Here is a 56,747-nt window from a genome sequence, read left to right as displayed (position 1 = left end):
CTTGATGGATTCCCAGGCATCGGCGATCATCGGCCGCTCGATGGTAGCAACATTATCTCATTATACCAGTTGCGCAAGCCCACCGGCCGAGTCCATGTGTTGCCGGCGGGCGGGCGGCCCGTCCCATTGCCCGAGGGTGCCCCGATGCTGGACGTTTTCGAGATCGTCGATCCCCGCTTCCGCGAACTCATCCTCCCCATCGCCTGGCTGGAGCGCCTGCATACGGGGATGCGCTGGTGCGAGGGGCCGGTCTATTTCGCCGATCAGCGCTGCGTGATCTGGAGCGACATTCCCAACAACCGGCTGATGCGCTGGTGCGAGGACACGCAGGCCGCCGGCATCTTCCGGGCGGATTCCAACTTCGCCAATGGCAACACCCGCGACCGGCAGGGGCGGCTTGTCACCTGCGAGCACCGCACGCGCCGTGTCACCCGCACCGAGCCGGATGGCTCGCTCACCATTCTGGCCGATCGCTACCGAGGGCGGCGACTCAATTCACCGAACGACGTGGTGGTGAAGTCGGACGGCACGATCTGGTTCACCGATCCTACCTATGGCATCGCATCCGACTATGAGGGCGGCGGGGCGGAGGCCGAGCAGGACGGACGCTATGTGTTCCGCCTCGACCCGCGCGACGGCGCACTGGCCGTGGTGGCCGACGATTTCGACCAGCCCAACGGCCTCGCCTTCTCGCCGGATGAAAGCGTGCTCTACATCGCCGATTCCGGCGGTATCGGGCGCGAGGCCGGCAATCGCCATATCCGCGCCTTCCCGGTCCGCGCCGACAACACGCTCGCCGAGGGAAGGCTCGTCACCGCAGTGACGCCCCATGCCCCCGACGGGTTTCGCGTCGACGAAGCCGGACGCCTCTGGTCGAGCGCCGGCGACGGGGTTCACTGCTACACGCCGCAGGGGGAACTCCTCGGCAAGATCCGCGTGCCCGAGCGCGTCGGCAACCTCGCCTTTGGCGGCGCGGCGGGCAACCGCCTGTTCATTTGCGGTCACACATCGCTCTACGCCATCTTCGTGAACACATGCGGCGCAAAGGCCGTAGCGGCCTGAGCCGCGACGCTGACCGGCGCCGCCCGTCCCCTCGGCCTTATGTCGGCTGGGATCGACAAAGGAGGATCGCGGCTCAGCGCGCGGGCGCCCCCGTCATGGCGATGCTGGAGAGATCCGCTTCGGCGGCGACGGCAGCCTTCTGCGCCGCCTCGCGGCGCTCGCTGTAGCGGCTGGTGAAATAGTCCCGGCGCTCGCGGGTCAGCAGGGTGAACTTCATCAGCTCCTCCATCACGTCGACCACGCGGTCATAATAGGGCGACGGCTTCATCCGCCCGGCCTCGTCGAATTCCTCGAACGCCTTGGCGACCGAGGACTGGTTGGGGATGGTGATCATCCGCATCCAGCGACCGAGCACGCGCAGCGTGTTCACCGCATTGAAGGATTGCGAGCCGCCGGAGACCTGCATCACCGCCAGCGTGCGCCCCTGGGTCGGGCGGATGCCGCGATATTCCAGCGGCAGCCAGTCGATCTGGCTCTTGAACACGCCTGTTATGGTGCCGTGCCGCTCCGGGCTGCACCAGACCTGCCCTTCCGACCATTCCGACAGGCTGCGCAATTCCTGCACCTTGGGATGGTCCGCCGGCACCGCGTCCGGCAGGGGCAGGTCGCGGGGATCGAAGATGCGGGTTTCCGCCCCCATGGCGGTGAGCAGGCGCGCGGCCTCCTCGACCAGCAGCCGGCTATAGGACCGCTCGCGCAGCGAGCCATAGAGCAGCAGGATGCGCGGGGGATGCGTCAGCGGGCTAGCGGGTGCCAGCTTGTCCACGTCCGGCCGGTCGAAATGGGCGAGATCGAGCGCCTCGGTGAAATCGTCTGTGGTCATCAAGAAACCTCGGAGGGTGCGCGGCGCGACAGGAAGGCGGCGAGCCAGAAACCGACGGCCACGATGACCGTCATGAGGATGATGCACAGCAGTACCGCATCATAGGAGCCCGAGGCTGACCAGAGCATGGCGCCGGCAAGCGGGGCCAGCGCGCGCGAGACGGTGCTCGGCGCCGACATCGCCCCGTTCACCGCCCCATAGGCTTCCCGCGTCAGCATTTCCGGCACGGAGAGGCCGCGCACGATGGTGGTGATGCCGTTCGCCGCGCCATAGAACAAAGCGACGAGCGCAACCAGCAGGAAGCTCGGCGGCAGGATATCGAGCGCGATCAGCGCCAGCGGAAACACGGCGACGGTGAGCGAGCCGATCACCCGCACCGGGGCGCGCGGCGCGAACACCCAGATGGCGATGCGCCCCGCCACCTGCGCCGGGCCGATCAGGGTCAGGGCTGCGACCACCGAGGACACCTCGAACCCCTTTTCCACCAGCAGCGGGTAGAGATGGAAGGTGAAGGCGGAGAAGGCAGCGGAATAGGCGGTGAAGGCCACCGCCAGCGCCCAGAACACCGGCTGGCGCGCGGCCCAGGCCACCGCCGCCCGTCCGCTCAGCGCCGGCCCGCCGCTGGCGGCGGGGCGCTCCGGCGCGTCGGCGGCGGGGTCGATCACCGACCAGTAGCAGAGGGCGCAGACCAGAATGTTGATCGCCGCCAGCACCAGGAGCGCCTCGCGCCAGCCGACCGTGTCGAGCAGAACCTGCACCAGCGGGATGAACACGGTGGAGGCGAAGCCGCCCCACAGGGTGAGCGCGGTGATCCCCGCCCGCGCATGCGAGGGGCCGGAACGCCGGGCGATGACGGCGAAGGCGGGATCGTACAGCGTCGCCGCCTGCAGCGCGCCGATGCCGGCCACCGCGACATAGAACAGAGCGAGGCTCTCGACCTGCGACCACAGCACCAGCAGCAGCCCGGCCAGCACCGAGCCAAGGGTCATGATCGCGCGGCCATGGCCACGGTCGATCGCCGCGCCGATGGGATAGGCCGCCAGCCCCGCGAGAGCGAGGCCGAGCGTCGCCGCGCCATAGAGCGCGCTTTTCGACCAGCCGAGTTCATGGCCCATCGCCTCGGCGATCAGCGGGAAGCTGTAATAGAGCGAGCCCCAGGAGCAGATCTGCCCGATGCCCAGCCCGGTGACGAACAGGCTGCGCGCACCGGGCGGACGGTGCGCCCCGGTGCCGGAGAGGAGAACGGTGTCGCTCATGACGCGCCGCCCAATCCGGCGGACACGCCGGCGCGGCAGCCTTCATCGGCGCAGCATTCGTCGGCGAGATAGCCGATCAGCGCGTCCATGGCGGGATAATGGGCGCGGCAGATCAGCGTCGTGGCGTGGCGCTCCTGCGTCACCAGCCCGGTGTCGACGAGGCGCTTGAGATGATGCGACAGGGTGGACGCGGCGATGCCGATCCGCTCCTGCAGCCCGCCGACCGGCAGGCCGGCATGGCCCGCCCGCACCAGCGTCCGGTAGATCTGCAATCGGGTCGGATTGCCCAGCGCTTCAAGCTGGCGGGAAGCTATTTCGAGATTCATGGAAATAAACTAGGCGGAACCCCGGACGTGGTCAATCGCTGTTTCGACATTTGTCGAAATAAACCCGGTCAGGCCCCGCCGCGCGGTGCCGTGGCCGGGAACCAGCGGCCGCCAAGCCGCAGTGCGACATGCACCAGCGCGATCAATACCGGCACCTCGACCAGCGGCCCGATGACAGCGGCGAAGGCGACCTTGGAGCCGAGACCGAAGGCGGCGATGGCCACTGCGATCGCGAGCTCGAAATTATTGCCGGCGGCGGTGAAGGCGATGGCCGTGGTGCGCGGGTAATCCGCCTCGATCAGCTTGCCCATGGCGAAGCTGATGAGGAACTGAACGACGAAATAGATGGTCAGCGGGATGGCGATGATCACAGCATCCATCGGCAGGCGCACGAGATCGCCGCCCTTGAGGCTGAACATGGCGACGATGGTGAAGAGCAGCGCGCCAAGGGTGATCGGGCTGATCTTCGGCAGGAACGCATTGGCGTACCAGTCCGGCCCCTTGCGGGCGATCAGCAGGCGGCGGGTGAGGAAGCCGGCGAGGAAAGGAATGCCGAGATAGATCAGCACCGCCTCGGTGATGGTCCAGAAGCTGACATCGACCACGCTGCCTTCCAGTCCGAACAAGGGCGGCAGCACGGTGAGGAACAGCCAGGCATAGGTAGAGAAGAACAGGATCTGGAAGATCGAATTGAACGCCACCAGCCCGGCGACATATTGATTGTCGCCGCAGGCAAGCTGGTTCCACACCAGCACCATGGCGATGCAGCGGGCAAGGCCGATCAGGATCAGCCCGGTCATGTATTCCGGGTAATCGCGCAGGAACACCACCGCCAGCGCGAACATGAGCGCGGGGCCGATCAGCCAGTTCTGCACCAGCGAGAGCGCCAGCACCCGCTTGTCGGCAAACACACGATGCAGTTCCTCATAGCGCACCTTGGCCAGCGGCGGGTACATCATCAGGATCAGCCCGATGGCGATAGGGATATTGGTCGAGCCGGCGGAGAGGCCGTTCAGCGCCTCCGGCAGGCCGGTGAACACCGTGCCGAGCGTGACGCCAAGCGCCATCGCCGCGAAAATCCACACGGTGAGGTAGCGGTCGAGGAAGGACAGCCGCGCGGCGGGGCGAGGCGTGAACGCGAGCGTCTGGGACATGGGGTTTCCGGTTCTCGTTCAGAGCGTTTTCGAGCGAAGTGGATACCGGTTCGCGTCAAGAAAACGCGTGAATTCAATAGCCTAGAGCACTTCCCCGATTCAAGGAATCGGGGAAGTGCTCTAGGCGGCGCGATGGCCGCTGGCGTCGATGACAAGCTCGCCGTCTTCCTTGCGGAATTCGCCGCGCTGCGGGGCGTCGATGAGGTCCAACACCGCCTCCGAGGGCCGGCACAGTTTCACGCCGCGCGCGGTGACGACGATCGGGCGGTTGATGAGGATCGGGTGCGCCATCATCGCATCGAGCAGCGCGTCGTCGGTGAGGGAAAGGTCGCCGAGGCCGAGCTCGGCATAGGGCGTGCCCTTCTCGCGCAGGAGGTCGCGCACGGTGATGCCCATGCGGGCGATCAGCGAGACGAGTTCCTCGCGGCTCGGCGGGGTCTTGAGATATTCGATCACGACAGGCTCAAGGCCGGCATTGCGGATCAGCCCCAGCACGTTGCGCGAGGTGCCGCAGGCGGGGTTGTGGTAGATGGTGATGTCGCTCATTGCGGCCTCCTCACGCCACATCGCGCCGGGGCGAGGTGGCCCCTTCGCTGCGGCCAATCTCATGCAGCTTCGCCCCGAGCGTCATGGTGTCGAGGCTGCGGATCGGCAGGGCGGCGAAGGCGGCGATGCGGTTCTTGAGGTAGCGGAAGGTGCGGGCGAAGGCGGCTTCCTTCTCGATCTCGGTACCTTCCACGGCGGCGGGGTCCTCGATGCCCCAATGCGCGGTCATGGGCTGGCCCGGCCAGACCGGGCAGGTCTCGCCCGCCGCGCCGTCGCAGACGGTGAAGACGAAATCCATCACCGGCGCGTCGGGCGCGGCGAACTCGCCCCAGCTCTTCGAGCGCAGGCCGTCCGTGGGGTAATCGAGGCTGCGCAGCGTCGCGATGGCCAGCGGGTTCACCTCGCCCTTGGGCTGGCTGCCGGCGGAGAAGGCGCGGAAGCGGCCGTGGCCCTCCTTGGCGAGGATGGATTCCGCCAGGATGGAGCGGGCGGAATTGCCGGTGCACAGAAAGAGCACGTTGTAGATGTGGGCGGATGGCGTTGTATCAGACATGGCGCGCCTCCTTGGCGGCAGGTGTGTCTGTGCTCTGTCCCGCAGCGGGACAGCAGGGCTGGAGATCGGCGATCAGCGGGGCGCAGATATCGGGCTTGCCGCCGCAGCAATCCTTGAGGATGAAACCGGCGAGGTCGCGCACCGCCTCGAGCCGGGCGCGGTAGATGATGAGCCGGCTCTGGCGTTCGGCGCTGATCAGCCCGGCGCGGCTCAGAATGCCGAGATGGGTGGAGAGCGTGTTGTGCGGCACTTCGAGCCGGCGCGCCACCTCGCCCGCCGGCATGCCTTCCGGCTCATGGGCGACGAGCAGGCGGAACACGTCGAGCCGGGTGGGCTGGGCGAGAGCGGCGAAGGCGGCAAGCGCATTATCTGTGTCCATATGTCGACTATAGCCGACATATGGATGGATAACAAGACCCGCAGTGACGCAGTCCGCAGGCAATGTCGCTCCTGCGCCGGCAACGGGACCCGGCGACGCCAGCGGGCTATCGCCGTCGGGACACGGACATGAATCGCGGTTAGGATCATTCGTCGACAATTGACGGGAGGGTGTTCCATGCACGCGCGTCTGCTGGCTCTTGCGCTGACGCTTCTGGCCTTCGGAGCCCTGCCCCTCACCCCGCCCGCGGCGGCGACGAACTATCTGTGCAACCAGCCCTTCGCGCTCTGCACCTCGGCCCCCTGCATTCCCCAGCCGGGCAATCCCGATGTTTCGATCTGCATGTGCGACATGCAGGAGGGGCCGAATCTCGCCACCGTGCCCTGCGACACCGTCGCGCCCAGCACTGACGCCAATGGCGTGCGTACGGTCTACTCGCAATTCGCGCCGACCCAGTTCCAGCAGGGCAAGAAGGGGCTGCGCTGCCCGAGCGGAACGCCCTGGTCGCAGTGCCTCAACAAGATCTGCACCGTCGATCCCGCCAATCCCGACAAGGCGATCTGCGCCTGCGACATCGTCCGCAGCGGCGAGTGGCAGACCGCCGGCGGCGATTGCGAGGCGGCCACCTGCGGCACCGCCTACTGGTCCGGCGCCCTCATCGACGATTCCCGCAGCAACCTCGCCTTCATGATGGAGAAGCTGGGATTGACCACCTCCCCGGCGCAGGCATGCCCGGCGGCCAAACCCTGACGAGGCACCGCGCAGCCATGCGAAAAATCGCGCTTGAAGAACATTTCACCACGCCCGAACTCGCCGCCTATGTGGCCCGGCCGACGCAGAGCGACGCGCTGTTCGCCGATGTCGAGCGCCGGCTCGCCGATTTCGATGCGCTGCGCCTGGAGATGATGGACCGCACCGGCATCGCGAAGATGGTGCTTTCCGTCACTACGCCGGGCGTGCAGGGGGTGCGCGACACGCAGGAGGCGATCCGGCTTGCCCGCAACGCCAATGATTTTCTCGCCCGCGAGGTGACCAAGCGGCCGGACCGCTATGCCGGCTTCGCCCATCTCGCTTTGCAGGATGCCGGCGCGGCGGCGGCGGAGCTGGAGCGGGCGGTGCGCGAGCTCGGCTTCTGCGGCGCGCTGATCAATGGCCAGACCAATGGGCATTATCTCGACGAGGAGCGCTATTTGCCCTTCTGGGAGCGTGTCGAGGAACTCGGCGTGCCGATCTATCTGCACCCCGGCGCCATGGCCGACCAGCCCGCCATGTTCGCCCACCGCCCGGAAATCGGCGGCCCGATCTGGGCCTGGACGGCTGAGACAGCGGCGCATGCGCTGCGGCTGGTCTTCGCCGGCACGCTCACCCGCTTTCCCGGCGTGCGGCTCATTCTCGGCCATATGGGCGAGACGCTGCCCTTCCTGCTGTGGCGGCTCGACAGCCGGCGGCAGTTCGACCTCGGCGCCGATCTGCCCCCGGAGGCGCTGCCCTCGGCGATCATCCGGCGCAGCATCAAGGTGACGACCTCTGGCGTGTGCGACCCCGGCGCGCTCACTGCGACGATCGCGGCGCTGGGCGAGGACAATGTGATGTTCTCGGTCGATTATCCCTATGAGGACCCCGACATCGCCGCCGCTTTCATCGATTCCGCGCCGATCGCCGAGGAGGTGCGCGCCAAGCTCTGCCACGGCAATGCCGAGCGACTGCTGGGCCTTTAGCCCTCCCGCCCGGCATTCAACGAAAGTCTGGCCCCCTGCCGGGCGATCCACTAGAGCGTTTTCGAGCGAAGTGGATACCGGTTCGCGTGAAGAAAACGCGATAAAACAAATAATTAGATCATTTCACTGTTTCCGCGAAACAGTGAAATGATCTAGCCTTGGCCAAAACAAGGTGCCAAGCCCGTGGAAACGCCTGACCTGCCCGCCCTGCGCTCCTATCATTCCTGGATCGCCAACGAGACGCTTGAAGACTATTCGCTGCGCTACACCGCGCGCTCGTTCCGGCGCTGGTCACCCTTCGTCATCGCCAACACGGCGCTTGGCGGCATTTCCTTCCTGGCGCTGGAGACCATCGGCGCCTCGATCACGCTGAGCTATGGCTTCGTGAATGCCGGGCTGGCAATTCTCGCCGTCTCGCTGTTCATCTTCGTCACCAGCCTGCCGATCGGCTACTATTCCAGCAAATACGGCATCGACCTCGATCTTCTGACCCGCGGCGCCGGCTTCGGCTATATCGGCTCGACCATCACCTCGCTGATCTATGCCAGCTTCACCTTCATCTTCTTCGCGCTGGAAGGCGCGATCATGGCGCAGGCGCTGAAGATCTATGCCGATGTGCCCCTCGTGCTCGGCTATATCGTCTCCTCGCTGGTCATCATCCCGCTCACCCTGATGGGCATCACCATGATCTCGCGGCTACAGATGGTGACGCAGCCGCTGTGGCTGGCGATGATGATCCTGCCCTTCGTGATGATCGCGCTGAAGGCGCCGGACGACATCGCCGAATGGGTGGGTTTCGCCGGGCTGGAGACCGGCTCGCGCGGCTTCGACCTGCTGGCCTTCGGCGCGGCGGTCAGCCTGATGTGCTCGCTGGTGGTGCAGATCGGCGAACAGGCGGATTATCTGCGCTTCCTGCCCGAAAAGACCGGCGCCAATCGGCTTCGCTGGTGGAGCGCCGTCATCGCCGCCGGGCCGGGCTGGATCGTCATTGGCGGGCTGAAGATCCTTGGCGGCGGGCTGCTCGCGGTGCTGGTGCTGGCGAGCGGCCTGCCGCGCCCGGCGGCGCTGGAGCCGATCCACATGTACATCGTGGCCTATGGCTACGTGTTCGAGAACCCGTCCTTGGTGCTGTTCTGCGCCACCTTCTTCGTGCTGATCTCGCAGATCAAGATCAACGTCACCAATGCCTATGCCGGCTCGCTCGCCTGGTCGAACTTCTTCTCGCGGGTGACGCATTATCACCCCGGCCGCGTGGTGTGGCTGGTGTTCAACATCCTCATCTCGCTGCTCCTGATGCTGCTCGGCATCTTCGACACGCTGGAAGTGGTGCTCGCCGTCTATTCCAACATCGCCATGGCCTGGATCGGCGCCATCGTCGCCGATCTCCTGGTGCTGAAGCCGCTGAAGGTCAGCCCGAGCTTCATCGAGTTCAAGCGCGCGCATCTGCACGATTTCAACCCGGTGGGCTGCGGCGGCATGGCGCTGGGCTCGCTGGTCTCGCTCACCGCCTTCACCGGCGTGCTGGGGCCGCTGATGCAGGCCTATGCCGCGCCCTTCTCCTTCCTCATCGCCTTCGCCAGCGCGACGCTGATCGGCTTCGCCACGCGCGGGCGCTACTACCTCGCCCGTCCGCCGGTGCATCCGGGGCTCGGCCCCGAGGGGGCGACGGTTCTGCGCTGCGAAATCTGCGACCATGGCTATGAACGGGACGACATGGCCTATTGCAGCTTCTATGAGCGGCCGATCTGCTCGCTATGCTGCAGCCTCGACGCGCATTGCCACGACGCCTGCAAGAAATCGCATCACGACCTCGAAACCTCGCGCTCACGCTATCTCGGCGACGGCTTCACCCGCCGCATCGCCCCGCACATGCCGCAGCGGCTGCTGAAAGTGGCGGGCGTGCTCATCGCCCTCGCCGTGGTGACGGGGGCGCTGTTCCTGCTGACCTACCGGCTGATCGACCCCGGCGAGGACGTGCCGCATCTCGACAATGGCGCGCTGCTGCTGCGCATCTTCCTCGCTGTGCTGCCGCTGCTGGCGATCAGCGCCTGGTGGATCGTGCTCGCCAATGAAAGCCGCGAACTTGCCGAGCGCAACCTCGTGGGATCGCTGGAGAAGCTCTACAAGACGCGCGAGGAACTCTCCCGCAGCGAACGCCTCGCCGCCATCGGCCAGCTGACCGCGACGGTGAGCCATGAATTGCGCAACCCGCTCGGCACGCTCGCCACCTCGGTCGCGGTGCTGCAGCGGGCCGGCAACATTGCCGGCGCGCGCGAGCGCGGCGAACTCGACCGCATCCAGCGCAATGTGCGGCGCTGCGTGCGCATCATCGACGACCTGCTGGAATTCTCCCGCCGGCCCAATGTCGCCCGCGTGCCGCTGGCGCTCGACCCGTGGATTGCCGAACAGGCGGGCGATCTGCGCGCGCTGGGGCCGGTGCCGCTCGATCTCGATCTTGGCTGCGGCGCGATGATCGCGGCCGATGGCGAGCGGCTGCGGCAGGTGCTGGTGAACCTCGTCCAGAATGCCATGCAGGCGGTCATGCAGCGCGCCGCCGGCACCCCGCCCGGCCGGGTGAGCCTCGCCACCGCGCGCGAGGGCGAGACGGTGCGGCTCACCATTACCGACAATGGCGTCGGCATGAGCGACGAGGTGCGGGCTCGGCTGTTCGAGCCCTTATTCAGCACCAAGCCCTTCGGCCTCGGCCTCGGCCTCGCGCTGGTGCAGCGCATCACCGAGAGCCATGGCGGCCGCGTCAGCGTCGAATCGGTGCCGGGCACGGGCACGCGCGTCGACCTGCATCTGCCCGCCGCCTCCGGGGAGAGCCGCCATGTCGCGTGAGCCGCCGGAGGCGCCGCAGCGTGTGCTGATCGTCGACGACGACCACGACTTCGCCGCCAGCCTCGCCCTGCTGCTGGAGATGGAGGGCTATGCCGTCACCGTCGCCCATGACGGCGCCGGTGCCCATGCCGCGCTGGCAGGGCCGCTGTCGGCCGGGCCGGCGGTGGCGCTGGTCGACATCCGCCTCGGCCATGAGGACGGGGTGGCGCTCGCCACCGCGCTGATCGCCGCGAGGCCGGAAGTGCTGGCGGTGATGGTGACCGCCTATGCCTCGGTGCCGACCGCGATACGCGCATTGCAGGCGGGCATTTACGACTATGTCTGCAAGCCTTTCGAGCCGGGCGAACTGCTGGCGACGCTGGCGCGCTGCTTCGACCGCCACCGCCTCGCCCGCGAACGCGAGCAGGCGGAGGAACTGCTGCGCCGCGCCCGCCGGCTGGAGGCGATCGGCCGGCTGTCGGCGGGCATCGCCCATGATTTCAACAATCTGCTCGCCGTGGTCGGCGGCAATCTCAAACTGCTGCGCGAGGAGCTGGAACGCGGCGCCGGGGCGGATGGCGCGGTGATGGCGGAACTGGTTGGCGACGCCCTCGCCGCCGTCGAGGAAGGCATCGCCGCCAACCGGCAATTGCTTGCCGTGGGACGGGCCCAGACGCTGCTGCCGCGCGTGGTCGATCTCACCGCTGCGGTGGAGCAGGCGGCGGGCGCGGCCCGGGCGGCGCTGGGACCGCGCATCGCGCTGCAGCTCGCGGGGCCGGGGGAACCGTGCTTCGCCAAGGTCGACCCGAAGCTGTTCGAGGCGAGCCTGCTCAATCTGCTGATCAACGCCCGCGACGCGCTGGCGGGCGCGGGCAGGATAAGGCTCAGCGTCGAGCGGCAGGAACTCGATGACGCCGCGCCGTGGCGGCTGGAGGACATGGCCCCGGGGAACTATGCGGCGGTGACGGTGGAGGATGAAGGCTGCGGCATGACGCCGGAGGTGCTGGAGCGGGCGCTCCACCCCTTCTTCTCCACCAAGCCGGCGGAGAGCGGCAGCGGGCTGGGCCTCGCCATGGTCTATGGCTTCGCCCGCCAGTCCGGCGGCACGCTGCTGATCGACAGCGCGCCCGGCTGCGGCACCCGCGTCACCCTGCTGCTGCCGGCGGCGTGAACACATAGCCCTCGCCGCGCACCGTCTTGATGAGGCGCCCGCCACCATCGTCCAGCTTGCGGCGCAGCTTGCCGATCATCACGTCGACGCTGCGGTCGAACGGCGCCCATTGCCGGCTGGCCACCAGATCGAGCATCTGGTCGCGACTCATCACCCGGCCGGGACGCTCCGCCAGCGCGGCGAGCAGGCGGAATTCATGCGCGGTGAGATCGACCGGCACCCCGTCCGCCCCGGTGAGTTCGCGCCGGTCGAGATCGAGCCGCCACGGGCCGAAGGCGAGGCGGTTGGACGGCGCCGCCGGCCGCGCGGCCGCCGCGCGGGCAAGGCCACGGGCCCGGCGCAGCAGGGCGCGGATGCGCGCGAGCAGTTCGCGCGGCTCGAACGGCTTGGTGAGATAATCGTCGGCGCCGAGTTCGAGGCAGACGATCTTGTCCACCGTCTCGCATTTCGCCGAGAGCATGAGCAGCGGCATATCCCAGCGCGCCCTGAGCCCGCGCGCCAGAGTCAGCCCGTCCTCGCCATAGGGAAAGGTGAGGTCGAGAATGACGAGATCATAGGGCGTGACGGCGAGCGCATCGCGCATCGTCGCGCCGTCGAGCGCGAACTCCGCCGCGAAACCCTCGCGCATCAGGAACTTGGTCACGAAGCCGCACATCCGCCGGTCGTCATCGACCATCAGGATGCGCGGCATGCGCACCGCCTCGTTCATCATCCCGCCCCGTGCATTCGCGCATCGAGACGACAGATCGTCGCCTGGGGTACGATCCTAACCGCTCGCCCTCGCGCTGCGCAGCCATGCCGCCGGGCGATTACAAAAATTTACATTCGGCCCGCCCGGTGCGGGACATGCGCTTACATCGGCTTCCTAGCCTCTTGCGGCAGGGTGCGGGCGAGGCGGCTTCCGGCCGCCCGCCTTCAGGAACGGCGCCAACGCCGCGGCACCCTCACAGGAGGAAGCTCATGGCCAAGACCGTCTTCAAGATTGATCTCAACAAGGCGCCGGAAGACCAGGCGATCAAGACCCACAACCGCTGGCACCCCGACCTGCCCATGGTCGAGACCTTCAAGCCGGGCGATGAATTCCGCGTCGAGTGCTACGACTGGACCGGCGGCCAGATCGGCAACAATGACAGCGCCAACGATGTGCGCGACGTGAACCTGACCAAGGTGCACTATCTCAGCGGCCCGTTCGGCGTCGAGGGCGCCGAGCCGGGCGACCTGATGGTGGTCGACATTCTCGACATCGGGCCGATCGAAGGCTCGGAATGGGGCTTCAACGGCCTGTTCGACAAGAATAATGGCGGCGGCTTCCTGACCGAGCACTATCCCGACGCGGTGAAATCCTGCTGGGATTTCCACGGCATCTACACCACCTCACGCCACATCCCGAAGGTGCGCTATCCCGGCCTCGTCCATCCCGGCCTGATCGGCTGCCTTCCCGACCACAAGCTGCTGGCGGAGGCCAACCGGCGCGAGGCGGCGCTGGTGGCCACCGACCCCAACCGGGTGCCGCCGCTCGCCTGCCTGCCTTTCTCCGACACCGCGCTGATGGGCCAGATGACCGGCGCGGCGCGCGACAAGGCGGCGGCGGAAGGCTGGCGCACCGTGCCGCCGCGCGAGCATGGCGGCAATTGCGACATCAAGAACCTGTCGCGCGGCTCGCGCTGCTATTTCCCGGTCTATGTGAAGGGCGGCGGCCTCTCCATGGGCGACATCCACTTCTCGCAGGGCGACGGCGAGATCACCTTCTGCGGCGCCATCGAGATGGCGGGCTGGATCGACATCGGCGTCGGGCTGATCAAGGGCGGCATGGCGAAATACGGCGTGGTCAACCCGATCTTCAAGCCGAGCCCGATCGACCCGCATTTCGACGACTACCTCATCTTCGAGGGCATCTCGGTGGATGAGCACACGGGCGAGCAATATTATCTCGACGCCCATGTCGCCTATCGCCGCGCCTGCCTCAACGCCATCGAATATCTGAAGAAGTTCGGCTATTCCGGCGAGCAGGCCTATTCCATCCTCGGCACCGCGCCGGTGGAAGGGCGCATCGCCGGCATCGTCGACATTCCCAATGTCTGCGCGACGGTGGCGATCCCGACCAAGATCTTCGAGTTCGACATCAACCCCAACTCCACCGGGCCGACCCGGCAGGTGTCGGGCGTCGATGTCGCCCGCGCGAGCTGACCCCTCCGGCACAGAGCGCCCTGGCTGGCCTGCCGGCTGGGGCCGAGGAGATCCATCATGCTGCTCGGACTTGGCCTGCTCTATGTCGGCGCCGTCCTCGTGCTCAACGGCCTGTGGCTGCTGGGAAAGATCGAGGACCGCGAAATCATCGTGGTGAACGTCGTCTCCGGCGTGGTGACGCTCGCCATCTCGCTGTTCTGGGCGTTCAACCCGGAGGCGGATGCCGGCTCCATCAAGGGCGCGGCGCTCACTTTGCTGTTCACCGCCACCTATTTCTGGGTGGCCTATAACCGCGTCACCAAGGTGGACGGGCGCGGGCTCGGCTGGTTCAGCCTGTTCGTCGCCATCACCGTCGTGCCGGTGGCGATCCAGTCGCTGCGGGGGGCGGACAGCTCCATCAGCCTCTGGATGGGCTGGAACTGGGTCGGCTGGGCGCTGCTGTGGTTCTGCTACTTCCTGCTGCTGACCATGAAGCAGCCGATCCTGCGCTTCACCGGCGCCTTCACCGTGCTCATCGGCATCGTCACCGGCTGGGTGCCGGGCGTGTCGCTGCTGCAGGGCTGGCTGAACCCCTGACCCCGGCGGATGGCTTTGCGGCCATCCGCCCTTTTCTTCCATCGGATGGCCCACGGGCCATCCGTCCCCCTTTTCATGGAGGACCGAGGATGCCCCTCTATTCCTATGCCTGCGACGATTGCGGGCCCTTCGAGGGCTGGAGCGCGATGAGCGAGGCGGACCAGCCGGCCTGCTGCCCGGAATGCAGCGGCACGGCGCCGCGCGCCATGGCGATGCCCCGGCTCAGCACGATGAACGGCACGCTGCGCAAGGCGCTCGCCCGTTCCGAAGGCACCGCTTCCGAGCCGAAGGTGGTGAAGCGCGAACATCTGGCCGGCTGCGGCTGCTCGCTCTGCGGCACGCGCAAGAACAAGCCGGCCCCGATCGAGCGGCGCTGGTCGCTCGGGCACTGAAGCCTGCCGCGCCCGTCCCGTCAGGGGGTGGGCGCGAGCGCGCGGTCGCGGGCCTGAGCCTTGCCCGCCGCCGCCCCCTCGCCGATCAGCCCGGCGAGCACCTCATAGGCGCCCTCGATATCGGCGGCCAGTGCCTTGGCCGCCCGCTCGGGATCGCGGGCGCTCACCGCGTCGAAGATCGCCCGGTGCTGGTGGTTGGAGATGCGGAAATTGCCCGAGCCGCGCAGCAGGTGAAAATACGGGCTGATCTGCAGCCAGAGATTTTCGATGATCGTCAGCAGGATCGGCGATCCCGCATGGCGATAGATGGGGAAGTGGAAGTCGTAATTGGCGCGGATATAGTGCTGCGCATCGGCGTTCTTCTCCGCCTCTTCCAGCCTCTGGAACGCCCGCGTCAGCGCCGCGATCAGCGCGCCATCCTGCCGCTGCGTCGCCCAGCGCACCGCCGTGGTCTCGACTTCGAGCCGCACGCGCCGCAGATCCTCCAACCGCTCCAGCGTCAGTTTCGGAATGCCGATGGTGCGCCCCGACACCACGGTGAGCACGCCCGCGCCGGTGAGCTTGGTCAGCGCCTCGCGCACCGGCATCGGGCTGACCCCGAATGCCTCGGCGAGATGCGCCACGGTGATCGACTGGCCCGGCGCTATTCCCCCTTCGAGGATGAGTTCGCACAGCCGGCGGAACACGCCTTCCTGCAACGTCTGCTTGTGAAGCGGAACGACGTGTTCGCGAAGATCGGACATCAGCGACTCCCGGCTGCAACTGGCCGGATCATACCCCAGCCCAGGAGGGACTTGAAGACGGTTTTGATTTTTGATCTAATATCAAAAGTGACGGCTCGCGACAGACGCGCCGCGTTTGGGAGGACGAAGCATGAGGATGACAACCCGGGTCGGGTTGGCGGCGCTGTGCGCGCTCGCCGGAGCGGCCATGCCCGCCATGGCGCAGGAAAAGCAGAAGGTTTTCCTGTCCATGAGCTATATCGGCAATGACTGGCAGGCCGAGGCCGCCAACATGGTGAAGGCCATGGCCGCCTCGCAGACGCTGCGCGACAAGATCGACCTCGAGGTCCAGGTCGCCGGCCCCAATGCCCAGCGCCAGATCCAGCAGATCAACGCCATGGTGCAGGCCGGCGCCAAGGCGATCGTCGTCTACCCGATCTCCCCCACCGCGCTGAACCAGGTGGTGAAGAACGCCTGCGCCAAGGGCGTGAAGATCGTGGCGTACGACTCCGTCATCACCGAGCCCTGCGCCTACAATGTCACCATCGACCAGGCGGAAGCCGGCCGGCGCACGGCGGAATGGCTGGTCGACAAGCTCGGCGGCAAGGGCAACATCGTCCTCGTCACCGGCGTGCCCGGCACCTCGGTCGACAGCGGGCGTACCAATGCGGCGAAGGAAGTCTTCGCCAAGCATCCCGGCATCAAGATCGTCGGCGAGGCGGTCGGCATGTGGAGCCAGGCGGTGGCGCGCACCGAGCTGTCCAAGCTGCTCGCCACCCGCAACTGGAACGACATTGACGGCCTGTGGATGCAGGTCGGCTGCTACACCGCCAATGCGATGCAGCTGGAAGCCGGCCGCACCGCCGAGCAGCTCAAGCCCTGCGCGGGCGAAGGCTCCAATGGCGGGCGCATCCAGATGCTGAAGGCCGGCACCGAGGTGGAAGGTGCCGACGGCGCCTACAAGCCGCTGGGCGCGCCGCGCATCTCCTATGCCTCGCCGCCCTATTCCGGCGCCTATGCGCTGAAGCTGGCAGCGGACCTGCTGGACGGCAAGGAGGTGCCGCACAACGTCACCCTGCCGCTGCCGATCGTCACCAATGAGACGGTCAAGCTGTGCGAGACCGGTAGCTGGGACGAGATGAAGGCCGGCTGCAACGTGTTCAAGCCGTCCATCATCCCCAATCCCGGCTGGTTCGCCTCGATCTTCTCCGACAACACGCCGGAAGTCGGCCTGAACGCCGCCCTCGTCGGCCAGCCCGAGAACTGAGCGGCGCCACGCCTGCGGAACGCGCCGCCTGACGCGCGCTCCGCCCGCGACTCGCGGGCCGCTTCCCGACGCCGGCGTGCCCGCCGGCGTCCCCTCTCGCGCGCCAAGGGAGAGATGGCCATGTTCCCAAACGAGACCCCGCCCGCCGTGTCCTTCACCGGCGTGTCGAAGGCGTTCGGCGCGACCCGGGCGGTCAGCGATGTCAGCTTCGCCGTCCGCGCCGGCACGGTTCATGCCCTGCTGGGCGAGAACGGGGCGGGCAAATCGACGACGATGAAGCTGCTCTCCGGCCTCATCGAGCCGGATGAAGGCCGCATCGCCATTGACGGGCGCACCGTGAGGCTGCGCTCCCCGCGCGACGCCCACCGCGCCGGCATCCGCACCGCTTTCCAGGAACTCACCCTGGTGCGCGACCTCAGCGTGCTCGACAACATGCTGATCCCCGCCGCGCCGGTGAGCCTTATCGGCACGCTGAAGCGCCGCGCCATGGCCGACAGCGTCGCCGCCCATTTCGCCCGGCTCGGCATCGCAGTGGACCTGCAGGCCGAGGTCGGCCAGCTCGACCTCGCGCTGCGTCAGAAAATCGAGATCGCCCGCGCCCTCTACCGCGAACCGCGCCTGCTGCTGCTCGACGAGCCGACCTCGGCGCTGGCCGGCAGCGATGTTGACTGGCTCGGCGCACTGATCGCCGACGCGAAGGCGCGCGGCGTCACCGTGCTGTTCATCTCCCACCGCATGCCGGAGGTGCGCGCCTTCTGCGACGACATGACCATTCTGCGCAATGGCCGGCTGGTGGCGAGCGGCGCGGTGGCCGATTTCACCGATGCCGAGGTGGTGGAGAAGATCATCGGCCGCTCGCTCGACCAGACCTTTCCGCCCCGCCGCGCGATGCCGGCCGAGAACCGGCCCGCGCCGGTGCTGGAAACGCGCGGGCTATGCGCGGGGGAGAAGCTTGCCAATGTCGACCTCACGCTGCGGCCGGGCGAGATTCTCGGCGTCGCCGGCCTGCAGGGCATGGGGCAGAAGGAGCTGTTCTCCGCCTGCTTCGGCGCGCTGGCGGTGCGGCGCGGCGAGATACGGGTCGATGGGCGCCCGGTGCATCTGTCGAGCCCGGCCGACGCGCTGCACCCTTCGCTGCGCATCGGCCTCGTGCCGGAGGAGCGCAAGACCGAGGGCCTGTTCCTCAATCTCGACGGTACCACCAATGCCAGCCTGCCGGTGATCGACAGCTTCTGCCGCCATGGCCTGATCGACCGCGCCGCTGAGCGCGCGGCGACCGACCGGGTGTTCGCGGCGGTGGATGTCGCGGCCATTGCCGCCTTCACGGCGGCGGGCGCCTTCTCCGGCGGCAACCAGCAGAAGATCGCCGTCGCCAAATGGCTGGTGGCGCAGAGCCGCATCCTGCTGCTGTTCGACCCGACGCGCGGTATTGATGTCGGCACCAAGCACCAGCTTTACGAACTCATCCGCGCCTTCGCCGATGCCGGCGGCGCGGTGCTGTTCCACTCCACCGAAATCCCCGAACTCGTCCATCTCAGCGACCGCGTGCTGGTGCTCTATGAGGGCCGCGTCACCGCCCGACTGGAACTGGACGCGCTCGACGAGCCGACCGTGATGCGCGCCGTGCTCGGCCATGGCGCCGCCGGTCTCGCCGACGGAGCCGCCGCATGAGCCTCGACCTCGCCTCTCCCGCCCCCACCGCCGCCCCGCCAGCGGCGGAGGCCCGCGCACCCTCGGCGCCGCGCCGCTGGCTCGGCCGCAACCGCGCGCCGCTGGTGGCGCTCGCCGTGTTTCTTGGCCTGTTCCTCATCGTCGACGCGCTCAGCCCCGGGCCGCTCTCCTATTTCGACGTGTCGTTCCAGATTTCCGGCGCCACCCCGCTGGCACTGGCGGCGATGGGCCAGACGCTCGTCGTGCTCTCCGGCGGCTTTGACCTCTCCGCCGGTGCGGTCATCTCGCTGGTCAACGCCGTGCTGGCGCGCTCCATGGACCCGGCCAATGCCGAGGCCTCGGTGCTGGTGTGGACGCTGGCCGGCATCGGCATCGGCATGCTGGTCGGCGCCTTCAATGGCTTCTTCGTCGCCGTGGTCCGGCTGCAGCCGATCGTCGTCACGCTCTCGACCATGTTCATCGTGCAGGGCGCGACGCTGCTGGTGATGGACCAGCCCGGCGGCTTCATCGCGCCCGCGCTTGGCGGCTTCTATATGGGCGACGCGGTGGATGGGCTGGTGCCGATGGCTCTGGTGCTGCTGGGCCTTGCCGCGCTGTTCTGGACCTGGCTGCGCCGGACCGGCTTCGGCGTCGCGCTCTATGCGGTGGGCAGCGACCCCGCCGCGGCGGCGGCGACTGGCATCCGCGTCACGCTGGTGCGCTTTGCCACCTATGTGCTGGCGGGCGGCTTCTACGGCATGGCCGGCGTCTTCGTCAGCGCGCAGACCGGCTCGGGCGACCCGCTGGTCGGCAATTCGCTGCTGCTGTCCATCTTCGCGGCGGTGGTGATCGGCGGCACGCGGCTCGGCGGCGGCAAGGGCGGGCTGGTCGGCACCATTTTCGGCGCGCTGGTGCTGATGGTGGTGGTCAACATCCTCTTGGTACTCAACGTTTCCGCCTATTTCGCTACCATCGCCGAGGGCGGCGTGCTGCTCGCCGCCGTGCTGATCGGCTCGTTCAGCCGCGATTCCGTGCTGAGCGAGCAGGTGCGCCGGCTGCGCGGCAGCCTGACGGCGCGGCGGGCCGGCACGCATGTGTCCCAGCGCCCCGCCGGCGACCGGCGCCTCGCCTTCGTCACCGCCGCGCCAGCGGCGGCGCGCGGCGCGGCGCCCAGCTTCCTGCAACGCCACGGCCGGGACCTGCGCTTCGCCCTGCCCGCTTATGCCTGCCTCGCGCTGGTGCTGCTGGTGACGCAGCTCGTGCTCGGCAACACGCTGGCCAATGGCGCGTTCTGGAACGCGCTGCTGGTGCTCTCCACCTTCCTCGTCATCCTCGCCCTCGGCCAGGGGGCGGTGATCCTTACCGGCGGGCTCGATCTGTCCGTGCCGTGGACCATCGGCCTTTGCGGCATCCTGTTGGCCGGGATGGTGCAGGGCTCGGATGCCGCTTTGGTCTATGCGGTGCCGGCGGTGTTCGCGGTCGCGGCGCTGATCGGCCTGTTCAACGGGCTCGGCGTGGTCGCGCTCGGCCTCTCGCCCATCGTGGTGACGCTGGCGGCGAACGGCATCCTGCAGGGGCTGGCGCTGCTCTATTCCGGCGGCACCCCGGCCGGCTTCGCCGCGCCGGCGCTGCGCTGGCTGATGACGGCCAAGGTCGCCGGCATCACCCCGGTGCTGGTGCTGCTCGCCGTTTTCGTCGCCGGCGGCACGCTGCTGCTGGGGCGCACCGCCTTTGGCCGCCGGGTCTATGCCATCGGCAATTCCATGGAGGCGGCGCGGCTGTCGGGTGTGCGAACCGGGCGCGTCGTCATCGGCGTCTATGTGCTCTCGGCGCTGTGCGCGGCGCTGGTCGGCATGCTGCTCACCGGCTTTTCCGGCCAGGCGAGCCTCGGCATGGGCGACGACTATCTGCTGCCCTCCATCGCCATCGTGGTGGTGGGCGGCGCCCTCATCACCGGCGGGCGCGGGCATTTTCTCGGCATGGTCGGCGGCGCGCTGCTGCTGACCGCGCTGCAGACGCTGCTCGCTGGCACCACCCTGCCCCACGCCTTCCGCGCCATCCTGTTCGGCAGCGTCGTGCTGGCCGCCGTCATCGCCCTTCGCGAAAAGAGGAACTGATCCATGTCCCCCACACCTTTCGCCGGCGGCCTCGAAGGGCAGCGCGTGGTCGTGACGGCCGGCGCCGGCGGCATCGGCCTCGCCATCGCCCGCCTGCTGCACGCGCAGGGCTGCCGCCTCGCGCTCTGCGATGTCGCCGACGACGCGCTGGCCGCGGCCGCCGCCGAGCTTCCCGGCACCATTGTGATGAAGGCCGACGTGTCGGATGAGGGCGAGGTGGAAGCCTTCTTCGCCACCGCCCTCGGCGCATTGGGCGGGCTCGATGCGCTGATCAACAATGCCGGCATCGCCGGCCCGACCGGCGCCATCGAGGAGATCGCCCCGGCGGAGTGGCGGCGCTGCCTCGATATCGGCCTTACCGGCCAGTTCCTCTGCGCCCGGCAGGCGGTGCCGCACATCAAGCGCGCCGGCGGCGGGGCGGTCATCAACATGTCCTCGGCGGCGGGGCGGCACGGCTATGCCTTCCGCACCCCCTATGCGGCAGCGAAATGGGGGGTGATCGGCCTCACCCAGTCGCTCGCCAAGGAGTTGGGGCCGCACAATATCCGCGTCAACGCCATCCTCCCCGGCATCGTCGCCGGTCCGCGCATGGAAGGGGTGATCCGCGACCGCGCCGCGCAGGTGGGCGTGAGCTATGAGGACATGGAGGCGCGCTATCTCGACAAGATCTCGCTGCGCCGCATGGTGACGATGGAGGATGTCGCCTCCTCCGTCGCCTTCCTGCTCTCCGATGCCGCCCGCAACCTCTCGGCCATGTCGTTCAATGTCGACGGCAATGTGGAGACGCTGTGATGGGTACCCCCTCTCGCGTCGCCATTGTCGGGGCCGGGCTGATCGGCCGGGCCTGGGCCATCACCTTCGCCCGCGCCGGGCATGAGGTGCGGCTGTGGGACCCGGCGCCGGATGCCGCCGCAGCGGCGCTCGACTATGTGCGCTCGGTTGGTGAAGACCTCGCCCGCAACGAGCTGCTGAACGGGCGGAGCGTCGAGGACATCGTCGGCGCGCTCATCCCCTGCGCCAGCCTCGCCGAAGCACTCGACGGGGTGTCGTGGGTGCAGGAATGCGGGCCGGAGATAATCGCGGTGAAGCGCGCGAGCTTCGCCGAAATCGACCGGCTGGCGCCGGCGGAGGCGGTGCTGGCCTCGTCGAGCTCGGCGCTGCTCCCATCGGCCATTTTCGAGGCAGTGCCCGGCCGGGCGCGCGGGGTCGTCGCCCACCCGATCAACCCGCCCTATCTGGTGCCGGCGGTGGAGGTGGTGCCCTCGCGCTGGACCGATCCGGCGGTGCTGGAACGCGCCGTCGCCTTCCTCGCCGCCGCCGGCCAGGTGCCGCTGCGGATGGAGAAGGAAATCGACGGCTTCATCATGAACCGCATGCAGGGCGCGCTGATGGAGGAGGCGTTCCGCCTCCTCGCCGGCGGCTATGCCAGCGCCGCCGATGTCGATCGCGGCATCGCCGACGGGCTGGCGCTGCGCTGGAGCTTCATCGGCCCGTTCGAGACCATCGACCTCAACGCGCCGGGCGGCATCGCCGACTACATCGCCCGCTACCAGCCCATGTATGCCGGCCTGTTCCAGTCCATGCGCGAGCGGGTCGACTGGGCGGCCGTGGCGGCCGGCGGGGTCGAAGCCGAACGCCGTGCCGCCGTGCCCGCCGCGCAGCTTCCCGCCCGCCAGCGCTGGCGCGACCGCCGGCTGATGGCGCTCATCGCCCAGAAGCGCCGGGCCGACCGCGACATCGGCCGCTGACCCCTCATCTCAGGAACTGATCCCATGTCCACCCCCTCGACCGCCCGCCCCGTTCCCACCGGCAAGGTGATCATCACCTGCGCCTGCACCGGGGCGATCCACACGCCGACCATGTCGCCCTATCTGCCGATCACGCCGGAACAGATCACCGCCGACGCCATCGGCGCGGCGGAAGCGGGTGCCGCCATCCTGCACCTGCACGCGCGCAACCCGGAGAATGGCCGGCCGGACCAGACGCCGGAAGCCTTCGCCCGCTTCCTGCCGCAGGTGAAGCAGGGCACCAATGCGGTGATCAACATCACCTCCGGCGGCAGCCCCTATATGAAGGTGGAGGAGCGCGTACTGCCCGCCGCGACCTTCAAGCCGGAGGTCGCCTCGCTGAATATGGGCTCGATCAATTTCGGCCTCTACCACCTCGTGCAGAAATACGACAGCTTCAAGTTCGACTGGGAAAAGCCGCATCTCGAAGCGACGAAGGATCTCGTTTTCCGCAACTCCTTCAAGGACATCGAGTATATTCTCGACACCTGCTACGGCAATGGCACCCGCTTCGAGTTCGAGTGCTACGACATCGCCCATCTCTACAACCTCGCCCATTTCGCCGATCGCGGCCTCGTCAAGGCGCCGTTCTTCGTCCAGTCGGTGTTCGGTCTGCTGGGCGGCATCGGCACGCATCCGGAAGACGTGATGCACATGAAGCGCACCGCCGACCGGCTGTTCGGCGCGGATTACCGCTGGTCGGTGCTGGGCGCCGGGGCGAGCCAGTTGCGCATCGCCACCCAGTCGGCGGCGATGGGCGGCAATATCCGCGTCGGGCTGGAGGATTCGCTATGGGCCGGCAAGGGCAAGCTCGCCACGTCAAGCGCCGATCAGGTGCGGATGGCGCGTAAGGTGATCGAAGGCCTCGGCCTTGAGGTCGCGACCCCGGACGAGGCCCGCGCCATGCTGCAGCTCAAGGGCGGCGACCAGGTGAATTTCTGAGCCCCACGCGAACGACAATGGGAGGAAGCGATGCGGATCGACGTTCTCATCGACGTGAAGACCACGCTGGGCGAGGGTCCGCTGTGGGACGCCGAGCAGGAACGGCTCTATTTCATCGACAGCTTCGACGGCCGGGTTTTTCGCACCACCGCCGACGGGCGCGAGGTGAGGGCGTGGGACGTGCCGGCGAAGATCGGCTCGATGGCGCTGCGCAAGGATGGCCAAGGCGCCATCGTCTCGCTGCAGACCGGCTTCCACGCGCTGGATTTCCGCTCCGGCGACTGCGACCTGATCGTCGATCCCGAGAGCGACAAGCCGACCACCCGGATCAATGACGGCAAGGTGGACCGGCGCGGACGGTTCTTCGCCGGCTCCATGGACACGATGGAGGAAGGCCCGCATGGCGCGCTCTACCGACTCGACCCGGATTTCAGCCTGACCACCATCGACCGGGGCATCATCTGCTCCAACGGCCCCTGTTTCAGCCCGGACGACAAGACCTTCTACTTCGCCGACACCTGGACCGGCGAGATCTGGGCCTATGATTACGACATCGACACCGGCACCGCCTCAAACCGGCGCACCTTCACCAAGGTCGACACCTCCAAGGGCGGCGCGGCCGATGGCTCCACCGTCGATGCCGAGGGCTTCCTGTGGAACGCGCTGGTCTATGACGGGCGGCTGGTGCGCTACGCGCCGGACGGCAGCGTCGACCGCATCATCGACATGCCGGTGAAGAAGATCACCAGCGTGATGTTCGGCGGGCCGAAGCTCGACGTACTCTATGTCACCTCCATGGCCAAGCCGCCGCTGCCGCGCTTTCCCGCCGACGGGGCGCTGCGCGGCAGCCTGTTCGCGATCCACGATCTCGGCGTAAAGGGCGTCCCGGAACCCCGCTTCGGCGCGTAGTGGCCGGGGGAAGGGAGCCGGGCGGCACGGGCTCTGCCCCGCCCGGCGCCCGGCGTGCTAGGTTCGCACCGGGGCGACTCGGCCGGCGCGGCCGATGGGCGGCGCCGCAGGGTGGTGGCTCGGGCGACACGGCACTGGCATGACGCAGGACGACGCCGATCCCGGCAGCGATGCATCGGACCCGACGGCGGGCGGCGGTCCCCGCGCGGCCGCCGGCGCTTGCCCGGCATGAAGGCTGCACCGGCAGAAGCCCGCCGCGTGCCGGTGGCGATCATCGGCGGCGGCTTTTCCGGCGCGGCGGTCGCCTGGCATCTGCTGCGGCTGCATCCGGCGCTTGAGCGCGTGCTCGTCATCGAGCCGCGCCGCGAGGTCGGGCGCGGCCTCGCCTATTCCGCCGCCGACCCCAGCCACCGCATCAATGTGCCGGCGACGCGAATGTCGCTGCTGCCGGACCAGCCGAGCCATTTCAACGACTGGCTTGACGCCTCCGGCACGCTCGACGCCGACCCGGCGGCGCGACGCAGCGGCGGGCGCAATTTTCCCGCCCGCGCGGTGTTCGGCACCTATGTCGCCGCGCAGATCGCCGCGCTAGGCCCGCGCGTCGAGCATCTCGTCGCGGCCGCCGAGGCGGTGGAGGCGCGCGCGGACGGCTTTCTCATCCGCGCCTCTGACGGCTCGGCCGTGCTGGCCGGGATCGTCGTGCTGGCGGTGGCGCATGCACCGCCGAGCCCGCCTTCCACCCTCGCCCGCGCTCTCGCCGGCCATCCGCGCTTCGTCGCCGACCCCTGGCGCGACGGAGCGCTGGTGGCGGTGCGGCCCGAGGACCGGGTGCTGATCGTCGGCACCGGGCTGACCATGGCCGACATCGTCGCCAGCCTTGAGCGGCTGGGCCATCGCGGCGCGATCGTCGCGCTGTCGCGGCGCGGCCTGCGTTCGCGTGGCCACCCGGCCGAACTGCATGACCCGTTCGGCGATTTCGCGACCGCGCCGGCGCGCCGGGCGGGCGAACTCGTGCGTCGCATCCGGACAAGCGTGCGGCAGGCGGAGCAGGCGGGAATGAGCTGGCACTGCGTGCTGGACCAGGTGCGGCTGCAGGGAGGGATCATCTGGAACGCGCTGCCGCTCGCCGAGCGGGCGCGCGTGCTGCGGCATCTGCGCCCGTTCTGGGACGTGCACCGCTTCCGCATCGCCCCGCAGGTGGAGGAGGTGCTCGACCGGCGCATGGCGGCCGGAACGCTCCACCTGCGCGCCGGCTCGCTGCGGGAGGTGACTGTGGAGGACGGGACGATCCACGTCACCCTGCGCGAACGGCGCAACGGGCGGGAGGTGCGGGAGGCCTTCGACGCGGTCGTCACCGCCACCGGCCCGGCGCATGGGCAGGTATTTGCCGGCAATCCGGTGCTCGCCGCGCTGGCGGGTGCCGGGCTGGCCCGGCCGGACCCGCTGGGTCTCGGTATCGAGGTGGCCGCGGATGGGCGGGCCATCGGCGCGGCGGGGGTACCGACCCCCGGGCTCTATGTCGCCGGCCCGCTGGCGCGCGGCACGGTGGGCGAGTTGATGGGGTTGCCGGACGTTACCAACTATGCCATCCGCATCGCCCAGACCGTGGCCGGGCGGCTCGGTGCCGACGCGGCATCATGACGGCGCGCGCGCCGGCCAGTCGGTGGCGAGGTGATACTGCTGTCCGGCCGCGAGAACATCGGCATCCCCGCCATCGCGGCCGATCAGTTGCAGGCCCATCGGCAGGCCCGAGGGGCCGAAACCGCAGGGCAGCGCCAGCGCCGGCAGGCCGATCAGGCTGACCGGAACCACCACCTCCATCCAGCGGTGATAAGTGTCCATCGCCCGCCCGTTAATGGCGGCGGGCCAGCGCCATTCCACCGGGAACGGCCAGACCTGCGCCGAGGGCAGGACGAGAAAGTCGTAGCGCTCGAACAGCGCTGCGGCCTGCGCGTACCAGCGTGAGCGGGTGAGGCTGGCTGCATAGAGCTGCGGCGCGGTGACGGTCTGGCCGAACTCGATCTCCCACCGGCTCTCCGGCTTCAACAGGTCGCGGCTGTGGGCATCGGCGAGCAGCGCCCCCTTCGCGCCCGCATTGAGGAAGCCGCGCAGGCGGATCCACGCTTGCCACAGTTCTTCCGCCGCGACGGGCGGCGGCAGCGGCTCGACCCGCGCGCCGAGTTCCTCGAACACGCGAAGGCCGCTGGCGCAGATGTCGAGAATGCCCGGCTCGCAGCGATAGGCGCCGCCCCAATCCGCCAGCCAGCCGATCCGCCGGCCGCGCAGGTCGATATCGAGCCGGTCGGCGAGCGGCGGGCACACCCGGCCGAAGGGCACGGCCGGATGCGGCCCGGCCAGCGTTTCCAGCAGGCGCGCGAGGTCTTCGATGGTGCGTGCCATCGGCCCGTCCGTCGCCAGCGTCGCGAGGAAAGTGTCGCCCCCCGCATCGGCGGGAACGAGGCCCCAGCTCGGCCGGAAGCCATAGACATTGCAGAAGGCGGCCGGGTTGCGCAGGCTTCCCATCATGTCCGAGCCATCTGCGACCGGCACCAGCCGCGCCGCCAGCGCGGCGGCCGCGCCGCCGGACGAGCCCCCCGCCGAGCGGGAGAGATCACAGGGGTTGCGGGTGGCGCCGAACACCGGGTTGAAGGTGTGGCTGCCCTGCCCCCATTCCGGCGTGTTGGTCTTGCCGGTGAAGATGGCCCCGGCGGCGCGCAGCCGCGCCGCCACCAGATCGTCCTCGTCGGGGACATGATCGCGGAACAGCGGCGAGCCGAAGGTCGTGCGCAACCCGCGCACGGCGACGAGATCCTTCACCGCCAGCGGCAGACCATGCAGCCAGCCACGCGGCGGCGCGTCGTCCATCGCTCGCGCCTGCGCCCGCAGATCGTCGGGGTCACGGGCGGAGACGATGGCGTTCACCGCCGGATTGGTGCTGGCGAACCGCGCCAGATAGGCCTCCATCAGCTCCGACGGTTTCAGCGCCCGGCGGGCGATAAGGCGGGACAGCTCGCTGGCGCTGAGCTCCATCAGAGATATCGGCATGGTCTGGGCACTGTCTCGGCAAGGAACGGGCGCGGCCAGCCTCCCCGGCCCCGCGCCGCCATTGTCGGCGACCAAGCGCCCGCCGGCAATCGCCGACGGCCTTGCGGTTTGGCGCGGCCGGCGCTCATTTTTCACTATATGATAATTTCAGGATATGAAATCCTCATCGTGGAATTGGATTGACGCCTTAGCCGGCAACGTGGTCCGCTACCGCCATCCCGATTTCGGAGCCGGCCCCGGCAGAGGCGACGATGAGCACGTTCTCCCCTTTCACCACGACCCTCTGGTATGCAACGGCGGCGCCACCGCCGCAGACCGCCCCGCTCGAAGGGCGGGTGGACGCCGATGTCTGCATTGTCGGCGCGGGCTTCACCGGCCTGACCACCGCACTGGAACTGGCGCGGCAGGGGGTGAAGGTGGTGCTGCTGGAGGCGCAGGAGGCCGGCTTTGGCGGCTCCGGGCGCAATGCCGGCCATTGCACGCCCACCTTCAGCTATTACAGCCTTCCCGCGCTGCGGAAGATCCTCGGGGAACCCTGGGCCGCGCGGCTGATCCAGCGCCAGACGCGGGCCAATGACCGCGTGGCGGCGATGATCCGCGACTATCAGATCGACTGCGAATGGCAGCAGAACGGCTATGTCATGGGCGCGCTGCGCCCGGGCGCGGTGGAGATTCTGAACGGCAAGGTCGAGCAGTATAATGCGGTGGGTGCCCGGACGCGGCTGCTGGACCGCGACGCGGTGACCGCGCTCACCGGAAGCCCCCGCTTCTATGGCGGCTGGTTTCACGAGGAGGCGGGGCATATGAACCCGCTCGGCTATGCGCGCGGCCTCGCCCGCGCCGCCCTGCAGGAGGGCGCCACGCTCTACACCGACACGCCGGCCGAGGATGTCGAACCCGAAGGCCTGCGCTGGAAGGTGAAGACGCCGCGCGGCGAGGTGGTGGCCGAAAAGGTGATCTTCGCCACCGGCGCGTACACGGTGAAGGCGTGGCCGAAACTCGACCGCAGCTTCAAGATCCTCAAGGTCTTCGTCTGCGCCACCCAGCCGCTCGACCCGGAACTGCGCGCCCGCGTGCTGCCGCAGAACACCACCATGCATGATGGACGCGGCGACATCTATGTCTACAAATACAATGCCGAAGGCCGCATCGTCGCCTCCATGTTCCCGATGGGCGCGCGCGGCGCCGACATGGCCTATACCCACCAGGTGATGGCGGACCGGCTGCGCTGGCTGCATCCGCAGATCACCGTGCCGATCCGCTGGGAATATTTCTGGTATGGCGAGCTCGACATGCAGGTGCGCACGGTGCCCCGGCTGTTCGGGCTGGCGCCCGGCGTGGTGGCGCTGACCGGCCTGTCCGGGCGCGGCGTGCCGACCGGCTCGATGCTTGGCGGCATTCTCGCGGAATGGGCGATGGGTGTGCCGGACTCCGAGCTGTCGCTGCGCATCGAGCCGCTGGAAGCGGCACCCTTCTACATGGACTACGCGCCGAAGCTGCGGCTGCGCTACTTCCGCTACACCGACACCCGCGCCGCGCGCCGCGAGGGCGCCGAGCTGCCACCTCATGCCTGAGAGGCTTCCCATGACACAACGTACCGTCCTCATCTCCGGCGGCGGGCGCGGCATCGGCGCGGCGACCGGCCGCGCGATGATGCAAGCCGGCTGGAACGTCTCGCTCGGCATGCGCGATCCGGCGCCGCCGGAGTGGGCCGCGCAGGGCCCGGGCGAGGTGCAGGTCTGCGCCTATGAAGCAACCGATCCCGGCGCGGCGGCGCGCTGGGTGGGAGAGGCGCGCGCCCGTTTCGGCCGCATCGACGCCGTGGTGGCCAATGCCGGCATCATGATCCGCAAGGATGTGATCGCGGCGGAGGACGAGGAGCTTTCCCGGCTGATGGAGGTGCATGTCGCGGCCCCCCGCCGGCTCGCCAAGGCGGCGTGGGAAGACCTCGCCGCCTGCGGGCGCGGCCGGGTGATCATCGTCTCCTCGCTGTCGGGAAAGCGGGTCAAATCGGCGATCTCCAGCCTCTATTCCGTGTCCAAATTCGCCGCCACCGGCCTCGCCCATGCGCTGCGGCACACCGGCTTCGAGCATGGCATCCGCGCCACCGCCGTCTGCCCCGGCTTCGTGGCGACCGATATGGGGCTGCCGCTGACCACGCGCGCCGCCGAGGAACTCACATCCCCGGAGGATATCGCGCGCGCCATCCTCTTCCTGATCGAACTGCCGAACACGTCGAGCGTCGCCGAATTCGCGGTGAACTGGACGCTGGAGGAATCGTTCTGACGGAGGATCAGTTGCGGCTTTCGATGAGGTCGATCTCGGTGCGCAGCAGCGCGGCGTAGCCTTCGACGAAGCCGGGCACGATCTTGGCGCAGAGGAAGGTGAAGCCCAGCGAGGCGACCGGCACTCCCGCCTCGTCGAGGATCGGCATGGCGACGCCGGCGATGCCCGGGATCAGTTCGCCGATATCGACGGCATAGCCGCGCGCCCGCGTTTCCGCGATCAGCTGCTCCACCTTCTCGACCGGCAGGTCGCGAAACGCGGCGAAGCGGCCTTCATTGGCGCGCAGGATGAAATCCTGCTCCTCGCGGTCGAGGAAGGACAGCATGGCGATGCTGCCCGGCCCCACGCCCAGCGGCACCGATCCGCCAATGCTGCCGGTCAGGGTCTGCACCACGCATTCACCGTCGCGGCGCGCGAGGCAGAGCGAGTCGTGATTGTGACGCGACATCAGATGGGTGGTCTCGCCCGTCTTCTTGCGCAGGCGCGTCAGGCCGATCTCGCAGCGGCTGATGAGCCCGGGGCCCCGCGCGGCGCGGGCGCCATAGATGAACATCTTGGCGCCGAGCCGGTAGCGCTTGCGCCTGTCGTCGCGCGCCAGCAGCCGGTGCCCGACCAGCGTGTTGAGGATGCGGTGACAGGTGGCGGTGTTGAGCCCGGACTGCTGCACCAGATCCTTGAGCGTCAGGCCATCGGGTGTGCCATCGGCGATGAGGTCGAGCAGCAGCGCCGCCCGGTCCAGCAATTGCGAGCCATTGGCAGAAGTTGCGGCCATCAGTTTCCACATAATGATAAACGTCGAGGTAACAGCTTGTAGTGTGAGATTTTATCGTAATCAATGTTCAAAAAACAAGCAGCGGCCACCGAGGCTAGATTTTGAACAGTCGATGCCCGGCCGCAGCGCCTTCCGCCACGCGACGTCATGCTCAACCAGAACCAGAGGGCCGTAACGTGAAAACCACCATTCTGACCATTGCCGCCGCGCTTGCGGTGACGCTCGGCATCGGCGCGGCCAGCGCCGACACGCTTGCCGACGCCAAATCCAAGGGCACGCTGACCATTGGCGTGAAAAACGACTACCCGCCCTACGGCTTCCTCAACGACAAGGGCGAGATCGTCGGCTTCGAGGTCGATCTCGGCAAATATGTCGCCAAGGAACTGCTCGGCCCCGATGGCAAGGTGGAACTGGTGCCTGTTGTGGCCGCCAACCGTATCGAGTTCCTCAACTCCGGCCGCATCGACATCATCTTCGCCACCCTCGGCGTCACCGCCGAGCGCGCCAAGGTCATCGACTTTTCCGAATACTATGTCTCGGCGCCCGGCCCCTCCGTCCTCGCGCCGAAGGCGGCGACCTTCAAGACCTGGGAAGCGCTCAAGGGCCTGACGCTTTGCGGCATCCAGGGCTCCTACTACAACAAGCACCTGACCGAGGATCTCGGCATCAAGCTCACCGCCTTCAAGACGCAGCCGGAAGCCTATCGCGCGCTCAAGGACAATCGCTGCGTCGGCTTCGTCTTCGACGACATGACGCTGCGCAAGAAGACCGAGGAACCTGAATGGGCCGACTACACCATCGCCGTCGACCCCTATGAGTACATTCCGCAGGCGGCTGGCATCCGCAAGGGCGACGACGCCTTCCGGGCGGCGGTGAACAAGGCCATCACCAAGGCCGAGGCCGAGGGCAAGCTGATCGAGTGGGAAACCACCTATGGCATGCCGCACTCCGCCTACATCGCCGAGCGCGCCAAGGCTGCGGCCGAAAAGCTGAAGCAGCCCTGATCCCCGGTCCCGCGGAGCCTGCCCGTGTTCGGTCTCGATTATTCCTGGCTGAGCGACCCGGTCTATCAGGGGTGGCTGCTCCGCGGGACGCTCAACACCATCGCCCTGGCGCTCGCCTCTTCGGCGATCGCCGTCCTCATCGGCGGCTTCGGTGCGCTGGCCCTCACCCTGCGCATCGCCTGGCTCGACGCGCTGATCGAGCTGTTCGTCGAACTGTTCCGCAATACCCCGCCGCTGCTGCAGATGCTGTTCTTCTATTTCACGCTGAGCACCATCGGGCTGCGGGTGACGGACCCGGCGACCGGGCTCAGCATGCCGCTGCTCTCCGCCTTCGACTGCGCGCTGGTCTCGCTCAGCCTGTTCGGCGGCGCCCTGTGCATCGAGGCGTTCCGCTCGGGGCTCGACAGCCTGCCGCGCGCGGTCACCGAGGCGGCGCGTTCGCTCGGCTACAGCCGCTGGGGCCGCTTCCGCCGCATCGAGGTGCCGATCGCCAGCCGCATCTGCCTGCCGGCGCTCACCAACATCCTCACCAACCTGTTCAAGACCACCTCACAGGCTTCGGTGATCACCGTGCCGGAACTCGTCTATTATGCCGGCCAGATCTACAACGACACATTCCGCACCGCCGAGGTGATGATCCTCGTGCTGCTGATCTATGTAACGCTGGTCAGCCTGCTCTCCTGGGGCCTGTCGCGCCTTGAGCGCGCCCTCGCCTTCCCCGGCTATGGCAAGGGCAACTGAGATGCAGTGGCCCCTGACCTATCACGAGAAGAAGCGGCTGGTGCAGCTCGCCATCGTCGCGGCGGTGCTGGCCTGGGTGACGGTGGATGCGCTCTCGGGCGGGGCGGTCTACTGGCAGCGCGTGTGGATGCGACTGCCGCTCCTGCTCACCGGCTCCGGCGATGGCTGGCCGCTCACCGGCGGCTTCGCGCTGAACATTTTCCTCGGCCTGTGCGCGATGGCGCTGGCGGCGGTGCTCGGCACCCTGCTGGCGCTCGGCATGATGGCGAAAAGCCGGGCGATCCGCCTGCCCTGCTTCTTCATCATGAACTTCCTGCGCAATTCACCCTGGATCGTGCTGCTGTTCGCCATGCTCTACATCATCCCGTTCAATGTGCGGCTGTTCGGGATGAGCATCGCCGTGCCGGCCTTCGTGAAGGCCGTCATCGGCCTCGCTTTGCCGACGGCGGCGAATTTCGCCGAGGTGGTTCGCGGCGCGGTGCAGTCGGTCCATTCCGGGCAATGGGAGGCCGCGCGCGCCCTCGGCTACATGCCGATGGCGATCTATCGCCGCATCATCCTGCCGCAGGCGCTGCGCCGGATGATCCCCGGCTTCATGAATCTCTACGCCCTCCTGATGATCGCTACTTCACTGGCCACGGTGACGGGTATTCAGGATGTCATCACCACGCTCAACACGCTTCTCTCCATGGAGAACGAGCGTGTCATCGTCTATTTCTACATCACCACCCTGTTTCTGTTCTTCGCCTATTGCTACCCGATCGCTCTGCTGGCGCGGCGGATGGAACAGTCGGTCAAGGGAGACGCCCTATGAACCGGGCCGATGCGCTGATCGAACTCGACAGCGTCACCAAGAGCTTCGGCTCTTTCCAGGTGCTCAAGGGCATCTCGCTGAGCGTGAAGGATGGCGAGGCGGTATGTATCATCGGCCCGTCGGGCTCGGGAAAATCGACCATATTGCGCTGCATCAACGGCCTGATCCCGATCGACAGCGGTAGCATCCGCGTCGGCACCCACGAGGTGCACAAGCTGCGCACCGAGAAGCAGATGCGCCCGCTGCGCCATCAGGTTTCGATGGTGTTCCAGCAGTACAACCTGTTCCCGCACCGCACCGCGCTGCAGAACATCATGATGGCGCCGATCCAGGTGCTGGGCCATGACCGCAGGGAGGTCGAGGAGCGCGCCCATCGCCTCCTCGCCAAGGTGCGCCTCTCCAACAAGGCCGACGCCTATCCCGGGCAGCTTTCCGGCGGCCAGCAGCAGCGCGTCGCCATCGCCCGCGCGCTCGCCATGGAACCGCAGGTGATCCTGTTCGACGAGGTGACGGCCGCGCTCGACCCCGAGACGGTGAAGGACGTGCTCACCGCCATTCGCGAACTGGTGGATGACGGCCTGACCTGCATCCTCGTCACCCACGAGATGAAATTCGCCCGCGAGGTGGCCGACCGGATCTGCTTCACCGATCACGGCCGCATCGTCGAAAGCGGCCCGCCGGCGCAGATTTTCGACGCGCCGCAGGACGCGCGCACCCGCGAATTCCTCGGCCAGGTGCTCTGACCGCAACGAACCGAGGCCGGCAGCCCCGCCAGAACAGGCCGCCCACCCCTCCCCCCCGCATGCGGGGCGCCCATCGTCGCCATCGGGGCGGCGGCACGGCCAATCGCCGCCGGCGCCCCTTCAACCAGAGGCAGTGCCATGTCGGCAGCAGACATTTTCGCGGAAGGCTTCAAGACCGAACCCTATTGGTGGGAAGCAGCCGCGCCGGAGACCGACCTCGACCCGCTCCCCCCCCGCGCCGACGTGGTCGTCATCGGCTCGGGCTATGCCGGCCTCAACGCGGCCACCGAGCTTGCCCGCGCCGGGCTCGACGTGGTGGTGGTCGATGGCGGGCGGCTCGGCGAGGGCGGCTCCACGCGCTCCGGCGGCATGGTGTCGAGCGGCCAGAAGCTGGTGGTCGGCGGCGCCATCAAGGGCATCGACCCCGAACTGTTCGACCGTATGATCGGCGACAGTATTTCCTCCTTCGATTACCTGCAGAACCTGATCGAGGGCGAGCGCCTCGACGCCGATCTCGCCATCAAAGGCCGCTTCTTCGGCGCCCATGCGCGCGCACTGGTCGAACCGACCCGGCGCAACGGGCGGATTCTCGCGGAGAAGACGGGCGTGAACGTCCATTTCTACGACCGCGAAAACCAGCGGCAGGTGATCGGCTCGGATTATTATTTCGGCGGCATGGTCGTCGACGAATATGGCGGGCTGCACCCCGGCAAATACCATCGCGCGCTGCGCGAGCGTGCCCGCAAGGCCGGCGTGACGCTGCGCTCCCACGCCAAGGCGGCACCTGTGGTTGACGCCGGCGACGGGATGAAGCGCGTCACCACCGAGCGCGGCACGATTCTCGCCCGCCATGTGGTCAGCGCCACCAATGGCTATACCCGCAAGGACGGCCACCCGGAACTCGCCCGCCGCGTGGTGCCGGTGAAAAGCTACCAGATCGCCACCGAGCCGCTGCCGGCCGACCTCATCGAGACGCTGATCCCCGGGGGGCGGATGATCTCCGACACCCGCCGCGACGTGATCTATTCGCGCCCCTCGCCCGATGGCAGCCGCATCCTGTTCGGCTCGCGTCCCGGCTTCTTCGAGCGCGACGACCGCGACGCCGCCCCCGCGATCTATGAACGGATGACAGACATCTGGCCGGAGCTGAAAGCCTACAAGATCACCCATGCGTGGAGCGGCTTCGTCGGCATGACCGCCGACAAGGTCGCGCATATGGGCCGGCGCGACAATTCCGACTTCGCCGCCGGCTGCAACGGCAATGGCGTCGCGCTGATGTCCTATCTCGGCTACCAGACCGCGCAGAAAATCCTCGGCCGGCAGAACCAGCCGACCGCCTTCGACCGCGACCGCTTCCCCGCCGTGCCGCTCTATTCCGGCACTCCCTGGTTCGTGCCGATCGTCGCCGCCTGGTACCGGCTGCGCGACTGGGCCGAGCGCCGCTGACGCGGAGCGCGCCCCACGCCGCGCGCTAGCCCTCTCCCTCATGTTCGGGAGCGGCGTGCACAAGCTGGGTTTCCGGCGAGTGCACGAGGTTGAGATAGCGCTCGAACTGCACCAGCACATCGGTGATGATCTGGTCCGGGGTCAGGCCCATCACGTCATAGCCGCGTCCGCCGCTGGAAAAATAGGTGCGCGCCTCGTAACGGTATTCCGGCCTGACCGCGCCCGCGGTGAGCACGGTGGGCAGCCGGTGGGCCACGGCGCTGACGCCATAGACGAAATCGCGCACATTCTCGGCCGGGGAGCGCAAGGCGACGGCGCCGTTCTCCTCCTCATGCACCTGCGCCTCGCGGCCGCGCCGGGTCAGTTCCTTCGCCACCTGCTCCAGCGCCGGACGGACCTCCGTGCCGATGAAACGCTCGATCTCATCCTGTGTGGGGGCGTGCAGCATCAGCGCGAGCCGACGCTGCCAGGTGACGCCGGCCGCCGGCGCGACGGGCAGGGAGACGGGCTGGCGCGCCTGCGCCCGGTGCTGGGCGATATCGGCCCGCATGCCCACAAACAGCGCCCAGACCAGCGCCAGCATGACAAAGGTGAAGGGCAGCGCGCTGGCAATGGTGGCCGATTGCAGCGCGCCCAGCCCGCCCGTCAGGAGCAGCCCCGCGGCGACCGCGCCTTCGAGCGCGCACCAGAATACGCGCTGGCCGGTGGTGGTCTGCGTCTCGCCGCCCGCCGCGATGGAATCCACCACAAGCGAGCCGGAATCCGAGGAGGTGACGAAGAACACGGCGATCAGAAGCACCGCCAGCGTCGAGGTAACGGCCGGGAACGGCAGATATTCGAAGAACTGGAACAACCCGACCGAGACATCCGCCGCCACGTCCCGCCCGAGGGCGCCGGCGGCCACGCCGGCATCAATGAAGATGGCGGTGTTGCCGAAGACGGTCATCCAGAAAAAGGTGAAGCCCGCCGGGATGAACAGCACCGCGACGACGAATTCGCGCACCGTGCGCCCGCGCGAGATGCGGGCGATGAACATGCCGACGAAAGGCGACCAGGAAATCCACCAGGCCCAGTAGAACAGGGTCCAGCCGTCGATCCAAGGTGTGGGCTCATAGGCATAGATGTTGAAGGTGCGCAGCACCAGCGTGTCGAGATAGAGCCCGATATTCTGCACGAAGTCGCGGAACAGCAGCTCCGTCGGCCCCATCACCAGCACGAAGAGCATGAGCAGGATGGCGACGCCGAGATTGAGCTCGGAGAGGATACGCACGCCCTTGTCGAGGCCAGTGACGACGGACACCGTGGCGAGGCCGGTGATCAGCGCGATCAGCGGCAACTGCACCTGCGGGCCGACCGCCAGCCCGGTGAGATAGTTCAGCCCGGCATTGATCTGGCTGACCCCGAGGCCGAGCGAGGTGGCGATGCCGAACATCGTGCCGACAATGGCGAAGATGTCGACGGCGTGGCCGACCGGCCCGTTGATACGCTCCTTGAGCAGCGGGTAGAGCCCGGAACGGATGGTCAGCGGCAGGTTGTAGCGGTAGCCGAAATAGGCAAGCGACAGGCCCACCACCGCGTAGATCGCCCAGGCATGGATGCCCCAGTGGAAGAAGGTCACCGACATCGCCTCGCGCATCGCCGCTATGGAACGCGGCTCGGCGGTGGGGGGCTGCATGAAATGGGTGATGGGTTCGCCGACGGCATAGAACATGAGGCCGATGCCCATGCCCGCCGCGAACAGCATGGCGATCCAGGACGAGAAGCGGAAATCGGGCGTCGAATCGTCCGGACCCAGCCTGAGCCGGCCGAAGTCACCGAGGCAGAGCAGCAGCACGCTGGCGAGGAAGATGCCGACCGCAAGCAGGTAGAGCCATCCGAACCCGGCGAGAATCTTGGCCTGCAGCGTGCCAAAAACGGTGCCGGCCTGCTCTGGCACCAGAATACCGACTGCCAGAAACAGACAGATGATGATCACGGAGCCGAAAAAGACCGGCGGATTAATGATAAACGGTTTGAACATCTCTTGCTCCTTTCGCGTCAGAACGTGACGGAGCCGCCAAGGCGAACCCAAGAAGCCTCATTCATAACCGGATGAACCTGCCGCGCCTATCCTGCAACGCACTGAGCAGGCGATTTTTCGCCTCCATTGCGCCGATGGCGACTTATTTCGTAGCGGACTTACGAAATGACATGATTATTTATTACAACTATGTTCGATCTATATTTATGATCCTTCTTGAGACGGATCATCTACATCATTAGCCGGATGTCGACGACCCATTCAGGCGCGTGAACATGACCGAACGGGACGCGGCCTTGCGACCCGAGATCGAGCGCGTGTTCGCCGCGAACTTCGAGGTCTATGGAGCGCGCAAGGTCTGGTGACAGATGATGCGCGAGGGGTTTGACGTTGCCCGTTGCACCGTCGAGCGGCTGGACGGCCCGCTCATCGCGGCGGCCTGGTACACCGTCGCGACCGCGGTTCGCAATATGTGAGCATTCGCTACACCGAACGGCTGGCTGAGGCCGGCATCGAGCCCTCGGTCGGCAGCGTCGGTGACAGCTATGACAACGCACTCGCCGGGACGATCAACGGCCTCTACAAGGCCGAGGTCATCCATCGACGGGGGCCTTGGCGATCCTTCGAGGCCGTCGAGTTCGCCACGCTGACCTGGGTTGACTGGTTCAACCATCGCCGGCTGCTGGAGCCTATCGGCAACATCCCGCCGGCCGAAGCCGAGGAGCGCTACTACGTCATGCTCGGTGAGCAGCAAATGGCGGCGCGACTTGAACCAAATGGCCTCCGGTGAAACCGGGGCGGTTCAGGTCGCTGAGCAGATTGGCTTGACGATAACCCGATTGGGCCGTCGTCTGACGGTCCACCCCGCGCAAATGGGGTCGGAGGATGTCCGAGGGGTGAGCGCCACAAACCCGCGAGCGCCGCGAGCGGCGCCGGGGACATCGGCCTATTCCTCAATAGGTGGAGAGGGGCAGGGGCGTAGGCGGAGCGGTGGCGCCGGGCCCCAGAGAGCGCTGCACCATGACGCTGTCGGCCCAGCGGCCATAACGGTAGGCGACTGCGGGGAGAAACCCCACCCGGACAAAGCCGAACCGCTCATGGATGGCGAGCGAGGCGGTGTTGTCGCCGTCGATATAGCCGATCATCTGTCGGAAGCCGGCGGCCGCGCAGGCATCGATCAGGCTGCGCATGAGCCGGCTGCCGATGCCGTAGCCAATGTGCCGGTGGTGGACGTAGATGGAATGTTTGACGGTGTAGCGATAGGCCGGGCGCTTGCGGAACAGCACGACATAGGCATAGCCCACCACCTCGCCGTCCCGGACCGCGACGATGTGGGGAAAGCGGCGGTTCTTCAGGTTCTTGCGCCGCTCCCGCAGGTCGTCGGGCTGCGGCGTGTCATTGTCGTCCACCCCCTCCTCGACGCCACGGCGGATGTGATGGCGGTAGATTGCCAGCATGGCATCCACGTCGGAATCCCGCGTCGGGCGGACGATGACTGCGTTCTCCTGCTCCATGAACGAACCCGGACTCCCGCTTATTCCGCAATCACATAGGTATAGAGCCGGATACGACCGGCGCCATCGGTCTCGCGATAGACACCCTGGATCTCGACATCAAAGCCCGGAAACGTATTGAAGCAGGCCTCGAACATCCTGAGATAGTCGATCATCGGCTGGGCGCGCTCCGTGAGCCTCTCGCCGGGGACGATCGTGGCGATGCCCGGCGGGTAGACCACGAAGGGCGTGGTGGCGATACGCCCGGAAATGGCGTCGATGGGCAGGTAGTCCACATCGTTGCGCACGAGGCAGCGCGCCGCATCGTGGGGAGACAGCGCGATATCGGGCAGGTGCTCGGCCTTGAACTGCATGGCCTGCAACGCGCTGACATTGGCGCTGCGGAAGAAGCGGTGCATCTCCCCGCACAGGTCGCGCAGGCGCACGCCGTCATAACGCCCGGGCCGGCGCCGGTAGAATTCGGGGATCGCGTCTTCCAGCAGCGCGTTGTCATCATGCAGCTTCTTGAAGGCGACCAGACCGCTGATCAGCGTGCCGGCCTTGCTCGATTCAACGCCCGGGGTGAGCAGGAACAGCAGCGAATTGAGGTCGTTCTTCTCCGCGACGATGCGGTTCTCGCGCAGATATTGCGCGACCACGGGGGCCGGGATTCCGTGCTCCGCATAGGCGCCGGTGGAACGGTCGAAGCCGGGCGTCAGCAGCGTCAGCTTGTTGGGATCGGTCATGGCGAAGCCCGCCGCCATGCCGGCATAGCCGTGCCAGGCGGCCCCCGGCGTGAGGTGCCAGAAGGCCGGGTTGGTGGCGAGCTGGTCGGTGGAGACGCTCTCCCACGGCACGTCATGCACGGCGCCGGGGCTGGCGGCATCGGGAATCGCCACCCGGTCCGGTACGAAGGGCTCGAAGAACCAGCGGCGCTCGGGGCGCTGTTCCTTCTCCTCGAACTCCCGGCGCACCGCGCGGATCTTCTTGCGCAGCTCGATGCCGAGGCGGATCGTGTCGTCCCACAGCACTTCGCCGGAGCGTCCCTTCATCATCTGCGCGCCAACATCGAGCGAGGCGAACAGCGGGTAGAAGGGCGAGGTGGAGGCGTGCTGCATGAAGCTCTCATTGAAGCGCCGATGCTCCACGCGCCGCTTCTGCCCCTTGATATGCCGGTCCTTCATGTGGATCTGCGAGGCTTGGCTGAAGCTCGCGAGCTGCTTGTGGGTCGACTGGGTGGCGATGATGCCCGGCGCGTCCGGTCCCAGATCCTTCAGCCCCATGGCGAAGCGCCCGGCATAAAGCGGGTGGAACTTCATGAAGCCTGCCCAGGCCTCGTCGAACATGATGTAGTCGCACAGATGCCCGATCTTCCCGAGGATCATCTCGGCATTGTGGATCGTGCCGTCATAGGTGCATTGCTCGACGACGGCGACGCGGAACGGCCGCGGCTTCTGCCAGGCCTCGGGGTCGGTGACCAGCGGATGGGTGCGGATGCGCTCGCGCAGCGCCTCCTCGTCCAGCGCCGCGACATCCATGGGGCCGATCAATCCCCAGGCATTGCGCACGGTCGGCACATAGACCGGAATGCCGCCGGAGATCATCAGCGCGCCATGATGGGCGGCCTTGTGGTTGTTGCGGTCGAACAGCACGAGGTCGCCATCGGTCACGAGGGCGGAGAGCGCGACCTTGTTCGAGGTCGAGGTGCCGTTGAGCACGAAATAGGTCTTCTCGGCCCCGAAGATCTTGGCCGCTTCCTTCTGCGCCGCGAGGGCCGGCCCCTCATGGGTCAGAAGATCGCCGAGATCGAGTACGGAGTTGTCGAGGTCGTCGCGAAACACCGCCTCGCCCAGGTGCTCCATGAACACCCGGCCGATCGGGCTGCGCGAGTAGAACACGCCGCCATTATGCCCGGGGCAGGTCCAGAGCTGGTTGCCCTCCTCGGCATAATCCACCAGCGCGCCGAAGAAGGGCGTCTTCAGCGTCTCGGCATATTGCTTGAGCCGGCTGATGAGGTTCTTGGCGATGAAGGCGGGGGTTTCCTCGGAGAGGAAGACATAGCCGTCGATGAAATCCAGCACCTCGACCGGCACGTCTTCGAAGCGCTTGCGGCGGATCAGCAGGATGATCGGGAAGTCCAGGCCGCGCCGGCGCATCAGGTTGATAAGGGCGGCGGTCTTACCCTCCATACCCTTCTTGCCCCAATCCACCATCATGCAGCCGATGGCGGCGTCGGTTTGCACCGCAATCTCCGCGTCCTCGATGGTGCGGGCGCGCACCACCTCGAAGCCGGAGCTCTCGATCTCCGCGACGATCTGGTGATAGCGGGCGCCTTCCAGATCGTCCGCATCGAAGGCGGGGGTCGCGAAAAGGAAGTTGAAGCGTTTGAAATAGTCCATCCGGGCATCCCCTCCTGTTCGGCGTTGACGCGACGTTTCGACGTGCCTCATGACGACAGCACGACAACGCGGTGACAAGCCGAGACGGAGGGAGCTAGGCCGTGAACTCATAAGTGCGGTGGACGGTGGAAAGGTGACACTCGACCGGCTAACGTCGCACCATGAAGCATGACACGATCACACTGTGGCGGCCGGTTGGCCCAGCCGAACTCGCGCTTATCCGCGAAAGCGATATGCGCTCGTTCCCACCGCGACTGCCGGATCAGCCGATCTTCTATCCCGTGCTGTCAGAAGACTATGCAATCAGGATCGCTCGCGATTGGAATGTGCCTCAAAGCGGTGCAGGGTTCGTCACGCGCTTTGAGGTGCGCCGTGACTTCTTGAAGCAATACGACGCGCAGGAAGCAGGTGGTCGCGCGCTACGAGAATACTGGATACCCGCGGAAGAGCTGGAAATGTTTAACGCCGCTATCGTCGGGCCTATCGAGGTGGTGAGAGAGTTCCGCTGAGGCTTTCATATTGCGGCGAAGTCTGATTCAGACTTCGCATGATCCGATATGATTTGACCGACTTCGAATGGCGCGCGATCGAGCCGCTGTTGCCCAACAAGCCGAAAGGAGTGCCGCGTGTCGATGATCGACGTGTGCTCAACGGCATCTTCTGGGGCGCTCCGATCGGGAGCGCCGTGGCGAGACCTCCCCGAGCGATACGGCCCACGAACCACCTGCTACAATCGCTTCGTCCGATGGCGGAAAGCGGGTGTGTGGGACCGCCTCATGGACGCTGTCACCAAAGCCCATGACGGCAAGGTGCAGATGATCGACACCTCCATCGTTCGCGTCCATCAGCAGGGTGCGACGGCAAAAAGGGGGATCGAGATCATTGTCTCGGTCGTTCCCGAGGCGGGCTGACAACCAAAATCCACGCTCTTGTTGATGCCCAAGGCAGGCCGATCAAACTGACGCTCACTGCTGGGCAGAAGAGCGACATCGCCTCAGCTCCGGACATGATCGCCGACCTACCGGAAGGCGCCATGCTGCTGGCCGACAAGGGCTATGACGCCAACGCGCTGCGCGTTGCCGTCAGCGGACGCAAGGCATGGGCCAACATCCCACCCAAAGCCAACCGCACTGAGCCGATCTGCTTCAGCCCGTTCCTCTACAAAGCGCGGAACTTGGTCGAGCGCTTCTTCAATAAGGCCAAGCAGTTCCGTCGCATTGCGACACGATACGACAAGCTGGCCGAGAACTACCTCGCCGCCTTCAAACTCGTCGCAATTCGCATCTGGCTACGCGTTAATGAGTCTAGGTCCTAGGGTAGCCCGCCTAGCCGAGCCAGAACGGCTCGGCGTCGATGAATTTGCGCCAGCTGCGCCGAAGGGACTCGGCGGTCTCGATGCGGTCGCGCCCCTGCCAGCCGGTGATCGCGCCGATGGCCTTGTGGACCTGCGGCAGCGACGTGCCCTCCTCCACCTCGCGCAGCAGCGCCTGGGTGGTGGTGATGTCGTTGTCGATGCCGAGAATGTCCTGCAGCCGCGACATCCGCTTCAGATATTTCCGGGCGGCGCCCTCACAGTCGTAAAGCGGCAGCAGAAACTCCGCCGTGTAGCGCAGCTTTTTCAGCGTCAGGCGCAGCTCATGCCGTGCCGTCGGCCGCAACTTACGGAAATTGTGGCCCTGTTTCAGCGCCTTGCGGTGCAGGCGCGCCAGCCCGCGCCCGGCGAACTCGCGCGCCGGCTGGGTGAGCACGGCGAGAGCATCAATGCCGATATCGTTGCGCCAGCTTCGGCGCTCGATCACCCGGCCGAGCGACAGCAGGAAGCGCGTGCATGCGAGATCGATCAGATCGACGCGGACGGCCTGATAGCTGCGCTCCCGCGGCGCGGCGGTGGCGGATTTCAGCCCGGTGAAGTCGATGCCGGGCAGATTGGCGCGCTCGATCTCGGCGATGGTCGAGGTGGCGAACACGTCCCAGTTGCGGGCCGGCCCGAGCGCGCTGGCCAGCCTCTTGGCGTCGAGCCCGAGAGCCTCGAGCGCCGAGGCGGGGACTTCCCTCTTGAACAGCGATATGGCAGTGCGCAGACGCCGCAGCGCGACCCGCAGCTGATGGACGCCCTCGGGGTCCTGGCCATGATGCGCTGCCATCAGATTCGCCATCACATGGGACTGGCAGGCGTTCAAAACCTTGGCGATCACATCGTCGGTGGTATCGGCGGGGCCGATGCCGGTCGCGAACGCCTTTTCAGCGGTGGGCGAGGTGCCGAAGGCAAGGGCATAGCCACGCTCGGCCTTGCTTTGCAGCCCGATGCGGACGGGCCCCTGCTCAAGCAGCAACAAGCCAAGTTCATAGAGCGCGGCCGCCCCGCCGGCCTTCAGCTCCAGCTCTATCTCGCAGACAGCTTCCACCGTGTCGCCCGCGCTCAGCGTTCCCTCATCGAACGCGACCTCGATGGCGGCGCCGCCGAACTCCACGATTTGGGTATGGCGGCGGATCTTGGTGGTGAACACCGGCGCGAGCTCCGCCTCCGGCAGCGTCGCAAAGGGTGCGCCCAGCTCGGCCAAGGGCAGCGCATCGAGCTGAAGGGCGCTGTCCGGCACCCGCGCTTCCATCTCGCGGCGCTGCAGCGGGCTCTGCTGGGACGCCAGCTTCAGCGTCTGGACGAACTGCTTGCCGCTGCGCCGGATGCGCAGCGAGGCGCCCTGCCGGGCGATCGCGGCATCGGACGTATCGTAATAAGTGGCCTCCAGGCGCCGGACGATGCCCTTCGATGCGGCGTTGCGGGTAATCACGGCAGCGGCGAGGAGGCGCTGCAGGGTGGCCGGATCCGTCAACAGCTTGAGTTCCACCTCGCGGCCGGCACCCGCCGGCTCCGGCGCGTCAACGTGCACCGGAAGCTGAATCTCTGGCATTTGCTCGGACATGTCGTTTCTCTGCTCGCCCCGGTATGAGCCCGTTTGCCGCCACGAAGAGGCCACCTCCCGTCAGCTTGGAACGCCACCGATAGCGGCTCGAACTGTCACATAAAAGTAGCATTCGCTGTCCGAGGCCTCGGGGCGACGCCCTCGCGGGTGACGAATCTCCGGGGGAAGCGCCGCCTCGGTCCACGGTCGGGATATTGTGTTCCACGGTGCGTTCGATCATTCTGACGGCCCGGTTTGGAGTCGCCACAGAATTTTTGGACTTTGGAAATCACCCCTCGTCACCCTTTCCGAGGCGCGCGGCCCTGAGGGAATCCGGATTTACGCCATTGGCGACATCCACGGGTGCCGGTCCCTTCTTGACAAGCTTCTGCAGAAGATCGAGGAGGATATCGCACGGTCGAAGGCGGGCGACTGGCGGATCATTTTCCTCGGCGACTATGTGGATCGCGGCCCGGACTCCAAGGGCGTCATCGACCGTCTGATCGCGCTTCAGGCGGCTGATCCCCGCTATGTCCTGCTGGCGGGAAACCACGACGTGGAATTCCTAGCCTTTCTCGATCAACCCCGCAGTGATGGCGTGTTCGTCAATAGTGGCGGCAACGCCACGGCGCGCTCCTATGGCGTGAAGCTCAATCGCTCGAAACTGAAGACGCAGGCCGATCTCGAGCAGGTGCATCGCAAGCTGCTGGCGGCGGTCCCCGCCGCGCATGTGCATTTCCTCAAAAATCTGCAATATGCGGTGTCGTTTGGGGACTATTTCTTCTGTCACGCCGGCGTCCGCCCCGGAGTATCGCTGGAGCGCCAGTCTCCCGATGATCTCATGTGGATGCGCGCGCCCTTCCTCGATTCGCTGATGCCGCTGGAAAAAGTGGTGGTCCACGGACACACGATCAGCGCCAAGCCGGAGGAGCGGATCAACCGTATCGGCATTGATACCGGCGCCTCTCGCACCGGCCGACTCACCGGGCTCGTCATCGATGGCGACCATAGGGCTTTTCTGTCGACCAAGCCGTAGACCCGGACGTGATCCGAGACCATTTTCTGGACCGCCGGAAGCTGGAGTTTCCGGCCTTCTTCACGGCGGTGGGCTGGGTGCGCCGCCGGGGTTCTGCAGCGAGATCGGGGGTTTGTGGCCGATGGCCCCGTGCGGCCGATCCTCGTTGTAATATCTGAGCCAAGCCTCCATCTTTTCGGCCGCGTCTGCAAGCGTCAGGAACCAGTGCGTGTTCAGGCACTCGCTGCGGAAGCGGCCGTTGAATGCCTCGATGAAGGCATTGTCGGTGGGCTTGCCGGGCCGGGAGAAATCCAGCGTGACCCCCTTCGCATAGGCCCACAGATCGAGGTCACGGGAGATGAACTCCGAGCCCTGGTCGACCCGGATCGTCCGTGGATAGCCCACCTTGGCGCAGACCTTTTCCAGGGTCGCGACCACGTGCTCGGCCCGATAGCTGAAACGCGGATCGACCACCGGTGAGAAGCGCGAGAAGGTGTCGACGACCGTCAGCACGCGGATCTTGCGGCCGGTGGCAAGCTGGTCGTGGACAAAGTCCATCGCCCAGACATCGTTCGGCCGGGTGGCAGGCGCCCGATCCTCCCGCAACTTTGCCTTCACCCGACGCTTAGGCGTCTTGTTCCGCAACTGAAAGCCCAAGTCTTTGTAAAGACGATAGATCCGCTTCGGATTGACCACCCGGCCCTCCCGCCGCAGGAGCACATGCACCCGGCGATAGCCATAACGCACGCGCGTCTCGCAGATCTCCTTGATCCGCTGGCTCAGTTCAGCCTGCGTGCCCCGCTTCGACTTGTAGGCATAGAGCGCACGATCAACCGCCAGCGTGGCACAGGCACGCCTGGCCGACACCTTCCAGTCTTCCCGCAGCCTGTCCACAAGCGCGCGCTTGCACGCAGGCCTCAGAGCTTTTTTGACAGCACGTCCTGCAACATGGCCTTGTCGAGCGACAGGTCGGCGACGATCCGCTTCAGCTTGGCGTTCTCGTCCTCAAGCTGGCGCAGACGCCGCATCTCCGAAGGCATCAGCCCCGCATATTTCTTGCGCCAGTTGTAGAACGTCGCGTCCGATATCCCGGCCTTCCGGCACACCTCAGCCACAGGTGTCCCGTCCTCCGCCTGCTTCAGCACGAACGCGATCTGCGGTTCGGCACTGGCGATCGAATGGTTGCCGGTGCTGCTGACCCACATAGATTTCTAGGAGAGCCGCCTAAGGTGGCACGACGACCTATTGGCTTCCGCCCGCCGACCTCGCATTCCCTTGGATCGCATTGCCCACATCTTGACATGGTCCTTGCCGGTAGCCACAACATATGGATGCCGTGGTCTTTCGAATCGCAAGATTCGAGAGCTAAGAGGGAAGCCGGTCCAAAGCCGGCGCTGCCCCCGCAACTGTAAGCGGCGAGCCTGTCGTCCATTCCGCGTCACTGGGGCATATGCCTCGGGAAGGCCGGGCGAGAGGCGGTGACCCGCGAGCCAGGAGACCTGCCGTGGCAACATAATCGTCCCTGGGCGGGGTGTCCCGGTGGTGCGTTCGCGCGTCCGCCGGTGCCCCATGCCGTCGGTGGCGCCGATGCGTCGCTCGGCCTTTGCCCCCAATGCTGATTGGGGTTAGCCGATGTCTCTCCTTCACGATGCCGAACCTCTCGCGGCGCAACTCGCTGGGCCGCCCGTGTCTTCCTCCGCTGCCGGCGCGCGCGAGGCCAGCACGCCGGGTTACCAGCTCATCCGCCGCAATGGCGCGGTAACGCCCTTCAACGCCTCCAAGATCGCCGTAGCGCTGACCAAGGCCTTCCTCGCCGTCGAGGGCTCCTCCGCCGCCGCCTCGCGCCGCGTGCATGACATCGTGGCCGATCTGACCGAGCAGATCGTCGCCGGTCTCACCCGCCGCGCCGATGCCGGCCGCACCTTCCACATCGAAGACGTGCAGGACCAGGTGGAACTCGCCCTCATGCGCGGCGAACACCACAAGGTCGCCCGCGCCTATGTGCTGTACCGCGCGGATCGCGCCCGTGAGCGGGCGGCCGCCAAGCCGATAGCGGCGACCGCCTCCGCCCTGCGGATGAAGGGTTCCGACGGCACGCTTGTGCCGCTCGACGAGGCGCGGCTCGCCGCCGTGATCGGCGAGGCCACGGCCGGCCTCGCCGATGTCTCAGGCGATGCCATCCTCGCCGAGACCCGGCGCAATCTCTATGACGGCCTCAGCGTCGACGAACTGGCGCTGGCGCCCATCCTCGCCGCCCGCACGCTGATCGAGCGCGAGCCGAACTACGCCAAAGTCTCGGCGCGGCTGTTGCTGGACAAGATGCGCCGCGAGGCGCTGAGCTTTCTCGCCGGCCGTCCCGATCAGGCGACGCAGGCGGAGATGGCGCGGCGCTACCCCGACTATTTCCGCGCCTATCTCCAGCGTGGCATCGAGGAAGAGCTGATCGACCCGGAGCTGGGCCGCTTCGATCTCGCCCGTATCGTCGGCGCGCTGCTGCCCGAGCGCGACCTGCAATTCGACTATCTCGGCCTGCAGACGCTCTATGACCGCTATTTCCTGCACGCGCGCGGCACCCGCTTCGAGCTACCGCAGGCGTTCTTCATGCGGGTGGCCATGGGTCTCGCCTTGCGCGAGGTCGACCGCGAGGGGCAGGCGATCGAGTTCTACCGGCTGCTTTCGTCCTTCGACTTCATGGCCTCGACGCCGACCCTGTTCAATGCCGGCACGCTGCGCCCGCAACTCTCCTCCTGCTTCCTCACCACGGTGGCGGACGATCTCGACGGCATCTTCAAGGCGATCAGGGACAACGCGCTGCTCGCCAAATATTCCGGTGGCCTCGGCAATGACTGGACGCCCGTGCGGGGGCTGGGCGCCCATATCAAGGGCACCAATGGCGAGAGCCAGGGCGTGGTGCCGTTTCTGAAAGTCGCCAACGACACCGCCATCGCTGTCAATCAGGGCGGCAAGCGCAAGGGCGCTGTCTGCGCCTATCTCGAGACCTGGCACATCGACATCGAGGAATTCCTCGACCTGCGCAAGAACACCGGCGACGACCGCCGGCGCACCCATGACATGAACACCGCCAACTGGGTGCCGGACTTGTTTCTGCAGCGCATCGAGGCCGACGGCCCGTGGACGCTGTTCTCTCCCGACGAGACACCCGACCTGCATGACCTATATGGGCCGGCCTTCAAGACGACGTATGAGGCCTATGAGGCGAAGGCCGCGCGTGGGGAGATGAAGGTCTCGAAACAGGTACGCGCGCTCGACCTGTGGCGGCGCATGCTGACGATGCTGTTCGAGACCGGCCATCCCTGGGTGACGTTCAAGGACCCGTGCAATCTGCGTTCGCCGCAGCAGCATATCGGCGTGGTGCACTCCTCGAATCTGTGCACCGAGATCACGCTCAACACACGCGCCGACGAGGTGGCGGTGTGCAATCTCGGCTCGGTGAATCTGCTTGCCCATGTCACGCCGGACGGGCTCGACCGGGCGCGGCTGGCGCGCACCGTCACGACGGCGATGCGCATGCTCGACAATGTCATCGACATCAATTTCTACACCATCCCGGAGGCGCGCCGCTCCAATCTGCGCCACCGGCCCGTCGGCCTCGGCATTATGGGCTTTCAGGACGCGCTACAGGCGCTGCGCATTCCCTATGGCTCAGAGGCGGCGGTGCGCTTCGCCGATGAAAGCATGGAAGCGGTAAGCTTCCACGCCATTTCCGCCTCGGTGGAACTGGCCGCCGAGCGTGGGCGCTACCCCTCCTTCGAGGGCTCACTGTGGTCGAAGGGCATCCTGCCCATCCACAGCCTCGAATTGCTGGCACAGGCGCGTGGCGGGCTCGATCTCGACCGCTCGTCCACGCTCGATTGGGAAGGACTTCGCGCGCGAGTGGTGGCGACCGGCATGCGCAACTCCAACACCATGGCCATCGCGCCGACCGCGACCATCTCCAATATCTGCGGCGTGTCGCAGTCGATCGAGCCGGCCTATCAGAACCTGTTCGTCAAATCGAACATGTCCGGCGATTTCACCGTGGTGAACGCCTTCCTCGTCCGCGAGCTGAAAGAACGCGGCCTGTGGGACGAGGTGATGGTGTCCGACCTCAAATATTACGACGGCAGCGTCGGCCAGATCGACCGCATCCCGGACGATCTCAAGGCGCTGTACGCCACCGCCTTCGAGATCGACGCGGTCTGGCTTATCGAGGCGGCGGCCCGCCGGCAGAAATGGATCGACCAGGCGCAGTCGCTGAACCTTTATGTCGCCAACCCTTCCGGTCGCAAGCTTGACGAAACCTATCGCCTCGCCTGGAAGCGGGGATTGAAGACCACCTACTATCTGCGCTCGCGCTCGGCCACTCATGTCGAGAAATCGACGCTCAAGGGCACCGACGGCAAGCTCAATGCGGTCTCAACCGTGGTCGCGGCGGCGCCCGTTATCGTGCCGGAAATGGTCCTCGGCCAAGCCTGCTCGATCAACGATCCCGACTGCGAAGCCTGCCAGTGAGCAGCGTTAAAGGAGACATGACGATGCTCGACTGGTCAGAGACCAAGCCCGCCTCCGCACCCATCCATCCCGCCTTCGCGGCTCCCGCCGGTGACGCCACCGGCCTCGGCGCCATCGAACGCGGCGCCGCCCGCGTCACGGTGGACGAGAAGCGCATGATCAACGCCCGCGCTGACGTGAACCAGCTTCTGCCGCTCAAATACAAATGGGCGTGGGAGAAGTACCTCTCCGGCTGCAACAATCACTGGATGCCGACCGAGGTCTCCATGCAGGCTGACATCGCGCTGTGGAAGTCACGCGATGGCCTCACCGAGGACGAGCGGCGCATGCTCAAGCGCAATCTCGGCTTCTTCGCCGCCTCGGAATCGCTGGTGGCCAACAACATCGTGCTCGCCATCTACCGCCACCTCACCAACCCGGAATGCCGGCAATATCTGCTGCGGCAGGCTTTCGAGGAGGCGGTGCACACCCACACCTTCCAGTACATCGTGGAAAGTCTCGGCCTCGATGAGGGCGAGCTGTTCAACATGTACCGCGAAGTGCCCTCCATCACGGACAAGGCGGCCTGGGCACTCAAGCACACGCAGAGCCTCGACGACCCGGCTTTCCAGACCGGCACGCCGGAGGCCGATCAGCAGTTCCTGCGTGATCTCGTGGCGTTCTACGTCGTGTTCGAGGGGATGTGGTTCTATACCGGCTTCGCGCAGATCCTCTCGCTTGGCCGCCGCAACAAGATGGTCGGCATCGCCGAGCAGTACCAATACATCCTGCGCGACGAGAGCATTCACCTGAATTTCGGCATCGACGTGATCAACCAGATCAGACACGAGAACCCGCACCTGTGGACGGCGGCCTTCCAGGATGAGGTGCGCGGCATGCTGAAGGACGCCGCGGAGCTGGAGGCCGCCTATGGGCGGGACACGATGCCGCGCGGCTTCCTCGGGCTGAATGCGGGGCTGTGCGAGCAATACATGCACTTCATAGCCAACCGCCGCTGCGCCCAGCTCGGGCTCAATCCCGTCTTCGCGGAAGCCGAGAACCCGTTCCCCTGGATGAGCGAGGCGATGGACCTGAAGAAGGAGAAGAACTTCTTCGAGACCCGCGTCATCGAATACCAGAATGGCGGCGCGCTCGCCTGGGATTGATGGATGGGCCGGCGGCGGGCAGCGGCCTCAGGCCCGGAGCCCCCGCGTGCATCCGTTAGCTTGCGCGCAGGTTCAGCACGAAAGTCCTCACCTCGTCCCGCAGCCGGCTCGCCCGGATCGAGAGCGCGTCGGAGAGGCCGATCATCTGGGTCGACGCTGCTCCGACGGTTCGCGCGGCGGTTCCCAGGCTGCCAATGCCGGCATTCACATCCTCGCTTCGCTGCGCCGCCCGCTGCGTGTTGGCCGCGATGTCGGAGGTGGTCGCTCCCTGTTCTTCAACAGCGGACCCCACCAGGGTGGAAATCGCGCGGATTTTCTCGACGGTTGCTGCAATCGTCTCGACTGAGGCGACGGTCTGACCGGTCGCGGCTTGGATGTCACTGATCTTCTGGACGATTTCTTCGGTGGCCGCTGCGGTCTGAGCCGCGAGCTGCTTCACTTCAGTCGCCACGATCGCGAAGCCGCGTCCGGCGTCGCCGGCCCGAGCCGCTTCAATGGTGGCATTGAGGGCCAGCAGATTGGTCTGCGAGGCGATGGCGCTGATGAGATGGATGACCTGCCCGATAGCTTCGGCGGACTGCATGAGCCCCTGAATGTTGGCCCGCATGACCGCAGCTTCCTGCGCCGCCTGAGTGGAGATGCCCGAGGACTCGGCCGTCCGGCCCAGTATCTCGTGGACCGAACTGGATATTTGTTCTGTGGCTGCGGCGATCGATCGTACGCTTCCGCTCGATTCATCGGCGGCGTCCGCCACGATCTGCGCCTGTCGGGCCGCTCCCTCGGCCGCCTGCGACAGTTGCTGCGCTGCGCCGTGAACTTCCTTGGAGGACGCGACGAAGCCCTCGGCGAGAGCGCCCATGCATTCTTCGAACGCCTCCGCCAAAGCGTGACGCTCGGCGGTAAGCTGCGCCGCGGCGCGCCTCGCCGCGTCGGCCTGGGCGTTCCGCATTCGGTCGGCTTCCTCCAGGGTGCGGCGGAACGCGTCGAGACCGCGGGCGAGCTCGCCCAGTTCGTCCTTGCGCGTGAGACCCTGTATCGCGACGGCGCGGTCGCCCGATGCCAAGGCCGCCAGCGCGCCGGCAAGTTCCGCCAGCGGACGGGTGAGCCGGAAGATGACGGCGAACAGGGACAGCAGGACCAGCGCGAGGGTTGCCAGGCCGGCGGCGCTGCTTGCCTGGATCGTTTCGAGGATGGTCGCCTCCGCATCCGCCTGATTGGCGGCAGCGAAGCCCTCGGCCTCGAGCACGGTGGCATCGACCGCGTGGCGATGGACGGTGTAGGCCTCGCCCATCCGCTCCGCCGCCTTCGCCGCACGCGCGGTGTCGCCCGCGACGAGCGCGGGGAACAACTCCGTCTCGCCGATCTTCCAGAAGGGGGCCGCCGTCGCGTCGATCTTGTCGATGGCGCTGCTCAGTTCAGGCGGCAGCACCTGACCGTGCCAATAGGCTATACGGGCCTCAAAATCCCTATGCAGCATGGAAAAGCGCGCCGCGTGGGCGGCGACGGTGTCGGGCTTGTTCAGGGCGATCAGCGCTTCGAGGTTGGCCTCGACGACGTAAAGCGGCGGCGGCAATATGTCGGCGATGATGTCTTTGCCGGCGATAATTCTGTCATAGGCTGGACTGCCGATGCGCGCCGCATTGAAGCCCATCGCGGCAACGATGAACGTGACAAGCGTACTGGTGACGATGAGAAGGCTGCAGAGCGCCGCCCATTGAGACACGCGATACTGAGGGATTGCCATCGCCGACGACCGGGAGTTTCGTGAGGAGAGTTCTCTTTAAGGCCCCTGAAAAAATCAGCTGAAGGAATTGGGTCCGATCTGGCACTGGCCGGCGGCTTTTGGCTCCGTTTTGGGTGATCATCGTCACCCGACTGATGCCTCCGGCGGAGCGCGGCGGCGGCGGCACCAATCGGCGCCGCCACGCCCTCTCAGGTCGGCACGCGGATGAGCGAGGCGATGGACCTGAAGAAGGAGAAGAACTTCTTCGAGACCCGCGTCATCGAATACCAGAATGGCGGCGCGCTGGCCGGGGATTGAACAGGGGATGATGCCGGCGCATTCGCCTGCGCCGGCATCACAAGGTCACGGGGCCAGTGCGACCGGCCGGTGCGCCTCATCGACCGCCACCATAACAAAGCTGCCGGTGCCGCAGGGGTGGCGCTCGCCGATGCCGAGGTCTTCCGCCCAGAGCTTGGTCTCGACGGTCATTGAGCTGCGCCCTCCGCGTGCCAGCCGCGCCTCCACCTCGATGATCGCACCGGGCCTGATCTCGCGGGCAAACTCGACCGCCGGAGCCGCGGCCATGACCACGGCGCGGCGCGAATGCCGCGTCGCCACCACAAACGCCGCCTTGGCCATGAAGGCCAGCGCGCTGCCGCCATAGAGGCTGCCGTAATGGCTGGTCTCGCCCGGCATGACGAGATCGGCCATGCGGAGAACCTCCGGGCTGTCTTCCACCGCTTCAGACACCGGCGGCATGGTCGCGGGCATCTCGGCCGCCACCATGTTGAACACCCCCACCGTGCAACGTCGCCGCGCGCCGGCGAGCGGTGCTTCGGCCACCATATCGACCTCGACACCGAGCGAACGGCGGCCGACGCGGATGACCCGTCCGGTCAGTTCGACGATGTCGCCAAGCTGTGCGGGTGCCGCGAAGTCGATCCGCTCGCAGGACGCCGTGACGAAGTCGGCTCGTGCGTACCGGGCCGCCGCGATGAAGGCGACCCGGTCCATGAGAGCGAGGCCGGCACCCCCGAAGAGGGTGCCGTGATGGTTGGTGGCGCCCGGGAAGACGATGTCGATGAGACGCGTCACTTCCGGGCTGTATGCCCCGCTCATTCGGCCGCCTGGGCGAGATCGCTGCGCAGGCGATGCGCCGCTGCCACCATGTTGATGAGCGCCGGGCGCACCTCGTCCCATTTGCGGGTCTTGAGCCCGCAATCGGGATTGACCCATATCTGCTCGGCGGCAAGGCGCTCCCTCGCCTTCACCAGCAGTTCGACCATCTCCTCGACCGGCGGCACGCGCGGCGAGTGGATGTCGTAGACCCCCGGCCCGATCTCATTGGGGTAGCGATAGTCGACGAAGGCGTCGAGCAGTTCCATCTTCGAGCGTGAGGTCTCGATGGAGATCACATCGGCATCCATGGCTGCGATGGAGGCGATGATGTCGTTGAACTCCGAATAGCACATATGGGTGTGGATCTGCGTCTCGTCCCGCACGCCGGAGGCACAGAGGCGGAAGCTCTCCACCGCCCAGTCGAGATAGGCGTCCCACTCGGCGCGGCGCAGCGGCAGGCCCTCGCGGATCGCCGCCTCGTCGATCTGGATCATCGCCGCGCCGGCGGCTTCCAGGTCGACCACCTCGTCGCGTATGGCGAGCGCGATCTGTCGGCAGGCCAAGCTTCGGGGCACATCATCGCGGACGAAAGACCAGTTGAGGATCGTCACCGGGCCGGTCAGCATGCCCTTCAACGGCCGATCGGTGCACCCTTGCGCAAAGCGCCACCAGTCGACCGTCATCGGCGCGGGCCGCGAGACATCGCCGAACAGGATCGGCGGGCGGACATAGCGCGAGCCATAGCTCTGTACCCAGCCATGCCGGGTGAAGGCGAAGCCGGAAAGCTGCTCGCCGAAATACTGCACCATGTCGTTGCGCTCGAACTCGCCATGCACGAGCACATCGAGCCCGATCTCCTCCTGCCAGCGAATGGTGCGGGCGGTCTCCTCCTTCAGAAACGCCTCGTAGGCGATGTCCGTCAGTTCACCCTTGCCGTGGGCGGCACGTGCCTTGCGCACTTCCGGCGTCTGCGGGAAGGAGCCGATGGTGGTGGTCGGGTAGAGCGGCAGACCAAGGCGCGCACGCTGCTGTTCGGCGCGGTGGGCGAACGGGCTGGCGCGGCGCGTATCCGCCGGCGTGATAGCCGACAGGCGCGCGGCGACGGCGGCATCGTGCACCTTGGCGGATGTTGCGCGGGCCTCGGCGGCCCTGGCCGAGGCGGCGAGCTTGCCGAGCACCACCTCGCGCCCGCCGGCGAGCGCGGTGCCGAGCGTGACGAGTTCGTCCATCTTCTGCACGGCGAAGGCGAGCCAGCTCTTCACATCGGGATCGAGGCCGGTTTCCTGTTCGAGGTCGATCGGCACATGCAGCAGCGAGCAGGACGGGGCGATCTCGACATGATCGGTGCCGCGCTTGCGCACGAAGGGTTCAAGCGTGTCGAGCAGCTTCGGAAGATTGGCGCGCCAGACATTGCGCCCGTCAATGACACCGAGCGACAGCACGAGGCCCGCGCGCGCCCTGTCCGCCACCTCGCGCAGTTGCCCGGCGCCGCGCACCAGATCGAGATGCAGCCCGGCGACCGGCAGGGAAAGCGCTGTGTCGAGATTGTCGCCGAGCCGGCCGAAATAGGGGGTCAGCATGATCTTCAGCCGGGGCAGCGCATGGGCAAAGAAGCCATAGGCCTCGCGCAGCGCGGCGCGGGCGGCGTCATCAAGATCTGTGACGAGGCAGGGCTCGTCGATCTGCACCCAGTCCGCTCCCGAGGCGGAGAGCCGGCGCAGCACCTCGACATAGACCGGCAGCAATTCGCCAAGCAGGCTGAGCGGTTCAAGCCCGTCTTCCTTCGCCTTGCCGAGCGTGAGGAAGCTGACGGGCCCCAGCAGCACCGGCCGTGTCTCATAGCCCAGCGCCTTGGCTTCGCGATACTCGTCGACCGGCTTGGCGGAGGTGAGCGAGAAGCGCTGCCCGCGAGAAAATTCCGGCACCATGTAGTGATAGTTGGTGTCGAACCATTTGGTCATCTCCAGCGCCGGAACGCCGTGACTCTGCTGGTCCGCGTGACCATGCGCGCACGCTGCCTCCCCGCTCTGGCTGCCGCGCGCCATGGCGAAATAGGTGTCGAGCGGCACCGGACCGCCGGTCCAGCCATAGGCGGGCGGGATCGCTCCCACCATCACCGCCGTGTCGAGCACATGGTCGTAGAGCGAGAAATCGTTGGAGGGGATGTTGGTGACGCCCAGCGCCTTCTGCCGCGCCCAATTGGCGGCGCGCAGGCGCGCGGCGGCCTCCAGCAGTGCCGGCGCGTCGCTCTTGCCGGACCAGTATGATTCAAGGGCGGCCTTGAGTTCGCGGCGCGGACCGATGCGCGGCGTACCGAGGGTGGAAACCGGCACCGTGCCGGCGGAATAAGGGAAGTTCATTCGGCTAACCCCAATCAGGATTGGGGGCAAAGGCCGAGCGGACGCGACGACGCAACCACCGGCGCAACACACCGGCGGACGCGCGAACGCACCACCGGACACCCCGCCCAGGGACGATTATGTTGTCAGGGCAGGTCTCCTGGCTCGCGGGTCACCGCCTCTCGCCCGGCCTTCCCGGAACTTGCGCTCCAGTGACACGGAATGGACGACAGGCTCGCCGCTTACAGTTGCGGGGGCAGCGCCGGCATTGTCCCGAGAGACTCACCGGCTTCCCTCTTAGCTGCGACGCACGCGGCGCCGCAGAACCTTGACGGCAGGACAATGACCCGGGCCTTCGGGATTGTCAAATAAGATATAAAGACATCTTTATGTCGACATAACGTCGGTCAACTGATCCTCTCCATGTCTGCTATCGCTCAACCGCCTTAGTTTCGTTCCTGGCGCTGACACGGACGCACTCGCTGACGGTAAAAAGTGCCGAACTAGCGTGCTTCGCTGATATCCGCTTCTGGGGACGGCCCGTCACCACGGCAATGACCGACATGGCGGCGCAAAGCGGACGATTCCATCTCTTAAACCGCCTGTCTGCCCTCCATCCCAAGACCGACAAGCAGGCACCTTATCCTGCGCGTCAAAGCGGCAATTCGCGCGACTGGCCTGCTGCCGGTTTCGTGGACACCGAGAGTGGGTGTTTCATGAAGCCGGCAGCAGGCCAGGTGGCGCAACTCGATCGATGTGGAGAACAGCGCAGCCATCCGGGCTCCGGTGCCCTAGGTCAACGCAATAATCCTGACGTCGCAGTGAGGGGCGAACTGGTCAACCTTAGTTCCGTAGTGGGTTGTCCGCCGCAAAC

Annotated in this window: 47 protein-coding genes, 3 pseudogenes and 2 riboswitches; of the genes and pseudogenes, 31 read left to right on the top strand and 19 right to left on the bottom strand. The window is 66.8% G+C overall.

All coding sequences use genetic code 11. The features are described from left to right. Positions 1-144: 144 nt before the first annotated feature. Positions 145-1,062 carry an SMP-30/gluconolactonase/LRE family protein gene (locus tag AAC979_RS01010; protein WP_371344963.1) on the top strand — a complete coding sequence of 306 codons (918 nt, stop codon included), beginning with the start codon at positions 145-147 and terminating at the stop codon, positions 1,060-1,062. A gap of 73 nt (positions 1,063-1,135) precedes the next feature. Here the strand turns inward: AAC979_RS01010 and arsH are convergent, their stop codons facing one another. The 7 genes from arsH to AAC979_RS00975 all read right to left on the bottom strand — a co-directional run bounded on the left by arsH (position 1,136) and on the right by AAC979_RS00975 (position 6,099). Next, entirely contained in the window at positions 1,136-1,885 is a 750-nt protein-coding gene (gene arsH / locus AAC979_RS01005; RefSeq protein WP_371344962.1) for an arsenical resistance protein ArsH, read from the bottom strand. Beyond that, the gene (locus AAC979_RS01000) at positions 1,885-3,141 is read right to left on the bottom strand and encodes an MFS transporter (RefSeq protein ID WP_371344961.1); all 1,257 of its coding nucleotides are present in this window, start codon (positions 3,139-3,141) and stop codon (positions 1,885-1,887) included. The genes arsH and AAC979_RS01000 overlap by 1 nt, the downstream gene beginning before the upstream one ends. Beyond that, positions 3,138-3,467: an ArsR/SmtB family transcription factor gene (locus AAC979_RS00995; RefSeq protein WP_371344960.1), complete on the bottom strand. Its 330-nt coding sequence runs from the start codon at positions 3,465-3,467 to the stop codon at positions 3,138-3,140. Before AAC979_RS00995 ends, AAC979_RS01000 begins: the two co-directional genes overlap by 4 nt. Positions 3,468-3,535: 68 nt before the next feature. Further along, positions 3,536-4,621 (bottom strand): ACR3 family arsenite efflux transporter, encoded by a 1,086-nt coding sequence (arsB, locus tag AAC979_RS00990; RefSeq protein WP_371344959.1) that lies wholly within the window; start codon positions 4,619-4,621, stop codon positions 3,536-3,538. 120 nt (positions 4,622-4,741) lie between these two features. Further along, complete coding sequence (arsC, locus tag AAC979_RS00985) at positions 4,742-5,167, bottom strand: arsenate reductase (glutaredoxin) (RefSeq protein WP_371344958.1); 426 nt, start codon at positions 5,165-5,167, stop codon at positions 4,742-4,744. 10 nt (positions 5,168-5,177) lie between these two features. Further along, entirely contained in the window at positions 5,178-5,720 is a 543-nt protein-coding gene (locus AAC979_RS00980; protein WP_371344957.1) for an arsenate reductase ArsC, read from the bottom strand. After that, positions 5,713-6,099 carry an ArsR/SmtB family transcription factor gene (locus tag AAC979_RS00975; protein ID WP_371344956.1) on the bottom strand — a complete coding sequence of 129 codons (387 nt, stop codon included), beginning with the start codon at positions 6,097-6,099 and terminating at the stop codon, positions 5,713-5,715. The genes AAC979_RS00980 and AAC979_RS00975 overlap by 8 nt, the downstream gene beginning before the upstream one ends. A gap of 177 nt (positions 6,100-6,276) precedes the next feature. Here AAC979_RS00975 and AAC979_RS00970 point away from each other — a divergent pair, with 177 nt between their 5' ends. The 4 genes from AAC979_RS00970 to AAC979_RS00955 all read left to right on the top strand — a co-directional run bounded on the left by AAC979_RS00970 (position 6,277) and on the right by AAC979_RS00955 (position 11,808). Continuing rightward, positions 6,277-6,849, top strand: a complete 573-nt coding sequence (locus AAC979_RS00970; protein WP_371344955.1) for a hypothetical protein — start codon at positions 6,277-6,279, stop codon at positions 6,847-6,849. Positions 6,850-6,866: 17 nt separating this feature from the next. After that, positions 6,867-7,817: an amidohydrolase family protein gene (locus tag AAC979_RS00965; protein WP_371344954.1), complete on the top strand. Its 951-nt coding sequence runs from the start codon at positions 6,867-6,869 to the stop codon at positions 7,815-7,817. A 183-nt stretch (positions 7,818-8,000) separates the two neighbouring features. After that, complete coding sequence (locus AAC979_RS00960; RefSeq protein ID WP_371344953.1) at positions 8,001-10,658, top strand: ATP-binding protein; 2,658 nt, start codon at positions 8,001-8,003, stop codon at positions 10,656-10,658. Further along, positions 10,648-11,808, top strand: a complete 1,161-nt coding sequence (locus AAC979_RS00955; protein ID WP_371344952.1) for a response regulator — start codon at positions 10,648-10,650, stop codon at positions 11,806-11,808. The genes AAC979_RS00960 and AAC979_RS00955 overlap by 11 nt, the downstream gene beginning before the upstream one ends. On the opposite strand, the gene AAC979_RS00950 is transcribed toward AAC979_RS00955, so the two are convergent. Beyond that, entirely contained in the window at positions 11,783-12,520 is a 738-nt protein-coding gene (locus AAC979_RS00950) for a winged helix-turn-helix domain-containing protein (protein ID WP_371344951.1), read from the bottom strand. The two genes, AAC979_RS00955 and AAC979_RS00950, sit on opposite strands and share 26 nt — an antisense overlap. 248 nt (positions 12,521-12,768) lie before the next feature. Between AAC979_RS00950 and fmdA the strand changes: the two genes are divergently transcribed. The 3 genes from fmdA to AAC979_RS00935 all read left to right on the top strand — a co-directional run bounded on the left by fmdA (position 12,769) and on the right by AAC979_RS00935 (position 14,963). Next, entirely contained in the window at positions 12,769-13,995 is a 1,227-nt protein-coding gene (gene fmdA / locus AAC979_RS00945; RefSeq protein WP_371344950.1) for a formamidase, read from the top strand. Positions 13,996-14,052: 57 nt separating this feature from the next. Continuing rightward, entirely contained in the window at positions 14,053-14,571 is a 519-nt protein-coding gene (locus tag AAC979_RS00940; RefSeq protein WP_244378436.1) for an AmiS/UreI family transporter, read from the top strand. Positions 14,572-14,660: 89 nt separating this feature from the next. Further along, positions 14,661-14,963, top strand: a complete 303-nt coding sequence (locus AAC979_RS00935; protein WP_244378437.1) for a zinc ribbon domain-containing protein — start codon at positions 14,661-14,663, stop codon at positions 14,961-14,963. Positions 14,964-14,983: 20 nt separating this feature from the next. Here AAC979_RS00935 and AAC979_RS00930 read toward each other — a convergent pair whose 3' ends face one another. Then, positions 14,984-15,706 carry a GntR family transcriptional regulator gene (locus AAC979_RS00930; protein ID WP_371344949.1) on the bottom strand — a complete coding sequence of 241 codons (723 nt, stop codon included), beginning with the start codon at positions 15,704-15,706 and terminating at the stop codon, positions 14,984-14,986. Between the two features lie 130 nt (positions 15,707-15,836). Between AAC979_RS00930 and AAC979_RS00925 the strand changes: the two genes are divergently transcribed. From AAC979_RS00925 to AAC979_RS00890, 8 genes are all read left to right on the top strand, one after another. Continuing rightward, the gene (locus tag AAC979_RS00925; protein WP_371344948.1) at positions 15,837-16,952 is read left to right on the top strand and encodes a sugar ABC transporter substrate-binding protein; all 1,116 of its coding nucleotides are present in this window, start codon (positions 15,837-15,839) and stop codon (positions 16,950-16,952) included. A 120-nt stretch (positions 16,953-17,072) separates the two neighbouring features. Next, the gene (locus tag AAC979_RS00920) at positions 17,073-18,623 is read left to right on the top strand and encodes a sugar ABC transporter ATP-binding protein (protein ID WP_371344947.1); all 1,551 of its coding nucleotides are present in this window, start codon (positions 17,073-17,075) and stop codon (positions 18,621-18,623) included. Continuing rightward, a complete protein-coding gene (locus AAC979_RS00915; RefSeq protein ID WP_371344946.1) occupies positions 18,620-20,719 on the top strand; it encodes an ABC transporter permease in 2,100 nt (699 codons plus the stop codon). The genes AAC979_RS00920 and AAC979_RS00915 overlap by 4 nt, the downstream gene beginning before the upstream one ends. Before the next feature lie 3 nt (positions 20,720-20,722). Continuing rightward, positions 20,723-21,511 (top strand): SDR family oxidoreductase, encoded by a 789-nt coding sequence (locus AAC979_RS00910; protein WP_371344945.1) that lies wholly within the window; start codon positions 20,723-20,725, stop codon positions 21,509-21,511. Next, positions 21,511-22,467: a 3-hydroxyacyl-CoA dehydrogenase gene (locus AAC979_RS00905; RefSeq protein ID WP_371344944.1), complete on the top strand. Its 957-nt coding sequence runs from the start codon at positions 21,511-21,513 to the stop codon at positions 22,465-22,467. Before AAC979_RS00910 ends, AAC979_RS00905 begins: the two co-directional genes overlap by 1 nt. Positions 22,468-22,491: 24 nt before the next feature. Further along, entirely contained in the window at positions 22,492-23,448 is a 957-nt protein-coding gene (locus tag AAC979_RS00900) for a 3-keto-5-aminohexanoate cleavage protein (protein WP_371344943.1), read from the top strand. Positions 23,449-23,478: 30 nt separating this feature from the next. Next, positions 23,479-24,357, top strand: a complete 879-nt coding sequence (locus tag AAC979_RS00895; RefSeq protein WP_371344942.1) for an SMP-30/gluconolactonase/LRE family protein — start codon at positions 23,479-23,481, stop codon at positions 24,355-24,357. Positions 24,358-24,585: 228 nt separating this feature from the next. Then, the gene (locus tag AAC979_RS00890) at positions 24,586-25,998 is read left to right on the top strand and encodes an FAD/NAD(P)-binding protein (protein WP_371344941.1); all 1,413 of its coding nucleotides are present in this window, start codon (positions 24,586-24,588) and stop codon (positions 25,996-25,998) included. On the opposite strand, the gene AAC979_RS00885 is transcribed toward AAC979_RS00890, so the two are convergent. Then, the gene (locus tag AAC979_RS00885) at positions 25,993-27,396 is read right to left on the bottom strand and encodes an amidase (protein ID WP_371348969.1); all 1,404 of its coding nucleotides are present in this window, start codon (positions 27,394-27,396) and stop codon (positions 25,993-25,995) included. The two genes, AAC979_RS00890 and AAC979_RS00885, sit on opposite strands and share 6 nt — an antisense overlap. Before the next feature lie 257 nt (positions 27,397-27,653). Between AAC979_RS00885 and AAC979_RS00880 the strand changes: the two genes are divergently transcribed. Beyond that, positions 27,654-28,976, top strand: coding sequence for an NAD(P)/FAD-dependent oxidoreductase (locus AAC979_RS00880; RefSeq protein ID WP_371344939.1), 1,323 nt, complete (start codon positions 27,654-27,656; stop codon positions 28,974-28,976). Between the two features lie 10 nt (positions 28,977-28,986). Next, positions 28,987-29,688, top strand: a complete 702-nt coding sequence (locus tag AAC979_RS00875) for an SDR family NAD(P)-dependent oxidoreductase (RefSeq protein ID WP_371344937.1) — start codon at positions 28,987-28,989, stop codon at positions 29,686-29,688. 7 nt (positions 29,689-29,695) lie between these two features. On the opposite strand, the gene AAC979_RS00870 is transcribed toward AAC979_RS00875, so the two are convergent. Beyond that, positions 29,696-30,460, bottom strand: coding sequence for an IclR family transcriptional regulator (locus AAC979_RS00870; RefSeq protein WP_371344935.1), 765 nt, complete (start codon positions 30,458-30,460; stop codon positions 29,696-29,698). Positions 30,461-30,636: 176 nt separating this feature from the next. Here AAC979_RS00870 and AAC979_RS00865 point away from each other — a divergent pair, with 176 nt between their 5' ends. From AAC979_RS00865 to AAC979_RS00845, 5 genes are all read left to right on the top strand, one after another. After that, complete coding sequence (locus AAC979_RS00865; protein WP_371344933.1) at positions 30,637-31,464, top strand: transporter substrate-binding domain-containing protein; 828 nt, start codon at positions 30,637-30,639, stop codon at positions 31,462-31,464. A gap of 24 nt (positions 31,465-31,488) precedes the next feature. Then, complete coding sequence (locus tag AAC979_RS00860; RefSeq protein WP_371344931.1) at positions 31,489-32,205, top strand: amino acid ABC transporter permease; 717 nt, start codon at positions 31,489-31,491, stop codon at positions 32,203-32,205. A gap of 1 nt (position 32,206) precedes the next feature. Beyond that, positions 32,207-33,019, top strand: coding sequence for an amino acid ABC transporter permease (locus AAC979_RS00855; protein WP_371344930.1), 813 nt, complete (start codon positions 32,207-32,209; stop codon positions 33,017-33,019). Further along, the gene (locus AAC979_RS00850) at positions 33,016-33,762 is read left to right on the top strand and encodes an amino acid ABC transporter ATP-binding protein (RefSeq protein ID WP_371344928.1); all 747 of its coding nucleotides are present in this window, start codon (positions 33,016-33,018) and stop codon (positions 33,760-33,762) included. The genes AAC979_RS00855 and AAC979_RS00850 overlap by 4 nt, the downstream gene beginning before the upstream one ends. A 138-nt stretch (positions 33,763-33,900) precedes the next feature. After that, positions 33,901-35,208 carry an NAD(P)/FAD-dependent oxidoreductase gene (locus AAC979_RS00845; RefSeq protein ID WP_371344926.1) on the top strand — a complete coding sequence of 436 codons (1,308 nt, stop codon included), beginning with the start codon at positions 33,901-33,903 and terminating at the stop codon, positions 35,206-35,208. A 25-nt stretch (positions 35,209-35,233) separates the two neighbouring features. Here the strand turns inward: AAC979_RS00845 and AAC979_RS00840 are convergent, their stop codons facing one another. Beyond that, positions 35,234-37,228: a BCCT family transporter gene (locus AAC979_RS00840; RefSeq protein WP_371344925.1), complete on the bottom strand. Its 1,995-nt coding sequence runs from the start codon at positions 37,226-37,228 to the stop codon at positions 35,234-35,236. A 254-nt stretch (positions 37,229-37,482) separates the two neighbouring features. Here AAC979_RS00840 and AAC979_RS00835 point away from each other — a divergent pair. Continuing rightward, positions 37,483-38,018 (top strand): annotated as a pseudogene (locus tag AAC979_RS00835) (IS3 family transposase); the annotation flags it as partial. 163 nt (positions 38,019-38,181) lie between these two features. On the opposite strand, the gene AAC979_RS00830 reads toward AAC979_RS00835, so the two are convergent. Both AAC979_RS00830 and AAC979_RS00825 read right to left on the bottom strand, forming a co-directional pair. Then, on the bottom strand, positions 38,182-38,742 hold the full coding sequence (locus tag AAC979_RS00830; RefSeq protein WP_371344923.1) for an N-acetyltransferase family protein: 561 nt from the start codon (positions 38,740-38,742) through the stop codon (positions 38,182-38,184). Between the two features lie 20 nt (positions 38,743-38,762). Next, complete coding sequence (locus AAC979_RS00825; protein ID WP_371344921.1) at positions 38,763-41,120, bottom strand: Orn/Lys/Arg decarboxylase N-terminal domain-containing protein; 2,358 nt, start codon at positions 41,118-41,120, stop codon at positions 38,763-38,765. 161 nt (positions 41,121-41,281) lie between these two features. On the opposite strand from AAC979_RS00825, the gene AAC979_RS00820 reads away from it, so the two are divergent. The 4 genes and pseudogenes from AAC979_RS00820 to AAC979_RS00805 all read left to right on the top strand — a co-directional run. Next, positions 41,282-41,629: an ADP-ribosylation/crystallin J1 gene (locus AAC979_RS00820; RefSeq protein WP_371344920.1), complete on the top strand. Its 348-nt coding sequence runs from the start codon at positions 41,282-41,284 to the stop codon at positions 41,627-41,629. A gap of 38 nt (positions 41,630-41,667) precedes the next feature. Further along, positions 41,668-41,922: a transposase gene (locus AAC979_RS00815; RefSeq protein WP_371344918.1), complete on the top strand. Its 255-nt coding sequence runs from the start codon at positions 41,668-41,670 to the stop codon at positions 41,920-41,922. Then, positions 41,840-42,031 (top strand): annotated as a pseudogene (locus AAC979_RS00810) (IS5/IS1182 family transposase); the annotation flags it as partial. The gene AAC979_RS00815 and the pseudogene AAC979_RS00810, both read left to right, overlap by 83 nt. Continuing rightward, positions 41,995-42,435, top strand: a pseudogene (locus AAC979_RS00805) (IS5 family transposase); the annotation flags it as partial. The pseudogenes AAC979_RS00810 and AAC979_RS00805, both read left to right, overlap by 37 nt. 10 nt (positions 42,436-42,445) lie before the next feature. Here the strand turns inward: AAC979_RS00805 and AAC979_RS00800 are convergent. Next, positions 42,446-44,041 carry a CHAD domain-containing protein gene (locus AAC979_RS00800; RefSeq protein WP_371344916.1) on the bottom strand — a complete coding sequence of 532 codons (1,596 nt, stop codon included), beginning with the start codon at positions 44,039-44,041 and terminating at the stop codon, positions 42,446-42,448. 196 nt (positions 44,042-44,237) lie between these two features. On the opposite strand from AAC979_RS00800, the gene AAC979_RS00795 reads away from it, so the two are divergent. Beyond that, a complete protein-coding gene (locus AAC979_RS00795; protein WP_371344914.1) occupies positions 44,238-45,056 on the top strand; it encodes a metallophosphoesterase family protein in 819 nt (272 codons plus the stop codon). A 60-nt stretch (positions 45,057-45,116) separates the two neighbouring features. Here AAC979_RS00795 and AAC979_RS00790 read toward each other — a convergent pair. After that, positions 45,117-46,240, bottom strand: a protein-coding gene (locus AAC979_RS00790; RefSeq protein WP_371344912.1) for an IS3 family transposase whose coding sequence is annotated in 2 segments (ribosomal slippage) — positions 45,117-45,967 and positions 45,967-46,240 — 1,125 coding nt in all. Because the reading frame shifts where the segments join, the coding sequence is not laid out codon by codon here. 115 nt (positions 46,241-46,355) lie between these two features. Beyond that, positions 46,356-46,557: riboswitch (cobalamin riboswitch) on the top strand. Positions 46,558-46,667: 110 nt separating this feature from the next. Between AAC979_RS00790 and AAC979_RS00785 the strand changes: the two genes are divergently transcribed. Both AAC979_RS00785 and AAC979_RS00780 read left to right on the top strand, forming a co-directional pair. Further along, positions 46,668-49,547: a ribonucleoside-diphosphate reductase subunit alpha gene (locus AAC979_RS00785; protein ID WP_371344909.1), complete on the top strand. Its 2,880-nt coding sequence runs from the start codon at positions 46,668-46,670 to the stop codon at positions 49,545-49,547. A gap of 23 nt (positions 49,548-49,570) precedes the next feature. After that, a complete protein-coding gene (locus AAC979_RS00780; RefSeq protein ID WP_371344907.1) occupies positions 49,571-50,692 on the top strand; it encodes a ribonucleotide-diphosphate reductase subunit beta in 1,122 nt (373 codons plus the stop codon). 55 nt (positions 50,693-50,747) lie between these two features. Here the strand turns inward: AAC979_RS00780 and AAC979_RS00775 are convergent, their stop codons facing one another. The 3 genes from AAC979_RS00775 to metE form a co-directional block, all read right to left on the bottom strand. Further along, positions 50,748-52,436 (bottom strand): methyl-accepting chemotaxis protein, encoded by a 1,689-nt coding sequence (locus tag AAC979_RS00775; RefSeq protein WP_371344905.1) that lies wholly within the window; start codon positions 52,434-52,436, stop codon positions 50,748-50,750. Positions 52,437-52,778: 342 nt separating this feature from the next. Continuing rightward, positions 52,779-53,534, bottom strand: coding sequence for an acyl-CoA thioesterase (locus AAC979_RS00770; RefSeq protein ID WP_371344904.1), 756 nt, complete (start codon positions 53,532-53,534; stop codon positions 52,779-52,781). Next, positions 53,531-55,894, bottom strand: a complete 2,364-nt coding sequence (gene metE / locus AAC979_RS00765; protein WP_371344903.1) for a 5-methyltetrahydropteroyltriglutamate--homocysteine S-methyltransferase — start codon at positions 55,892-55,894, stop codon at positions 53,531-53,533. Before metE ends, AAC979_RS00770 begins: the two co-directional genes overlap by 4 nt. A gap of 111 nt (positions 55,895-56,005) precedes the next feature. Next, positions 56,006-56,219: riboswitch (cobalamin riboswitch) on the bottom strand. Positions 56,220-56,747: the final 528 nt, after the last annotated feature.

This window comes from Ancylobacter sp. IITR112, assembly GCF_041415945.1.
GTDB lineage: Bacteria > Pseudomonadota > Alphaproteobacteria > Rhizobiales > Xanthobacteraceae > Ancylobacter.
The sequence above is the reverse complement of the archived record's forward strand: the minus strand, read 5'-3'. Positions and strand labels throughout refer to the sequence as shown.

What these genes read in the sequence shown, in the direction of transcription:
- AAC979_RS01010 (WP_371344963.1), top strand. Translation starts at nt 145, where the DNA reads ATGCTGGACGTTTTCGAGATCGTCGATCCCCGCTTCCGCGAACTCATC.
- AAC979_RS00965 (WP_371344954.1), top strand. Translation starts at nt 6,867, where the DNA reads ATGCGAAAAATCGCGCTTGAAGAACATTTCACCACGCCCGAACTCGCC.
- AAC979_RS00800 (WP_371344916.1), bottom strand. Translation starts at nt 44,041, where the DNA reads ATGTCCGAGCAAATGCCAGAGATTCAGCTTCCGGTGCACGTTGACGCG.
- AAC979_RS00925 (WP_371344948.1), top strand. Translation starts at nt 15,837, where the DNA reads ATGAGGATGACAACCCGGGTCGGGTTGGCGGCGCTGTGCGCGCTCGCC.
- AAC979_RS00910 (WP_371344945.1), top strand. Translation starts at nt 20,723, where the DNA reads ATGTCCCCCACACCTTTCGCCGGCGGCCTCGAAGGGCAGCGCGTGGTC.
- AAC979_RS01000 (WP_371344961.1), bottom strand. Translation starts at nt 3,141, where the DNA reads ATGAGCGACACCGTTCTCCTCTCCGGCACCGGGGCGCACCGTCCGCCC.
- AAC979_RS00785 (WP_371344909.1), top strand. Translation starts at nt 46,668, where the DNA reads ATGTCTCTCCTTCACGATGCCGAACCTCTCGCGGCGCAACTCGCTGGG.
- AAC979_RS00890 (WP_371344941.1), top strand. Translation starts at nt 24,586, where the DNA reads ATGAAGGCTGCACCGGCAGAAGCCCGCCGCGTGCCGGTGGCGATCATC.
- AAC979_RS00830 (WP_371344923.1), bottom strand. Translation starts at nt 38,742, where the DNA reads ATGGAGCAGGAGAACGCAGTCATCGTCCGCCCGACGCGGGATTCCGAC.
- AAC979_RS00845 (WP_371344926.1), top strand. Translation starts at nt 33,901, where the DNA reads ATGTCGGCAGCAGACATTTTCGCGGAAGGCTTCAAGACCGAACCCTAT.
- AAC979_RS00900 (WP_371344943.1), top strand. Translation starts at nt 22,492, where the DNA reads ATGTCCACCCCCTCGACCGCCCGCCCCGTTCCCACCGGCAAGGTGATC.
- arsH (WP_371344962.1), bottom strand. Translation starts at nt 1,885, where the DNA reads ATGACCACAGACGATTTCACCGAGGCGCTCGATCTCGCCCATTTCGAC.
- AAC979_RS00930 (WP_371344949.1), bottom strand. Translation starts at nt 15,706, where the DNA reads ATGTCCGATCTTCGCGAACACGTCGTTCCGCTTCACAAGCAGACGTTG.
- AAC979_RS00875 (WP_371344937.1), top strand. Translation starts at nt 28,987, where the DNA reads ATGACACAACGTACCGTCCTCATCTCCGGCGGCGGGCGCGGCATCGGC.
- AAC979_RS00770 (WP_371344904.1), bottom strand. Translation starts at nt 53,534, where the DNA reads ATGAGCGGGGCATACAGCCCGGAAGTGACGCGTCTCATCGACATCGTC.
- AAC979_RS00980 (WP_371344957.1), bottom strand. Translation starts at nt 5,720, where the DNA reads ATGTCTGATACAACGCCATCCGCCCACATCTACAACGTGCTCTTTCTG.
- metE (WP_371344903.1), bottom strand. Translation starts at nt 55,894, where the DNA reads ATGAACTTCCCTTATTCCGCCGGCACGGTGCCGGTTTCCACCCTCGGT.
- arsC (WP_371344958.1), bottom strand. Translation starts at nt 5,167, where the DNA reads ATGAGCGACATCACCATCTACCACAACCCCGCCTGCGGCACCTCGCGC.
- AAC979_RS00825 (WP_371344921.1), bottom strand. Translation starts at nt 41,120, where the DNA reads ATGGACTATTTCAAACGCTTCAACTTCCTTTTCGCGACCCCCGCCTTC.
- AAC979_RS00870 (WP_371344935.1), bottom strand. Translation starts at nt 30,460, where the DNA reads ATGGCCGCAACTTCTGCCAATGGCTCGCAATTGCTGGACCGGGCGGCG.
- AAC979_RS00940 (WP_244378436.1), top strand. Translation starts at nt 14,053, where the DNA reads ATGCTGCTCGGACTTGGCCTGCTCTATGTCGGCGCCGTCCTCGTGCTC.
- arsB (WP_371344959.1), bottom strand. Translation starts at nt 4,621, where the DNA reads ATGTCCCAGACGCTCGCGTTCACGCCTCGCCCCGCCGCGCGGCTGTCC.
- AAC979_RS00975 (WP_371344956.1), bottom strand. Translation starts at nt 6,099, where the DNA reads ATGGACACAGATAATGCGCTTGCCGCCTTCGCCGCTCTCGCCCAGCCC.
- AAC979_RS00915 (WP_371344946.1), top strand. Translation starts at nt 18,620, where the DNA reads ATGAGCCTCGACCTCGCCTCTCCCGCCCCCACCGCCGCCCCGCCAGCG.
- AAC979_RS00815 (WP_371344918.1), top strand. Translation starts at nt 41,668, where the DNA reads ATGATCCGATATGATTTGACCGACTTCGAATGGCGCGCGATCGAGCCG.
- AAC979_RS00850 (WP_371344928.1), top strand. Translation starts at nt 33,016, where the DNA reads ATGAACCGGGCCGATGCGCTGATCGAACTCGACAGCGTCACCAAGAGC.
- AAC979_RS00820 (WP_371344920.1), top strand. Translation starts at nt 41,282, where the DNA reads ATGAAGCATGACACGATCACACTGTGGCGGCCGGTTGGCCCAGCCGAA.
- AAC979_RS00880 (WP_371344939.1), top strand. Translation starts at nt 27,654, where the DNA reads ATGAGCACGTTCTCCCCTTTCACCACGACCCTCTGGTATGCAACGGCG.
- AAC979_RS00920 (WP_371344947.1), top strand. Translation starts at nt 17,073, where the DNA reads ATGTTCCCAAACGAGACCCCGCCCGCCGTGTCCTTCACCGGCGTGTCG.
- AAC979_RS00840 (WP_371344925.1), bottom strand. Translation starts at nt 37,228, where the DNA reads ATGTTCAAACCGTTTATCATTAATCCGCCGGTCTTTTTCGGCTCCGTG.
- AAC979_RS00970 (WP_371344955.1), top strand. Translation starts at nt 6,277, where the DNA reads ATGCACGCGCGTCTGCTGGCTCTTGCGCTGACGCTTCTGGCCTTCGGA.
- AAC979_RS00855 (WP_371344930.1), top strand. Translation starts at nt 32,207, where the DNA reads ATGCAGTGGCCCCTGACCTATCACGAGAAGAAGCGGCTGGTGCAGCTC.
- AAC979_RS00895 (WP_371344942.1), top strand. Translation starts at nt 23,479, where the DNA reads ATGCGGATCGACGTTCTCATCGACGTGAAGACCACGCTGGGCGAGGGT.
- AAC979_RS00955 (WP_371344952.1), top strand. Translation starts at nt 10,648, where the DNA reads ATGTCGCGTGAGCCGCCGGAGGCGCCGCAGCGTGTGCTGATCGTCGAC.
- AAC979_RS00780 (WP_371344907.1), top strand. Translation starts at nt 49,571, where the DNA reads ATGCTCGACTGGTCAGAGACCAAGCCCGCCTCCGCACCCATCCATCCC.
- AAC979_RS00775 (WP_371344905.1), bottom strand. Translation starts at nt 52,436, where the DNA reads ATGGCAATCCCTCAGTATCGCGTGTCTCAATGGGCGGCGCTCTGCAGC.
- AAC979_RS00995 (WP_371344960.1), bottom strand. Translation starts at nt 3,467, where the DNA reads ATGAATCTCGAAATAGCTTCCCGCCAGCTTGAAGCGCTGGGCAATCCG.
- AAC979_RS00935 (WP_244378437.1), top strand. Translation starts at nt 14,661, where the DNA reads ATGCCCCTCTATTCCTATGCCTGCGACGATTGCGGGCCCTTCGAGGGC.
- AAC979_RS00950 (WP_371344951.1), bottom strand. Translation starts at nt 12,520, where the DNA reads ATGATGAACGAGGCGGTGCGCATGCCGCGCATCCTGATGGTCGATGAC.
- AAC979_RS00905 (WP_371344944.1), top strand. Translation starts at nt 21,511, where the DNA reads ATGGGTACCCCCTCTCGCGTCGCCATTGTCGGGGCCGGGCTGATCGGC.
- fmdA (WP_371344950.1), top strand. Translation starts at nt 12,769, where the DNA reads ATGGCCAAGACCGTCTTCAAGATTGATCTCAACAAGGCGCCGGAAGAC.